General features: G+C 70.0%; 55 protein-coding genes and 1 pseudogene (1 of these 56 only partly in view). 13 read left to right on the top strand and 43 right to left on the bottom strand.

Annotation, left to right across the window (positions count from 1 at the left end; translation table 11 throughout):
- Both ACZ61E_RS27045 and ACZ61E_RS27040 read left to right on the top strand, forming a co-directional pair.
- Positions 1-46 carry the 3' end of an outer membrane protein assembly factor BamB family protein gene (locus ACZ61E_RS27045; RefSeq protein ID WP_469702479.1) on the top strand. Its footprint begins 1,268 nt before the window's first position, so only the last 46 of its 1,314 coding nucleotides appear in the window; the start codon falls outside the window, past its left edge; the stop codon is at positions 44-46.
- A 275-nt stretch (positions 47-321) separates the two neighbouring features.
- A complete protein-coding gene (locus ACZ61E_RS27040) occupies positions 322-1,107 on the top strand; it encodes an SAM-dependent methyltransferase (RefSeq protein WP_469702478.1) in 786 nt (261 codons plus the stop codon).
- A gap of 76 nt (positions 1,108-1,183) precedes the next feature.
- On the opposite strand, the gene ACZ61E_RS27035 is transcribed toward ACZ61E_RS27040, so the two are convergent.
- A complete protein-coding gene (locus ACZ61E_RS27035) occupies positions 1,184-1,525 on the bottom strand; it encodes a DUF6233 domain-containing protein (protein WP_469702477.1) in 342 nt (113 codons plus the stop codon).
- Between the two features lie 62 nt (positions 1,526-1,587).
- Between ACZ61E_RS27035 and ACZ61E_RS27030 the strand changes: the two genes are divergently transcribed.
- A complete protein-coding gene (locus ACZ61E_RS27030) occupies positions 1,588-1,833 on the top strand; it encodes a hypothetical protein (protein WP_469702476.1) in 246 nt (81 codons plus the stop codon).
- Positions 1,830-2,069 carry a LexA family protein gene (locus ACZ61E_RS27025; protein ID WP_469702475.1) on the top strand — a complete coding sequence of 80 codons (240 nt, stop codon included), beginning with the start codon at positions 1,830-1,832 and terminating at the stop codon, positions 2,067-2,069. Before ACZ61E_RS27030 ends, ACZ61E_RS27025 begins: the two co-directional genes overlap by 4 nt.
- Positions 2,070-2,164: 95 nt before the next feature.
- On the opposite strand, the gene ACZ61E_RS27020 is transcribed toward ACZ61E_RS27025, so the two are convergent.
- The 8 genes from ACZ61E_RS27020 to ACZ61E_RS26985 form a co-directional block, all read right to left on the bottom strand.
- Positions 2,165-3,319 (bottom strand): pentapeptide repeat-containing protein, encoded by a 1,155-nt coding sequence (locus tag ACZ61E_RS27020; protein ID WP_469702474.1) that lies wholly within the window; start codon positions 3,317-3,319, stop codon positions 2,165-2,167.
- 456 nt (positions 3,320-3,775) lie between these two features.
- Positions 3,776-5,149 (bottom strand): hypothetical protein, encoded by a 1,374-nt coding sequence (locus ACZ61E_RS27015; protein ID WP_469702473.1) that lies wholly within the window; start codon positions 5,147-5,149, stop codon positions 3,776-3,778.
- 169 nt (positions 5,150-5,318) lie between these two features.
- Positions 5,319-6,701 (bottom strand): UDP-N-acetylmuramoyl-tripeptide--D-alanyl-D-alanine ligase, encoded by a 1,383-nt coding sequence (locus ACZ61E_RS27010; protein ID WP_469702472.1) that lies wholly within the window; start codon positions 6,699-6,701, stop codon positions 5,319-5,321.
- Positions 6,698-7,336 (bottom strand): C39 family peptidase, encoded by a 639-nt coding sequence (locus ACZ61E_RS27005; protein WP_469702471.1) that lies wholly within the window; start codon positions 7,334-7,336, stop codon positions 6,698-6,700. Before ACZ61E_RS27005 ends, ACZ61E_RS27010 begins: the two co-directional genes overlap by 4 nt.
- 18 nt (positions 7,337-7,354) lie before the next feature.
- Positions 7,355-8,311, bottom strand: coding sequence for a D-alanine--D-alanine ligase family protein (locus ACZ61E_RS27000; RefSeq protein ID WP_469702470.1), 957 nt, complete (start codon positions 8,309-8,311; stop codon positions 7,355-7,357).
- A gap of 347 nt (positions 8,312-8,658) precedes the next feature.
- Positions 8,659-9,510, bottom strand: coding sequence for a nuclear transport factor 2 family protein (locus ACZ61E_RS26995; protein WP_469702469.1), 852 nt, complete (start codon positions 9,508-9,510; stop codon positions 8,659-8,661).
- Positions 9,511-9,591: 81 nt separating this feature from the next.
- The gene (locus tag ACZ61E_RS26990) at positions 9,592-11,847 is read right to left on the bottom strand and encodes an MMPL family transporter (RefSeq protein WP_469702468.1); all 2,256 of its coding nucleotides are present in this window, start codon (positions 11,845-11,847) and stop codon (positions 9,592-9,594) included.
- Between the two features lie 296 nt (positions 11,848-12,143).
- Entirely contained in the window at positions 12,144-12,704 is a 561-nt protein-coding gene (locus tag ACZ61E_RS26985) for a hypothetical protein (RefSeq protein WP_469702467.1), read from the bottom strand.
- Positions 12,705-13,973: 1,269 nt separating this feature from the next.
- On the opposite strand from ACZ61E_RS26985, the gene ACZ61E_RS26980 reads away from it, so the two are divergent.
- Positions 13,974-15,248, top strand: a complete 1,275-nt coding sequence (locus ACZ61E_RS26980) for a serine/threonine protein kinase (RefSeq protein ID WP_469702466.1) — start codon at positions 13,974-13,976, stop codon at positions 15,246-15,248.
- Between the two features lie 60 nt (positions 15,249-15,308).
- Here the strand turns inward: ACZ61E_RS26980 and ACZ61E_RS26975 are convergent, their stop codons facing one another.
- The 15 genes from ACZ61E_RS26975 to ACZ61E_RS26905 form a co-directional block, all read right to left on the bottom strand.
- A complete protein-coding gene (locus tag ACZ61E_RS26975; protein WP_469702465.1) occupies positions 15,309-15,767 on the bottom strand; it encodes a hypothetical protein in 459 nt (152 codons plus the stop codon).
- Between the two features lie 498 nt (positions 15,768-16,265).
- On the bottom strand, positions 16,266-17,348 hold the full coding sequence (locus ACZ61E_RS26970) for an aminotransferase class I/II-fold pyridoxal phosphate-dependent enzyme (RefSeq protein WP_469702464.1): 1,083 nt from the start codon (positions 17,346-17,348) through the stop codon (positions 16,266-16,268).
- Complete coding sequence (locus ACZ61E_RS26965) at positions 17,345-18,085, bottom strand: hypothetical protein (RefSeq protein ID WP_469702463.1); 741 nt, start codon at positions 18,083-18,085, stop codon at positions 17,345-17,347. Before ACZ61E_RS26965 ends, ACZ61E_RS26970 begins: the two co-directional genes overlap by 4 nt.
- Positions 18,082-18,693, bottom strand: coding sequence for an OmpA family protein (locus ACZ61E_RS26960; protein WP_469702462.1), 612 nt, complete (start codon positions 18,691-18,693; stop codon positions 18,082-18,084). The genes ACZ61E_RS26965 and ACZ61E_RS26960 overlap by 4 nt, the downstream gene beginning before the upstream one ends.
- Before the next feature lie 4 nt (positions 18,694-18,697).
- Positions 18,698-19,297, bottom strand: a complete 600-nt coding sequence (locus ACZ61E_RS26955) for a hypothetical protein (RefSeq protein WP_469702461.1) — start codon at positions 19,295-19,297, stop codon at positions 18,698-18,700.
- A complete protein-coding gene (locus ACZ61E_RS26950; protein ID WP_469702460.1) occupies positions 19,294-20,931 on the bottom strand; it encodes an amidase family protein in 1,638 nt (545 codons plus the stop codon). The genes ACZ61E_RS26955 and ACZ61E_RS26950 overlap by 4 nt, the downstream gene beginning before the upstream one ends.
- Positions 20,928-21,689, bottom strand: coding sequence for a tryptophan 2,3-dioxygenase family protein (locus ACZ61E_RS26945; protein ID WP_469702459.1), 762 nt, complete (start codon positions 21,687-21,689; stop codon positions 20,928-20,930). Before ACZ61E_RS26945 ends, ACZ61E_RS26950 begins: the two co-directional genes overlap by 4 nt.
- Entirely contained in the window at positions 21,680-23,032 is a 1,353-nt protein-coding gene (locus ACZ61E_RS26940; protein ID WP_469702458.1) for an aminotransferase class I/II-fold pyridoxal phosphate-dependent enzyme, read from the bottom strand. Before ACZ61E_RS26940 ends, ACZ61E_RS26945 begins: the two co-directional genes overlap by 10 nt.
- Before the next feature lie 220 nt (positions 23,033-23,252).
- Complete coding sequence (locus ACZ61E_RS26935) at positions 23,253-23,597, bottom strand: SH3 domain-containing protein (RefSeq protein ID WP_383842786.1); 345 nt, start codon at positions 23,595-23,597, stop codon at positions 23,253-23,255.
- Between the two features lie 194 nt (positions 23,598-23,791).
- Positions 23,792-24,133 carry a hypothetical protein gene (locus tag ACZ61E_RS26930; RefSeq protein WP_469702457.1) on the bottom strand — a complete coding sequence of 114 codons (342 nt, stop codon included), beginning with the start codon at positions 24,131-24,133 and terminating at the stop codon, positions 23,792-23,794.
- 161 nt (positions 24,134-24,294) lie between these two features.
- Positions 24,295-26,250, bottom strand: coding sequence for a tryptophan synthase subunit alpha (locus ACZ61E_RS26925; protein ID WP_469702456.1), 1,956 nt, complete (start codon positions 26,248-26,250; stop codon positions 24,295-24,297).
- A gap of 207 nt (positions 26,251-26,457) precedes the next feature.
- On the bottom strand, positions 26,458-26,853 hold the full coding sequence (locus ACZ61E_RS26920; RefSeq protein WP_469702455.1) for a cupin domain-containing protein: 396 nt from the start codon (positions 26,851-26,853) through the stop codon (positions 26,458-26,460).
- 683 nt (positions 26,854-27,536) lie between these two features.
- Entirely contained in the window at positions 27,537-29,282 is a 1,746-nt protein-coding gene (locus ACZ61E_RS26915; RefSeq protein WP_469702454.1) for a helix-turn-helix domain-containing protein, read from the bottom strand.
- A 73-nt stretch (positions 29,283-29,355) separates the two neighbouring features.
- Positions 29,356-29,511, bottom strand: a complete 156-nt coding sequence (locus ACZ61E_RS26910; protein WP_469702453.1) for a hypothetical protein — start codon at positions 29,509-29,511, stop codon at positions 29,356-29,358.
- Positions 29,512-29,901: 390 nt separating this feature from the next.
- Positions 29,902-31,254, bottom strand: a complete 1,353-nt coding sequence (locus ACZ61E_RS26905) for a cytochrome P450 (RefSeq protein WP_469702452.1) — start codon at positions 31,252-31,254, stop codon at positions 29,902-29,904.
- A 385-nt stretch (positions 31,255-31,639) separates the two neighbouring features.
- Between ACZ61E_RS26905 and ACZ61E_RS26900 the strand changes: the two genes are divergently transcribed.
- Positions 31,640-32,602 carry a helix-turn-helix domain-containing protein gene (locus tag ACZ61E_RS26900; protein ID WP_469702451.1) on the top strand — a complete coding sequence of 321 codons (963 nt, stop codon included), beginning with the start codon at positions 31,640-31,642 and terminating at the stop codon, positions 32,600-32,602.
- Between the two features lie 112 nt (positions 32,603-32,714).
- Here the strand turns inward: ACZ61E_RS26900 and ACZ61E_RS26895 are convergent, their stop codons facing one another.
- From ACZ61E_RS26895 to ACZ61E_RS26885, 3 genes are all read right to left on the bottom strand, one after another.
- On the bottom strand, positions 32,715-34,016 hold the full coding sequence (locus ACZ61E_RS26895; protein ID WP_469702450.1) for an exonuclease domain-containing protein: 1,302 nt from the start codon (positions 34,014-34,016) through the stop codon (positions 32,715-32,717).
- Positions 34,017-34,318: 302 nt separating this feature from the next.
- Positions 34,319-34,882, bottom strand: coding sequence for a GNAT family N-acetyltransferase (locus tag ACZ61E_RS26890; protein WP_469702449.1), 564 nt, complete (start codon positions 34,880-34,882; stop codon positions 34,319-34,321).
- A 10-nt stretch (positions 34,883-34,892) separates the two neighbouring features.
- On the bottom strand, positions 34,893-36,116 hold the full coding sequence (locus tag ACZ61E_RS26885; RefSeq protein ID WP_469702448.1) for a hypothetical protein: 1,224 nt from the start codon (positions 36,114-36,116) through the stop codon (positions 34,893-34,895).
- A 192-nt stretch (positions 36,117-36,308) separates the two neighbouring features.
- Here ACZ61E_RS26885 and ACZ61E_RS26880 point away from each other — a divergent pair, with 192 nt between their 5' ends.
- Complete coding sequence (locus ACZ61E_RS26880) at positions 36,309-36,773, top strand: hypothetical protein (protein ID WP_469702447.1); 465 nt, start codon at positions 36,309-36,311, stop codon at positions 36,771-36,773.
- Positions 36,770-37,144 carry a DUF6415 family natural product biosynthesis protein gene (locus ACZ61E_RS26875; protein ID WP_469702446.1) on the top strand — a complete coding sequence of 125 codons (375 nt, stop codon included), beginning with the start codon at positions 36,770-36,772 and terminating at the stop codon, positions 37,142-37,144. The genes ACZ61E_RS26880 and ACZ61E_RS26875 overlap by 4 nt, the downstream gene beginning before the upstream one ends.
- Positions 37,145-37,192: 48 nt before the next feature.
- On the opposite strand, the gene ACZ61E_RS26870 is transcribed toward ACZ61E_RS26875, so the two are convergent.
- Positions 37,193-37,888 carry an HNH endonuclease family protein gene (locus tag ACZ61E_RS26870; protein ID WP_469702445.1) on the bottom strand — a complete coding sequence of 232 codons (696 nt, stop codon included), beginning with the start codon at positions 37,886-37,888 and terminating at the stop codon, positions 37,193-37,195.
- On the opposite strand from ACZ61E_RS26870, the gene ACZ61E_RS26865 reads away from it, so the two are divergent.
- Positions 37,887-38,075: a hypothetical protein gene (locus ACZ61E_RS26865; protein ID WP_469702444.1), complete on the top strand. Its 189-nt coding sequence runs from the start codon at positions 37,887-37,889 to the stop codon at positions 38,073-38,075. The genes ACZ61E_RS26870 and ACZ61E_RS26865 overlap by 2 nt on opposite strands.
- A gap of 40 nt (positions 38,076-38,115) precedes the next feature.
- Here ACZ61E_RS26865 and ACZ61E_RS26860 read toward each other — a convergent pair whose 3' ends face one another.
- The 6 genes from ACZ61E_RS26860 to ACZ61E_RS26835 all read right to left on the bottom strand — a co-directional run bounded on the left by ACZ61E_RS26860 (position 38,116) and on the right by ACZ61E_RS26835 (position 45,666).
- Positions 38,116-38,250 (bottom strand): hypothetical protein, encoded by a 135-nt coding sequence (locus ACZ61E_RS26860; RefSeq protein WP_469702443.1) that lies wholly within the window; start codon positions 38,248-38,250, stop codon positions 38,116-38,118.
- Positions 38,251-38,911: 661 nt separating this feature from the next.
- The gene (locus ACZ61E_RS26855; RefSeq protein ID WP_469702442.1) at positions 38,912-41,413 is read right to left on the bottom strand and encodes a helicase associated domain-containing protein; all 2,502 of its coding nucleotides are present in this window, start codon (positions 41,411-41,413) and stop codon (positions 38,912-38,914) included.
- A 152-nt stretch (positions 41,414-41,565) separates the two neighbouring features.
- On the bottom strand, positions 41,566-42,369 hold the full coding sequence (locus ACZ61E_RS26850) for a hypothetical protein (RefSeq protein ID WP_469702441.1): 804 nt from the start codon (positions 42,367-42,369) through the stop codon (positions 41,566-41,568).
- A 199-nt stretch (positions 42,370-42,568) separates the two neighbouring features.
- The gene (locus ACZ61E_RS26845; RefSeq protein ID WP_469702440.1) at positions 42,569-42,838 is read right to left on the bottom strand and encodes a hypothetical protein; all 270 of its coding nucleotides are present in this window, start codon (positions 42,836-42,838) and stop codon (positions 42,569-42,571) included.
- Entirely contained in the window at positions 42,835-45,093 is a 2,259-nt protein-coding gene (locus tag ACZ61E_RS26840; RefSeq protein WP_469702439.1) for a Mucin-19, read from the bottom strand. Before ACZ61E_RS26840 ends, ACZ61E_RS26845 begins: the two co-directional genes overlap by 4 nt.
- Positions 45,094-45,096: 3 nt before the next feature.
- Positions 45,097-45,666, bottom strand: coding sequence for a hypothetical protein (locus tag ACZ61E_RS26835; protein ID WP_469702438.1), 570 nt, complete (start codon positions 45,664-45,666; stop codon positions 45,097-45,099).
- Between the two features lie 319 nt (positions 45,667-45,985).
- Between ACZ61E_RS26835 and ACZ61E_RS26830 the strand changes: the two genes are divergently transcribed.
- Complete coding sequence (locus ACZ61E_RS26830) at positions 45,986-46,480, top strand: hypothetical protein (protein WP_469702437.1); 495 nt, start codon at positions 45,986-45,988, stop codon at positions 46,478-46,480.
- A 187-nt stretch (positions 46,481-46,667) separates the two neighbouring features.
- Here ACZ61E_RS26830 and ACZ61E_RS26825 read toward each other — a convergent pair whose 3' ends face one another.
- From ACZ61E_RS26825 to ACZ61E_RS26795, 7 genes and pseudogenes are all read right to left on the bottom strand, one after another.
- On the bottom strand, positions 46,668-47,327 hold the full coding sequence (locus ACZ61E_RS26825) for a uridine kinase family protein (RefSeq protein WP_469702436.1): 660 nt from the start codon (positions 47,325-47,327) through the stop codon (positions 46,668-46,670).
- A 40-nt stretch (positions 47,328-47,367) separates the two neighbouring features.
- Positions 47,368-47,724, bottom strand: a complete 357-nt coding sequence (locus tag ACZ61E_RS26820) for a flavoprotein (RefSeq protein WP_469702486.1) — start codon at positions 47,722-47,724, stop codon at positions 47,368-47,370.
- A gap of 65 nt (positions 47,725-47,789) precedes the next feature.
- Positions 47,790-47,924: pseudogene (locus tag ACZ61E_RS26815) on the bottom strand (hypothetical protein); the annotation flags it as partial.
- 266 nt (positions 47,925-48,190) lie between these two features.
- Positions 48,191-48,901 (bottom strand): hypothetical protein, encoded by a 711-nt coding sequence (locus ACZ61E_RS26810; protein WP_469702435.1) that lies wholly within the window; start codon positions 48,899-48,901, stop codon positions 48,191-48,193.
- A 114-nt stretch (positions 48,902-49,015) separates the two neighbouring features.
- Positions 49,016-49,294 (bottom strand): hypothetical protein, encoded by a 279-nt coding sequence (locus ACZ61E_RS26805; protein ID WP_469702434.1) that lies wholly within the window; start codon positions 49,292-49,294, stop codon positions 49,016-49,018.
- Positions 49,295-49,595: 301 nt separating this feature from the next.
- A complete protein-coding gene (locus tag ACZ61E_RS26800; protein ID WP_469702433.1) occupies positions 49,596-49,982 on the bottom strand; it encodes a hypothetical protein in 387 nt (128 codons plus the stop codon).
- Positions 49,983-50,010: 28 nt separating this feature from the next.
- Positions 50,011-52,797 (bottom strand): protein kinase domain-containing protein, encoded by a 2,787-nt coding sequence (locus ACZ61E_RS26795; RefSeq protein ID WP_469702432.1) that lies wholly within the window; start codon positions 52,795-52,797, stop codon positions 50,011-50,013.
- 545 nt (positions 52,798-53,342) lie between these two features.
- Between ACZ61E_RS26795 and ACZ61E_RS26790 the strand changes: the two genes are divergently transcribed.
- From ACZ61E_RS26790 to ACZ61E_RS26780, 3 genes are all read left to right on the top strand, one after another.
- Complete coding sequence (locus tag ACZ61E_RS26790; RefSeq protein ID WP_469702431.1) at positions 53,343-54,005, top strand: hypothetical protein; 663 nt, start codon at positions 53,343-53,345, stop codon at positions 54,003-54,005.
- Positions 54,006-54,180: 175 nt separating this feature from the next.
- Positions 54,181-54,429 carry a hypothetical protein gene (locus tag ACZ61E_RS26785; protein WP_469702430.1) on the top strand — a complete coding sequence of 83 codons (249 nt, stop codon included), beginning with the start codon at positions 54,181-54,183 and terminating at the stop codon, positions 54,427-54,429.
- Positions 54,429-54,803 (top strand): fic family toxin-antitoxin system, toxin component, encoded by a 375-nt coding sequence (locus ACZ61E_RS26780; RefSeq protein ID WP_469702485.1) that lies wholly within the window; start codon positions 54,429-54,431, stop codon positions 54,801-54,803. The genes ACZ61E_RS26785 and ACZ61E_RS26780 overlap by 1 nt, the downstream gene beginning before the upstream one ends.
- A 401-nt stretch (positions 54,804-55,204) precedes the next feature.
- Here the strand turns inward: ACZ61E_RS26780 and ACZ61E_RS26775 are convergent, their stop codons facing one another.
- Together ACZ61E_RS26775 and ACZ61E_RS26770 are read right to left on the bottom strand one after the other, a co-directional pair.
- Positions 55,205-55,624, bottom strand: coding sequence for a helix-turn-helix domain-containing protein (locus tag ACZ61E_RS26775; RefSeq protein WP_469702429.1), 420 nt, complete (start codon positions 55,622-55,624; stop codon positions 55,205-55,207).
- Positions 55,625-55,682: 58 nt separating this feature from the next.
- Positions 55,683-56,303 carry a hypothetical protein gene (locus tag ACZ61E_RS26770; RefSeq protein ID WP_469702428.1) on the bottom strand — a complete coding sequence of 207 codons (621 nt, stop codon included), beginning with the start codon at positions 56,301-56,303 and terminating at the stop codon, positions 55,683-55,685.
- Between the last annotated feature and the right edge of the window lie 619 nt (positions 56,304-56,922).

Here is a 56,922-nt window from a genome sequence, read left to right as displayed (position 1 = left end):
GTACCGCGGCGGCGGCACCATGACCATGGTCCTCGCCACAGAGTGAGACTCGCAGCTGCTACTTGCTCGACTGCTCTGCTGCGCCGGGGTGTGGTGCCGCCTGGCTGGGGGGAGAGCCGCTGCGATCCACTTGCGCAGCGGCGCGCCCCCGGCAACGTTCCCGCTGCGGCAGCGCGGAAGAGGAGCCGTGCGAGTGGGCGGCGCTGCCGCCAGGCCCTGTGCCAGGGTTGGCAATGACGGAGCCGCGACCGGGTTCATGACACCCGGGCCGACGACGAGACTCCGTCCCGGAAGAAGCCGACGTTGCCGATGGAGCATCCCTTGAGCGCACGCCAGCCCCAGACGCAGGTCGACACGAGCAAGCCCCACCCGGCACGGGTGTACGACTGGCTGCTGGGCGGGAGCGACAACTACCCCGTCGATCAAGCGGTCGGGAAGCAGCTGCCCGATCTGGGCAGGCGCAGCGCGAGGCAGAACCGTGCGTTCATGCGCCGCGCGTCCGCGTGGGTGGCCGGCCAGGGTGTCGATCAGTTCCTCGACGTCGGCGTCGGCTTCCCGACGGCGCCGAACCTCCATCAGGTAGTCCAGGAGGTCAACCCGAAAGCCCGGATCGTCTACACCGATAACGACCCGATTGTGCTCCGGCATGCCGAAGCGCTGCTGTACAGCACGGCGGAAGGGGCGATGGACTGCGTTGCGGCCGATGTGCGCGAGCCCGGCGCGATCCTCGACGGAGCGCGTGCGTGTCTGGACTTTCGGCGTCCCGTGGCGCTCTCGCTCATCGCGCTGATGCACTACATCCCTGACGACGACGGGCCGTACGACATCGTCCGCTCCCTCGTCGACGAGCTCGCGCCCGGCAGCTATCTGGTGCTGTCGCACGGCACCTTCGACTTCCACAAGGAGCTGGAGGCCGAGATCGTCAGGGCCTACGGCGACGGCGGTATCGAACTGCGATGCCGCACCCGGGATGAGGTGGCGCGGTTCTTCGACGGGTTGGACCTCCTTGAGCCGGGCCTCGTCACCGGACCCGAGTGGTACAAGGACTCGGCCGCTCCCGAGCCCGAGGACAACGCCGTCTACGCCGGGGTGGCCCGGACTCTTTGAGTTCACCCGCCGGCCTCCGGCGTCGCCTCACTTCGGACGCCCGCGGAATAGCGGCGGACGGGCGCGGCGCGGCCCCTCACTCCAGCACGCCGAGCTCCCGCTCCGGTCGGCACAGGATGCAGGGCGGGACACCGCCGCGCGTGAGCGCCTCGATCGCCTGCGTACGGCTGATGCCCTCCATGCTGCCCCCCGGCACCCAGCACTGCGCGGTGTGCACCATCGCGGGACGCACCGCACGCCCGCCGATGCCGTACTGCACCGCCCAGTCGGGCGGAGGCGGTGGTGGACGTCGCCGCGCCTGCTCGGCGATGAGCCGCTCCATCTCCCGGATCCACTGCCTCGTACGGGCCAGGTCCCGCCGCTGGACGCGTTCGAGGAAGCGGAGCATGGCCAGTCGATCCCCGAGCTTTTCGTTCACGCGTTCGACAATATGCCCGGCCCGGCATGGCGGAAGAATCGCACATGCGTTCCAATAGGGTGATGGACACCCGCACGCTCCCCGACGACCTGGTGCAGGCCCGCCGAGCTTTCACCGCGACGTACGAAGACCTCGCCGCGCTCCGGCCGAGTCAGGACCGGACTGCTCTGCGGCGCCGGCTGCTCCGGCTGTCGGGACGGATCCACTGGCACCCGTACTGGGCCACCAGCCAAGCGGGGCCGGCGGACCGGGCCCGGTTGCGGGAGGCCGCCCGCGCCTGTCCGGATCGGGACGGATTGGACCGGTGAGGACGCCCACGGAGCGGCAGGTGCAGATCCTGCGCGCGCTCAGGGGGTGGATCGCCGACACCGGTGAGGCACCGTCGGTGCGCGAACTCGGAGCCCGCGTCGGGCTGTCCAGCACCAGCTCCGTCGTCTACCAGCTGGCCCGTCTCGAAGAGCAGGGGCTGATCTACCGCCGTGACCGCCGGTGGCGCTCGGTCCGCCTCGGATGTCGCCGTGACGACGCGGCGTCGAACGAGTAACGGCGCGCAGGACGCGTTCGCGTTTCCAGACCGCTGACGTGCTCGATGAGTGCGGCGGTCAGACATTTGATGTGCCGGAGTGCGCCCACTCAGCGCTATGGAGCTGGGGGCAGCCAATCGGAGGGGAGGACGACCTGCCCAGGCGCTGACATGGTGACAGCAGCGAGGAGAGCCCCGGGAGCCGGGCCTATTGCATCCCGGAAGTCCACCGTGCCGCCGAGGAAGACCGCGTTGCGGAAATTCGCAGTGCTGGTGAACGCCGTGTCGCTGGCGAACACCGCGTCGCAGAAGTTCACCGTGCTGCCGGAGAAGTGCGCGTCGTCGAAGAACACCGTGCTGCCTGTGTACTCCATGCTGCCACGGAACAGCGCATGGTCGAAGTACACCGTGCCGCCAGAGAACTTCGCAGCAATGAAGTTCACCCTGCCGCCGCAGAAATCCGCACCACCGAAGCTCACCACGCCGCCGGAGAACACCGAGTCGCCGAAGTCCACCCTGCCGCCGCGGAAACTCGCGCCTTGGAAGATCACTCTGCTGCCGCAGAACACCGCCTCGCCGAAGTGCACCCTGCCACCGGAGTACGGCGCGTCGCCGGAGAACACCGCGTCGGAGAAGTCCACCATGCCCTCGGAGAACACCGCACCAGTGAAGTCCACCGTGCCCACCGAGAACACCGCCCGACGGAAGTTCATGTTGCCGTCGATGGTGACGCCACTGAGGTCGAGGTCGCAGCCCTGCCAGGAGCGGTGGGTTCCCCGAGGGCGTCGGTAGTGGTCGCCGATGAGGCGCAGGATGGTGTGCCGGACCCTGCGGAGGGCCAGGTAGCGGTGGCGTGCCTCTTGGTCGGTGGGGTCGTTGCCGGGGTCGGGGGTGAAGGGGAGCTGGAGGTAGGCGCACAGGACGTCGATGCAGGTCTGGCGCAGGTTGTCGTCGGGGGCGTCGTCGGCAAGGCCTGCCAGGGCGTGGACGCCGCCGAGGCGTACGGCCGGGGAGTCGTCGCCGAGCTGCGAGACGGCGGTGGTGAAGCGTTCGGTGTGGAGTCGGGTGGCTTCGCGGTGGGCGCCGGCCTCGTCGACGCGCTGGCGGCGGTAGGCGACGACCAGGGCGACGAGCGCACCGGCCCCGGCGACCACGCCGAAGGACAGCTTCACCAGTTCGAAGAGCGTCTTCGCGTCGAGCTTGGCAGTGGTGTCGATCTGCTGGAAGTCCAGCAGGATCACCAGGCTGTAGAAGACGCTGCCCGCGACCACCAGGGCGGCTATGAAAGCCAGGGCTAGAACCGGGCCGACCTTCCAGAGCCGTAACTCCCGGTCATTCGGGGCGGACCGCGGCCTTCGATTGGCTGTCATGAAGATGAAGACAAGACGGAGAAGCCGGTGGTTGCAACCGGTCCGGCGGTCCGCCGGAGAGGTCGCGGCATCCGCTGGTGACCGGGGACGGACAGGCAGGCGTCGACCCCCGCGGTGTCCAGGAATGGCGCGTGAACGGGAACGCCCGACTTGAGCGGGCATCGAGTCGAATATGGCGTGGCTGCTGGGCCACAACGGCAGGACGTGCGGCGCCCCGTGGAGACGATTCACCGTGCTGAGCTGCCCGCCGAGGTGCTGAGCGCTGACCGGACGCCGGAATCCACCGAGGCGCTGGAGTTGTTGCCGATGGTCCGATCCTCCGGGCCCGCTGCCCCGAGCGTTCAGGGCAGCGGTGCATCAGTTCAGTGTGCGGATGTGGTCGGTGAACTCGGTGACGTCGGGGTGGCGGTAGGGGGTCAGGGCGTGGGCGAGGGCGTGGGCTTTGCCGCTGATGGCGGCGGCGGGACGGGGCGAGGTGAGCGCGGGGCGAGCCGCGTCGAGGGCCGCGCCGATGTCGCCGAGGGCGGCGTGGGCGGCGGCGAGGTCGAGGCGTGCGATGGCGGCGCGGGTGGGTGAACGTGTGATCTCACCGGAGTACTGCGTTACGGCCTCTTCAGCGCAGCGGCGGGCTTGTTCGGGCTGTCGCAGGGCCAGGTAGCTGGTCGCGTCGAAGGACACGAGGCGGATCTGGTCGGCGGAGAACAGTCCGGAGGCGTGCACGGGGAACTCTTCCGCGGCTCCGTGGGCGGCGCGGCGCGCGGCGGCGAACTCCGTGCCGTGGCCGGTGAGTGCGAGAGCACGGGCTCGTTGTGCGGCGAGCCGTACCTCAACAGCGGAGCGGGCGGGCGCGGCTGCGAGCCCCCGGTCGGCGCACGCTGCGGCGAGTGCGGGCTGGTTCTCGTAGAGGTGGACGGTCGCGGTCAGGTCCTCGGCCCACGCGGTGACCTCGCCCGAATCGGCGGCTTGCCCGTGGGCGCGTGCGTCGGCGGCGTAGGCGAGAGCGGCGTCGGGGCGGCCCATGTCGTGCGCGAGCCACGCCAAGATCACCGACAGCATGCCCGCGTGTGTGATGAGGTGCCGTCGCTGGGCGAGGGTGTGGTGGCCGTCGAGAAGAGTCGCGGTGTGGAGGCGAAGGGATCGGACGGGTGTCCAGGTCTCGGCGGCGGGGCGGGCGGCGTAGGTGGCGCCGAAGTGGGTGATCTGCTGGTCGAGTTGGTCGAGGGTGCCGGGCCCCAAGTCGGTGCGTTCCAGCTCGGTGGTGAGGGCGAACGCGTCGGTCACGGTGGGGGCGGCGGCCGTCAGGCCGAGGACCTTGAGGGCGGTTCGGCGGTTCGTGGCGTCTCCCGGTGGCTGGGTGTCCTCGGCAGAGGCGGCGGGGGTGTAGTCGTGTCCGAAGCCAAGTTGCACGGGGCCAGTGGCGTAGAGCCTGCACAGAAGGTCCTGTGTGCTCGGAGTGGGGAGCCGTCCGGCTTCCCACTCCTTGAGTGACCGGTCGGTGAACTGTGCGTCGCGCCGGTTCAGGGCGTCGGCCAGGGCGCGCAGTGCGCGCAGGGCGGCATCGACGGTCCACCCCTGAGCCAGGCGGCGGCACTTCAGCGGCCGGTGGCCGCAGTGCTCCGCGATGTGCGCGGCGATCTCGCCGAGGAGAGCGGCGGGCACCGGGTCCGGCGACCCGGCCTGTCCGAGCAGGCGTTCGCGCAGACCGCGGGCGCAGGACGCTGGATGCGGCATGTGGCTCACGGGCGCCTCCGGCGGTCGGTCCCGGCAGGCTATCGCCCGGCCGCTCTCCAAGGGGGCAGATGCCCTTGCGTGCCGAACACGGCGTGCTCCTGGGCGAGTTGACGCGATGCGGAACGACCGGAGCGACGGCCCGCAACCGGGCCGTCATGGTTCCGGGACGTCAGCTCGCGATCAGCGCCCCGAGCTCGCGCGCCGTGACGTCGAGCCCCAGGGCATTGGCACCCTTGACGAGGACGACGTCACCCGGCTTGAGGAGGTCGTTGATCTGCGGGGCCAGAGGCAGCTCGCGCTCGGCCTCGGTGGCGGCGACACCGCCGGCACGTACGTTGGTGATCATGCGCTGTGCCTGGTCACCGCCGACGCCGATCATGTGGGTGACACCGGTGTCGATGACCTTCTCGGCCACCGTGTCGTGCCACTGGTCGGCATCGGCTCCGAGCTCGGCCATCTCGCCGAGCACCGCGACGCGCCGCCGGTCGGTCCCGGCGATGTCCGCCAGGGCGTCGAGGGACGCGAGTACCGACTCGGGGGAGGCGTTGAACGCGTCGTTGATGACCGTGACGCCGTCAGGGCGCGGCATGATCTCCATCCGGCCGCCCGAGGCGAGCTCGGCGCTCTGAAGACCCGCGACGATGAGGTCGAGCGGCACGCCGGCGGCGACGGCGGTCGCGGCTGCCGCGAGGGCGTTGGTGATGTTGTGCCGCCCATGGACCCTCAGCTGCACGCGCGCCTGCGCGGCACCGTGGTGGAGGGTGAAGTACGCGCGGCCGTACTCGTCGACGCCGGCCTGCCCTGCCCGCACGTCACAGTCCGGGGTGGTGCCGAAGGTGAGCACCTTGGCATCGGTGACCTCGGCCATGGCCCGGGTGAGAGGGTCGTCGCCGAACAGGACGGCGGTCCCGTTCGACGGCAGGGCGCGGACGATCTCCGACTTGGCGTCGGCGGTGGCCTGCCGACTGCCGAACTCCCCGGCGTGCGCGGAGCCGATACCCAGCACCGTCGCGATGACGGGGCGGACCACCGCGCACAACGACGCGATGTGCCCGATGCCGCGCGCCCCCATCTCCAGGACCAGATACCGGCTGTCGGGCCGGACCCGGGAGACGGTGACGGGGAAGCCGATCTCGTTGTTGAACGACTTCTCGTTGGCGACGGTGGGCCCGTGGAGGGCCAGGACCGAGGCGAGGATGTCCTTGGTGGTCGTCTTGCCCGCCGAGCCGGTCAGCGCGATGACGGTACCGGCGTACCGCGCGGCCACGGCAGCCGCGATCCGCCCCATCGCCTCCAGAACGTCGGGGACGACGACGGCGGGAGCATCGACGGGCCGGGTGGCGAGGACGGCGCAGGCACCGTCCCGTACGGCCTGGCCGGCGAAGTCGTGCCCGTCGAGCGTACGGCCCGTCAGGCAGGCGAACAGCCCGCCGGGCGCCACCGCACGGGAGTCGAACGACAGCGGCCCGTCGACCACGGTGTGCGGATCACCCGCCTGGTGCAGGGTGCCGCCGGTTGCCGTAGCGATCTCGGCGAGGGTAAGGGGGATCACTGGTCTCCTCGTACGTGCTGGCCCAGGACGACGCCGCGCCCGGCGAAGAACCGGCCCAGGTCGGCCCAGGGGACGGGGGCGAACTGCTGGGAGCGGCCGGGCAGACCGCTCGGGTTGTGCAACTGGATCCCCTCGGGGCCGGTACCGACGGCGAGCACCAGATGCCCGCCGCGGGCCGGCGGCGCCGGGTCGAGGGTCCGGATCGTCTTGTGCACCGACAGGACCACCAACTGCCCCCGGCTGATCTCCGAGTGGATCTCCTCCGGTTCCAGACGGGGCCGGACCTCGGCGTGCAGACCCCAGCGCCGGGCGGCCCAGTCAGCGAACGGCGCATAGATCATGCCCTTCACCTGATCGCCGGTGCGTACGTACGCACCGGCGCCCAGGGCCTCCCGCAGCAGCGGTACCGACGGCGGCACCGGATGCCCCCAGTGGTCCAGAGCCATACGCAGGCACGCCATGCCGCAGATACGCGGCGCCCAGAAGGCGTACTCCTCGCGGCTGTCGGCGCCGGACTTCTGCCACAGCGGATCGTCGGCCGCCGACCGGGCGCCGGTGATGAACTCCGGTACCAGGTCGGCGGATTCCCACTGCGAGTAGTACGGGACGGGATGAGTGAGCGCGGAGCCGTTCATGACCCCACAGTCTGCCCGCTACGGCACGTACGCGGGCTTCGTGAACGCGGTCGCCAGGACGTGTCGGACCAGATCCCCGTACGGCATGCCGCCGGCCGCCGCCATGGTGGCGAGATTCCCCTGCTCGGAGAGACCGGGAACCGTGTTGATCTCCAGCATCGGGGTGCGGCCGGACGGATCCAGCAGGAAGTCGACGCGGGAGAGCCCGTGGGCACCGATGAGCCGGTGGACACGGAGCGCGAGCTGGCTGAGCCGGGTGGCCGTCAGACGCGGCAGATCGGCCGGGCACGTCTCACGCCTCAGCGAAAGATCGTGCTTGGCCGCGTAGTCGTAGAACTCCCGGTCGGTCTCGGCCGTGTGGATCGGCAGCGTCCGCAGCTCGCCGTCGACCTCCAGGACGCCGACCGTACACGGCACTCCGGGCACGAACTCCTCGATCATGTACTCGCCGTACGACTGGTCGCGGTCCTGCTCCAGCACAGCGGTCAGCTCACGCTCGTCGCGAGCGATGGCCGCCTCCAGGCTCCCGCCGCCGGAGACCGGCTTGACGAACACCGGAAAACCAAGATTCCGCCCCGCCAAGGACATCGCGGTCACCGTGGTGTGTCTCGGGTTCACCTCCACCCAGCCTGGGGTGTCGATCATCGCCGCCGTCGCCATCTGCTTGAGCGTCAGCTTGTGCATGCCGACGGCCGACGCCTTGACCCCCGACCCCGTGTACGGGATACGGAGAGTGTCGAGAGCACCCTGGATCTTCCCGTCCTCACCGCCGAGGCCGTGCGACGCCAGCAACGCCACATCGATCCGGCCCGCCAGCGCGGTCAAGTCGATGCCCCGAAGGTCGATGAGTTCCACGGACAGCCCCTGCACGGACAGGGCCTTGGCGGCAGCCTCGGCAGAGGCGACCGACCCCGCACGCTCCGGCGAGTCACCGCCGTACAGAACACCGATCCGCTGATTGTCGAATGCAGACATACAGGCTCCCTGCTCGAAGAGTTGAGTCGCACTTCGCGCCCAGCCCTGTCCGCCTCAGCAGGTCGGAAGTAGAGGGTGACGGCGCCTCACCGACGATGCCGTTCGGGAGCACTCAACCATCAGTGAGGGGGCCCCACATGCAGGGGGAGGCCAGAACGCACCTTGCACAGTGTTGGCTGATGCACCACGCCATGACCGGCCCCGCGCGCCTCATCGCAGCGAGGTCCGCGAGCGAATCGCGCAGGCTCCGGGCCGCCGGGCGGGACTGATCACGGCTGAGCGTCACGCTCGCCCGGGATGCGTCCCTCTCACTCCGCAGCGCCCCTTGCTCGCCGAACCCGGACCCCCTAGGCGCCGTGGACGCCCGGGTCGAGTACGAAGCGGACCGACTTCACGCGTCCGTCGTCGGCGAACTCCCCGAAGGCCAGGATCTCCTGCGTCCGTGACGGCTTTCCGTCCCGGCTGGTGCTGTACCGGGCCGCGAAGCGGTTGCCCTCGCGCAGCGTCCGGTGCACCTCCACGGGGTAGCTGTGGCCCTGCTTGCGCCCCTCCTCAAGTGCCCTGACCACGGCGGAGCGCTGCATGAGCTTGCCCCCCACGTGGTGCTGCGCGTCCGGAGTGTGGAAGTGGTCGTGGGCCTCGGCCACCGGGACCCCCGGGTCGTAGCCGGCGAGGTAGTACGCCCGCAGATAGTGCGCGGGGTCCTGGGCGGGCGTGGGCTCGGCCCCGGCCGCGGGCGGCGGGGCGGGGACGGAACCGGTGGCCGGCCGGGCCCCGTCGTCGTACGGGTCCTCACCACCGGGCCCGGACCAGCCGGGCCTGCTGGAGGAGAAGCCGGTGGTGCTCGCGACCCGCCCGTCCTCCGCCATCTCGGCGAAGAGCGTCACATGCGTCGCGCTCTGCACCTTCCACAGCATGGGTGTGCCGATCGTGTACCGGGCGGCGGCGGTGCGCCCCTCCACGATCACCTCGTGGATGTACAGCTCGTACGGTGCGCCCAGGGAACGCCTGGAGCGGATGCCGCCCAGGATCTTCTTGAGGTCCAGTCGGCGGCCGTTGACCTCGTGGTCGCCGTCGGGCACGTGGTAGCGCGACCAGACGTCCTCGACGGCGTCGGTGCCGTCGAACGCGTCGGCGTGGTACGCGCGGAGGTAGCCGGCGAAGTCCTCGGCGGCGGTGGGGGGATGGGCGGTGCTCATGATTCTCTCCTGATCTTCTCGGCGGCCCTGGCTCCGCCGTGGGGCCCGTACCTCGGTCGTATCGACGTCACAGGGATTGCTTCAGTGCACGCTCTCGCGCGTCGGCTTCCCGTCGGGCGCGCCCGGCGTACCCGACGGCTCGTCCGCCGCCTCGCGCAGGCCGAAGCGCCGGTGGAAGCGGACCAGCGGCCCCGGCGCCCACCAGTTGGCGCGCCCCGCGAGGCGCATGAACGCGGGTACCAGCGCGCCTCGTACGAGCGTCGCGTCCATCAGGACCGCGACGGCCAGGCCCAGACCGATGGCCTTGAGGTACGAGATCCCCGACAGGACGAAGCCCAGCCACACGATGGCGATGAGGCCCGCCGCGGCGGTCACCATCGCGCCGGTGCGCTCCAGCCCGCGTGCTACGGCCAGTTGGTTGTCGCCCGAGCGGTCCCACTCCTCCTTGATGCGGGAGAGCAGGAAGACCTCGTAGTCCATCGACATGCCGAACGCGATGCAGAACAGCAGCACCGGCACGGTCCAGGTGATCGTGTCGGTGACGGTGAACTCGCCGACGAATCCCTCCAGATGACCGTCCTGGAAGCCCCACACCAGCACACCGAACGTGGCGCTGAGGCTGAGGCAGTTGAGGACCAGCGCCTTCAGCGGCAGCACCAGGGACCCGGTGAACAGGAACAGCAGCACGAACGTCGTGATGCCGATGATCGCGAGCGCCATCGGCAGCGCGTCGTACATGGAGTCCAGCGAGTCCACCAGCTCCGCCGCCGGGCCGCCGACCTGGACGTCGTACGGTGCCTCGGCCGACCGGATGTCCTCGACCAGGCGCTCGCCCTCCTCGCTCAGCGACTCGCTCTTGGGGATCACCGAGAGATACGTGCTGCTCTCCGCGCTGAAGCGGTCGGAGCCCGGTCCGGGCGGGGCGACCTGCTTGCCCTCCGCGAAGGAACCGGCCTCGCTGTCGACGCGTGCCACGTTGTCGAGTGTGGACAGCTTCTGCGCGTACGTGTCGGTCGACCGCTCCCCGGTCGGCGGGGTGTCGTTCAGCACCACGTTCAGCGCCTGCGACTCCTGCGCGCTGAAGTCCTCCCGCACGATGTCGCTGATCTGCCGCGACTGGGTGTCGGCCGGCAGTACGCGGTCGTCGGCGAGGCTCATGTGCAGGTTGAGGAACGGGGAGCCGAGGAAGAGCAGCAGACCGATCACCGCGACCGCGACGGGGATCGGGAAGCGCATCACGGTCGTCGCGAGGCGGTACCAGAACCGCTCCGCCTCCGGCTTCGGGGGCTTCTCCTCCTTGCCGCGGTTCAGGACGCGGATCCGGCCCTTGTCGATGCGCGGGCCGAGCGCCTTCAGCAGCGCGGGCAGGAAGGTGATCGAGACGATCGCCGCCAGCAGGGCGGTCGGGATGCCCGCGTACGCGAAGGACCGCAGGAAGTAGAACGGGAAGACCAGCAGTCCCGCGAGCGCGAGCGCCACCGTCACCGCGGAGAACAGGACGGTACGGCCCGCGGTGCGCAGCGCGGTCGTGATGGCCGTGTCCGTGTCGGCGCCGCCGTTCAACTCCTCCCGGTAGCGCTTGAGGAGGATCAGGGCGTAGTCGATCGCCAGGCCGAGTCCGAGTCCGGTCGCGACGTTGGTGGCCAGCACCGAGACATCGGTGAACAGCGTGAGGATACGGAGCGTCAGAAGTACGGACACGATGGTCAGTCCGGCGACCATCAGCGGCACCAGCGCCGCGACCACACCCCGGAAGACGAACAGCATCACGACCAGCAGGACCGGGAAGGTGACCATCTCGATCAGCAGGAGATCGTCCTGGGTGGTGTCCGTGATCTCCTTGTTGGCGACCGCGACACCGCCCACGCGCGTGTCGAGGCCCTCCACCTTGGTGTCGTACTCCGGCTGGATCCGCTCCAGCGTCTTCTGTACCTGGTCCTCGTCACCGGTGATCCGCACCAGGACCAGGGCGCTGTCGCCGCCCTCGCCGCGCAGGGCCGGGGGCTTGCCCAACGTCCAGTAGGACAGCGCCTGTTCGATGCCGTCCTCGGCGCCGATGCGCTCGGTGAGCCGTGCGCCGGCCGTGGCGACGGCCGGATCGTCAATGCCGCGCTTGTCCGAGACCAGCAGGGTCAGATTGGGGGCACCCGAGCCGAACCGTCCGTCCAGGACCTCGGCCGTCCGCGCGGACTCGGTCGAACTGTCGGTGAATCCACCGGCGGAGAGAGTCGATATCACGCCACCGCCCAGCGCTCCCGCGAGCACCAGGAGCACACCGGAGAGATAGAGGACCAGCCTGCTGCGGTGTGTGGTGAATCTGGCCAGTGAGGCGAACATTCGGCAACCTTTCGAGGAGGAGCACGGCCGGTGCCGCTGGAGCCATCGCGCGGGGGAGGGGAGGGACCCGGTGCCGGCGCGTTGTCCGGCGACGAGACAGTCCGCACGGCAACAGCCTGCGGCCCGGCTCCCGAGCGCGTCCAGGCTGCCCCCCCCGGGCCGGTGTCTCCACGCCCCCTGTGCACGGTCGATCCCCGTGTACTCGGCGGGTGCTCCGGCCAGGCCCCGGCGGACCGCGAACTGGTGGCCGGATGTTGAGCTGCTGGTCCTGCGGGGCGGGCGCCCCTGGGCGGTGGTCAGCGGGCGAAGACGGCGGGGCCGACGGGGGAGTGGGGTGCGCTGAGCGGGGTCCCGACGGGGCCGGGGAGGGTGCGCAGGAGGGCGCGGACGGTCCGGGCGTACGTGCCGGCCGGGTCGGCGTCCTGTGCGGCGGCCTTCAGCGCGTGGCGGGTGCCGGACGGGAGATACAGGTGCGCGGACCAGTCGGCGAGCAGCGGGGTGGCCGGAGAGGTGGGGGAGAGGTCGAGCCAGCGGAGGCCTGCACCGTCGGCGGGCGCCCCCGCTGCGAGGGCGGGGCGGGCGAGGCGGTCGATCCTCGCGGCGACGCGGGGGCAGCGCCACAGGCTGATCCCGACGGAAGCGCCGTGCCAGCGGGCGGCGGTGCAGCCGTCGTCCAGGTCACGGAAGAAGTGTGTGGCGGCGCGGACGGGGGTCGCGCCGGCTGGCAGCAGCCAGGACCCTACGGAGAGCCCCGCGGCGCGGAGCGCGTCGGTCAGCACGTAGGCGATGCTTGCGGAGCCGAACACCACGACGTCGCGGGGAGGAGCGGTGTGGGGGCCGGTCGGGTCGGTGATCATGCCGGGGTTGTCCTCTCCTCGATCATGCTCTGGTGCCGTCACTACCGACAGTGGCAGCCGCGGACCGGAACGGGCAGGGGACTGGTGGCGCAACCGGCACATGGCTGGTGCCGCAGCCGGCGGCCGACGCCGGACCGGGGCGGCCCCGAGCGAGAAGATCATCTGGGTGCCGCCCGGGATCACGGTCTTTGCCCAACCGGACGTCCTCGCGGGCCTCTCGGGTGACGAGCCACGGCGCATACAGCCGCAGTGTCTCCTGTACAAGCATGCCGAGCACGCGCCTGCTTCGGAAGACCTATTAGGTAGCACGATCCTGAACCGAATTCGCTCGCAGCCCATCGCGCCAACAGCGGACACCAAACCCCTGCGAAGGATCGCGAACACGCGCCCATCGCCGCCTGCGTCAGACGTAGCTCCCGCTCCAGCCGCTGAAAAGCTCCTAACGCGACACGACACGAATGCACGGATATCGCGCGTCCTGTGGTTGCTGTTCCTACCTCAGGTGGGTTCTCAGCCACGACGGTGGGCAACCACAGGAAATCGGAGGGCATGGTCCAGCGAAGCGGTGCGCGGAGCGCAGGATCATGACCTGGGGATGGTCCAGCGCATCCAAGGCGCTGGCCGGGGGCGGCTGGGGGCGGGGCAGCCCCCGGCAGTCGATGAGCCCGCATAGCGGCCCACAATTCGTAAGGTTCGGGTTCGTCTCCTTATGCGTTCGTCTTATTCAACTTCGTCTTGTTCAAATTCGTATAGTTCCGGGTCAGATATTGAGCGTCTCGGATGTCAGTTTCTGGCCCTCCGGGGTGTCAGTTTCTGGCGCTCCGGAGGGCCAGAAACTGGTTCTCCGGGGTGTCACTCTTTGACACTCCGTAGACCTCGCCGAGCACGATCGGCTCCGACAGCCGAGATGGGCGAGCCGAGCTGTGAGGAGTGCGCGGTCACTGAAGGGAATCTCAGTGCCAAGGTCGGGCCATCGCGCGCTGAAGTCTTCGGTACGACCCGGCAAGCACCCGTTCTGCACGGCAGTTTTAGCGGCAAGACGGGCAACCATCCAGCCCTGCTCGATCGTCCTTCAGGTACGTCAAACCCCTGGAGCCCGGCTTAGGTACCCATCATCGAGGGCACCGTCATCCGCCTGTCCGTCGAGATTCGCGTGCACGGATGAGCTGGGGTTTCGCCGCGCGGTGCAGGGAACTGTGAACTCTCCCGCATCACGAAGTCGCCTGCAGTACGGTCAAGTTGGCGGTTCGCAACGGGGGAGGCGTAGCAGTGAGAGACCAACTTCTCGGGGGCCGTTACCGGTTGGTGCGCGAGCTCGACGAGGGTGGCATGGGGCAGGTATGGGAGGCGCAGGACGAGACGCTGGGGCGTCCCGTCGCCGTCAAACTGATCTCCCAGCTCGCCGGTGGCGGAAGTCGCGGCGATCAGGAACGCGCCAGGTTCCTGCGTGAGGCACGGATCACTGCCCAGTTGCAGCATCCCAACACGGTGACCGTCCACGATCTCGGCGAGACCGGGACGGGGAACGATCGTGTCCCGTTCCTGGTCATGGAGATGGTGCGCGGCGAGGGCCTGGACGCGGTGTTGAACCGAGGCGCCGTCGCTCTGCCGGACGTGGCCCGGTGGGGCGCGCAGATTTGCGAGGCGCTCGACGACGCGCACAAAGCCGGGGTCTTGCACCGGGACATCAAGCCGTCCAACATCTTCGTCACGCCGTCCGGCGTCGTGAAGGTCCTCGATTTCGGCATCGCGAAAGCAGCCGATCCCGTTGCGACTCGGGTCACCAGGACGGGCTTCATCGTGGGCACACCCGTGTACATGGCCCCCGAACAGGCACGCGGCTACCCGGAGCCCCGCAGCGACCTGTACGCCCTGGGCTGCCTTCTCTTCGAGATGATCACGGGCCGTCCGCCGTTCCAGGCCCCCGATGCCATGGGCTACATCACCGCCCACTCCACCCAGCAGCCGCCCTCACCCAGCTCGGTGGCCGAGGGCGTCCCGCCCGACTGGGACGATCTCGTGCTGACCCTGCTCGACAAGGACCCCGCCCAGCGGTACCCGGATGCCGCCGCCCTCGCGCGGGCGCTGCGGCAACTCGACAGCGGCCCGTTGGGCCCGTTCCACATCTGGACGTTCGCCAGCAGGAGCCTGGACGTCTGGGGAGTCAGCACCGAGGACCATACGCGGATCGTCCAGCACAGTTGCCACGGCGGGCCGAACCAGCAGTTCACCTTCCACCCGACCGGCGACGGGCTGTATGAGATCAGGACGTTCGCAGGCAAGTGTCTGGACGTTCAGGGTGCCAGCACTGAGGACTTCACACAGATCGTCCAGTACAGCCGCCACGGTGGGGCGAACCAGCGGTTCTCCCTCCACCCGGTCGGCCAGGGTCTGTTCGAGATCGGGACGTTCGCAGGCAAGCGGCTGGACGTCCTTGAGTCACGCACTGACGACCACACGCCGATCGTTCAGTACAGCCGTCACGGCGGGCCGAACCAGCTCTTCCGCCTTATGCTGGTTGGCTCGGAGAATCTGCACGAGTAGCAAGTTCCACCCCCACTCGTGGGCTCGCAGGGGAAACAACGCGAGCTGAGGTCAGGGACGTCACGCGTCGTCCTCGTATACGTCGGGGACGTCGTCCATGGACCTCGGGCCGGTGTACCAGTCCTCCGGCACCTCATGGACGGTATAGACGGTCAGCGCGCGCAGCGGGTTGCGCGGGTGGCGGCCGGTGTCCCACTCCACGGCCGTGATCGCCCGCAGCTCGCGCAGGTACTTGCGCAGCGTGGTCTTGGACTTGATGCGGGATATGGCGAGCAGCCGCCGCTGGCCGGGCCACACCCGCATGTCTCCGGCACGTTCCTTGCGCTCCTGGTTGACGTGCATATGGAGCGCCCAGTACAGAGCCTTGGCGCCGGGCGAGATCGCCGCGCAGCCCACCCAGTCGGGCAACTGGCTGAAGGGGTGGAGCGGTTGGCGGCCGCGTTGAAAGCGCGCGTCCCCCCACTGCTGCGCGCCCGGTTCCAGTTCCTTCTCCTGCTCACCGGGCCCTCGCCGGCTCATGCGGTTTCACCCTGCCGCGCAAAGGCGGGGGCACCTGGTATACGCGAGGCCGGGCGATGCACGGGCCCGGTCCGGGCACCACGGAGCCGGGCGGTGAGGCCGTGTGTCGCGCTCGTGGTCGACGAGGGTGGTGGAGGGGCGTGGTGCGGGACGTCGCCGGCGGCCGCCCGCCGGTACGGCGCCGCGTGGGCGGGTGTCGCGGGGCGGTTCACGGTCGGTATCAAGTCGACGGCGCTGTCGCCTTGTTGTGGGTGTGCGGTCATGGCTCGTTTTGCTCCCTCGTTTCCGAGAGCTGCCACGGACACGGCGGCGGTCGCCCGCGTCACGCGCTACTCTCGGATTGGTAATCAGCAGAAACGAACGGCTCCCTGCCGGCCAGCATCGGGAGCCGTTCGTGCGTTTACACGCCGCCTCGGCCGACGCGCGGCAAATCCCGGTCGGCGTAGTGCCCGTACCGGATGGCGCTCGGGCGGCGGGGGTCGACGGAACGCAACGTCATCACCTCGGCATCAGGTCGGCCGGGCAGGAGGAGAGCGCCTCGCTGAGGCGCTCGCGGTCGTCGACGCCGATCGGGGTGAGGAACCGTATCCCCGACAGGTGTCCGGGCACCGTGGAGGAGAACGTCCGTACGGCGATCCCCTGGTCTTCCAGGTGCTTGGCGATCGGGGCGGGGTCGTCGAGTTGCACGAACCGGAAATGGACCGTGCCGAAGACCCGCGAGGCGCCGAACGCGCGGCCAAGCAGGTGCTCCAGGTGGTAGGCATTGCCGCGGATCTGCCGCAGCGTGTCCTTTCTCCACGCGGTGTCGGCGAGGGCGGCCACGCAGATCGCCACGTCGATCGCGGACAGCGGCCAGTCCGCCACGAGCCGCCGAGCCCTCTTGGTCATCCGCTTGTTGCGGGTCCACATGACACCGGCCCGCGTGCCGACCACCCCGTAGGTCTTTCCGGTGGACTGCCAGACGACGACATTGCGCAGGTCCGTCCCGGCCAGAGTCTCCGCGCCGGGCTGGAAGAGCACGTATTCCTCATCGATCACGAGAAGTGAGTGAGGGTGCCCGCGGGCGATGTCGAGGAGTTCCCCAGGAGGCAGATAGAGGCCCTCCGGGTTGGAGGGGTTACTCAGGACAACGTAGCGGTGGGTCTCCATGGCGCGGTGGACCATGCGCAGCCGCCGCTCGACGCTCGGATACGTGCCGGGAGGCGGGGCGATCAGGTCGGCGTGGCGGAAGCGGCTGAGTGTCCCGGAGTACTCCGGGGTGATGACCGCGACCCGGCCGCGCTTGGCCTCCTTGCGCAGAATCTGGGACGTCATGGTGATGAAGCCGCTGACGCCGCTCCCGGGGGTCAGGTGCTTGGCCTTGACGCCGAGGTCGCGGGCGACTGCGGCCAGGTACTCGTCGACGGCCCCGTACGGCGGTCTCAGCAGATCCCGGGCGTCGAACGTCTTCAGCACCTCATCCGCACGGGGGGAGGGGCCGAGCGGGTTGGCACACAGGCTCAGGTCCAGGCTGATGTCCGGCAGGCCGGTGAGGTCGCCGCCCTGGCGCTCCTCGCGGGGTGTGAGCGCGGTCGTGGTCATGTGGGGTCCTTGGGGCGGGGCACCGCGTGCAGAACACGGGGACGGCGTCCGGCCGGCAAGGACCGGGGCGTCCAGGTGCCGGCGACGGCATCGCGGGCGGCATCGAGGATCTCCTTGCCGGGGACCCCGACGCCGAAGGACTCGGTCCCGGCCGGACTGCTGAGGCGGCTGTCGCGCCAGTCGGAGCCCGGGGCCGCGTCGCGCCAGATGTCGTGATGGGCGGTCAGCAGCCAGGTGGCCGGGCCCTTGGTGAGGACCACCGGCAGATACGGGGCGCTGATGCACGTCCATCCGGACTCCAGCAGTCCCTCCACCACGTCCAGACGCCCGAGCAGGCGACGGTGCGTCGGTGTCAGCGGCCACTGCTCACGGCTGGAGACCAGTTCGCCGGTGCGGCCGGCCAGCAGCTCGGGCAGCAGGCGCGCCAGCGCGGACGGTGCGGCCAGGACCGGTACGGGCAGCGACACCTCCCGGGCCGTCGTGACCCCGCCTGGTATCCAGCGCCAGCCCGCGCGCTGGTCCCAGAGCAGGAACAGCCCGTGCGGCAGGGCCGAATGGCCACTGCCGGTGTGCGGCGGGTAGTGGAGCACCGCCGTCAGCAGCCCGTCGCACTCAGGGAGAGCGACGAACCGCTCGGTCGTATAGCGGGGAGCAGCGCCGACCGCCGCGGCGACGGCGGCGATGTACCCCTGATGGGGGAGCGGGTCGGAGTCGGTGTTCACGCCGGCGGTGCTCACGACGGGCCCTGCCATCCGAGCTCGACGCGCCGGTTCTTGACCCGCCCCTCCTCAGTGGCGTTGTCCGCGATCGGGCTCCGCTCGCCGAGCCCCTTCGCGGTGAAATCGACACCAGGAGCCTGTTTCTCCATGACCTTCTTGACGGCTTCGGCGCGTTGACGGGACAGCGTGAGCCCGTGCGCGGCGCTGCCGAGGTCGTCGGTGTAGCCGACCACGTCGACCTGATCCGCGCGTGCTGCGGAGATCCGTCCCGTGACGCGGCGCAGTTCCTTCTTGGCCGACGGCGATAGTCGCGCACTGTCCTTGGCGAACAGGAGGGTGGATTGCAGGCTGTACGTCGTCGTCGAACTGGTGGTGGCCCGGCGCTGAGTTCCGTTGAGGGACTCGACCCGGGAGATCAGCTTGTAGACGCGGGCCCCGGACGGGCGGGTTGCGAGAGGCTCCTGGAGCGTGGTGAGGCGATCAACCGTGCGTGTGACCATCTTGTACGGCTGAAACTTGCTCGTGATGGGGGTGGTTGGTGCGGCGGGGGAGTCTGCGGCAGTGGGAGGCGCCACTACGGCGCCGAGCGCCACAGCGGAGAGCAGGAGAAGGAAGGGCCGGCGCACGTCGTCACTCGCCTTCCGGGAGGGGAAGCTCGACCGGGGGGAAGGTGGCGATCTTGAGGTCCACCGTGGTCACGTCCGCAGGCACGCCGGGAAAGCGGATGTACGCCACTGTGCTCTGTCCGGCGTTCAGCTTGCCTCCGAGCTGGAACGTGCACTCGCAGGTGCCCTTTTCGTCCAGGACCGGCAGGTAGCGCATTCCGTTGGCCTCGTCGACGAACGACGATCCGGCCAGCGTGTAGGGGGTGCGGCCGGTCTCGTCCTTCCAGCCGGTAGCGAGGAAATCCTCCGTGCCGGTGTTCTCAAGAACGGCTGTGACCGTCAGGTACTTCGAGGTCCGCTCGACCTTGGTGACCTTCGCGACCATGTCTTCGTCGCCAGCGACGGTGGCGAGAGCCTTCCCGGCGGGACCGAGGTCGGAGTCCGCCTCGGGGGCGGTGTCCTTCGGCGGGGCGGAGTCGGCGGCGGGCGTGGTGGAGTGCTCTGCTGGCTCCTCCGAGTCCGAGCATCCGGTGAGGGTAAGCAAGAGGGCCACGGCGAGGGCCACCGTGATGGCGATGGCGGCCGCGGAGATGTGAGGCGGGCGTGCCCGCCGGGGGGTGCTCATATCTGTCGGTCCTCCTGAAACTGTCGAGGTTCGTGGGGGGCGGCGGGGTACCCGCCGGGGGGTTGCAGCGCGTACGCGGCGTTGAGGAGCAGGTCTTCGCGGTTGGGCAGGGCGGTGAGCTGCATCCCGACGGGCAGTCGGCCGACGCGTCCGGCGGGGATGGTGATTCTGGGCAGGCCGCTCCAGTTCGATCCGGTGTTGCGGATGCCGGGTCCCAGCGCGCGGGCGAGTTTCTGCTCGGGTGTCAGGTCCTCGGTCAGCGACGGTGAGGTGGTGGGGGTCGTCGGCATGACGTACATGTCGACCTGGTCCGATCCGCCGGTGAGCGGGCGGAGGAGAGCGGCCCTCAGCCGTGGCAGCAGACCCTGGGCGACGGCGGGCCAGTACCCGGAGGGCTGGCCGCCGTCGAACCCCGCGGCGGCGGCCGAGAGCTGGACCGTGGTCGCCAGCAGCTCGGGGTGCTCACGGCGGGCCTGCGCGAAGTGCAGCACCAGGCGCGGGTCGCCGTCGGCGACGACGGGGCTGGTGCCCAGCTGGCCGGCCAGCAGCGAGGGCACACCGGCGTGGACGGTGAGCAGCATCGTGACGTCGGCGGCAAGCGTGTAGTCCGGGATGCTGACCTCGCGCAGCTGCGTGCCGCACCGGGCGGCAAGTTCGGCGGCCCGCGCCCGGACCACGTCGGCGACCTCCTGGTCGCACAGGCCGTCCGGGCCGGTGGTGAGGGACTCGGTGACGACGCCGATCCGCAGGCCCTCGACGTTTCCGGTGAGCCCCGGCACCCAGTCGACGGGCGGGCAGTCCGGGCCCTGGAGGAGATCGGTACCGTCGCCGCCGGAGATCACCGAGGCGAGGAGCGCGACGGTCCGGGTGTCCCGTGCGGAGACCGCGATCCGGTCCAGCAGCGGGTGGAAACCGATGACGCCGGTGGTGGGGATACGGCCGCAGGTGCACAGGAGGCTGACCGCCTCGGTGGCCGCTGCGACGGTCATGCCGCTGCCCGCCTGGTCCACATGGAGGGCGGCGTCGACGGCGCTGGCCGCGAGGAGCGCGGCCGCGCCGGCGCTGGAGCCCCACGGGGTGTGTCCGGGGGACCACGGGTTGCGAACCGCGCCCTTGCCCTTGTGGCCGGTGTCGCCGCTGATCGCCAGGCACAGGTCGTCGGCCCGGCCGGTGTAGGGGATCGACGCCCCGGCGTTGAGCGCGCGGGTGGCGATCGTCGCCCCGAAAGGGGCGCGGTGCCCCGCGACCAGAGGGCTCCCCGCGCCGACCGGCGCTCCGGGTGCGGCGGAGATCGTCTCCTTGAGCGCGATCCTGATACCGGCGAGCAGCCCCTCGGGTGCCCCGTCGAGGTCGAGTTGGTACGCGATGGCGTTCCACACGTCCCGTCCCGGTGCGGACGGGATCGCGCGCGGCAACGGCCGGGCATCGAGCCACGCGCGGGCGGCGCGCTGGTGCGCGCCGGCGAACGCAGGGGCCATGTCCGCGAACATCTGGACCTGGTCCACGGTCAGGCCGAGTCCGTCGCGGCCGGAGGCTGCGGCGATGTCGGCGGCGGTCGGCGGCTCCCAGGCGTCGTAGGCGAGGGGTTCGGGGAACCGGTGGGCGACGTACGGGCGAGGGCGGACTCTGGTCACATCGCCTCCAGGGCGTGAGGTGAGCCAACGGGCGAAGTGAGGCCGGGGAACAGGGACCGGTCGGCGGCGGATTGCAGATACTCCACGCCGTTAGAGCCGCCGGTGCCGGTCCGCTCGCCCACGAAGTGCTTGGCGATCCTCACGTGCGCCTGGCGCCATCGGCGGACCGCCTCGTCGAGCGCGAGGAGATCGGCCCGGATCCGCGCCACCCGCTCGCCGTGCTCCGCCGTTTCGCCGAGGTCCGCCGCGAAACCGGCGAAGAGCTCTTCCAGCGGGGTCTGATCGAGCTGGTGGAGCAGCATCGCGCGCTGCTGCGCGGTGAACCCGGCGGTGTGAACGTGGCGTTCGTCGCGGAGCCCGCAGGTGTACTCGATGAGTCGCCACTGAGCGGACTGGATGCCGCTCGCCGTCCCGAGCCGCCCGCGGACGTCCTCGAACTGCTCGACCGACAGCTGGCGCAGGACCTCGAAATGCTTCTCCACGACGCCCATCACGGCCGGCAGCGGGCGCACCAGATCGGCAGCGGTCCGGCTGTCCCGCGCGATCATCTTCTTCCCGGCGCAGTCGAGGAGCTTCTGCATCAGGTCGAACCACACTTCGGATACCTGATGCGGGACCAGGAACACGCTCATGGACGGGTCCACGTCGGTGCGTACGGCGGACCGCAGGCGCTCCAGGCGCAGGAGGTCCGTGTACGACAGGTCCGGGTGGGCCGTGCTCTCCACGGCGGGCGGGCCCGGCTGGGGTGCTATCGCCATGACGGTTTCCCCCAGCCCATCCCTGTCCGGGCCATCGATTTCAGCGCCCCGGTGACAACCTGCTCGGGGGCCCCGACGTACAGCCGGGCATGACCGCCCTGGGACCTCGGCGGCCGGCCGGGGGTGCTCATGTGCGCTTCGCCCAGCAGCACACCGGCTCGCGCGAGGACCAGCCGCCGGTAGTCCCGTCCCTCGGCAACGACCCACGGGGGTACGCGGATCAGCATGTAGGTGGCGCACTCGCCGACGTAGTAGGCGTCCGACGGGTAGCCGAGTTCGTCCGCCAGGAGCCGTCCGGCCTCGGCCCGCTTCGTCGCGAGCCGCTCGTTCTGGTGGTTCAAGAACCGGTCACTGTCGGGATTGCTGAGCCAGGCGGCCATCGCCATCTCCAGCGGCCCGCCCGGATACGTTCGCCGGGTCAGCTGCTCGCCGAGCTCGCGCAGCGTGTCCGGGGAGCCGGTCTGGGAGCCAACGCCCCACCCGTTGCACGAAAATTGCTTGCCCAGGGAACGGACAGCGAGCCACCGGGGCCGCGAGGCGGGCGCGAGGCCGTTCAGCTCCTGAAGCAGGATCCGCAGCGCGGACGTGGGAACGACACCGGGATCCACGACGCCGTAGTACGCGTCGTCGATCAGCACCGCAGCGTCGGCAGCGAGCGCGGCGCGGATCATCCCGCGCACCACCGACGGCGACCAGTGCGCCCCGCTCGGGTTGTGCTGCGGGTTGATCACGAGCGTGACGGGGCCGGCCGTGTCGCGCCTCGCGCGCGCCAGGACCTCCGTCACCTCCGTGACGTCCGGCTGGTACAGGCCCTCGCGGCACACACGGAAGGTCCGCATCTCGAAGCCGACCGGGGCGAGCGCGCCGGCGTAATCCCAGGCGTAGTCAGAGGTGACCGCGATCGCCCGGCTGCTGCGGACCCGGGCCCGCAGGCCGCGCAGCGGCGAGCCGCGGCGTGCCCGGTCGTTCTCCTCGATGAGCAGGCGGCCGAAGTCCGGCATCACGGAGCGGGTGTGGCCGGCGCACGAGGCGACGTCGTAGTCGACCCCCATCTCGGCAGCGCCGGTGAGGCGGTGCGTCGCCGTGATGTACGTGCGCAGGACCTCGCGCAGCACCGGCCAGCCGTAGGGGGTCATCAGGTACCCGTGGGCGTGCGCAGGCACCGTGTTCATGGCCGCGACCAGGGCCGGGTGAGGGGCTTGGTGAGCCTCGCCCAGGTTCAGCCGCACGGCCGGGTCGTGTCCCTGCTCCTCGTGGTCGGCGAGGAGGGGGATGTCCTTGTACGGAGTGGGTTCGCCAAGGGGGCCCGCGATGTCCCGGAGCGCGGGTACCGGGGCGGTCACGACCGGACCGCGAGGGGATCGGGGCACCACGCGGCGCGGGGGCGGGGGACGGTACGGGAACGGCGAAGCGGGGGCAGATGCATGTGAGGACTCCAGAGCGGCGGCCGTTCGGCCGCCGTGGCTGTACGTGAGGAGCGTCGTGAGCGCCCCGCCGGGGGTGCGAAGGCGCTCACGACGCGTACGTGGCCGCGTCACCGCGGACAGGGGTGGAGCGACCGGATCAGAGGTTGAACATCCCGGTGAGGTAAGAGGCGGACACCCAGCCGACCTTGCCCTTCCAGGCACCCTGGGTCGGCTTGATGTAGCCGTAGCCCTTGGCCAGACACGCCACGTACACGACCGTCTGGCGGGTGACGATCCCGCGCGAGGTGTACTGGGTGCCCGGTCCGGTCCGGAAGTTCATGTTCTGGGTGACGCGCTCGTTCTGCTTGTGCGGGCTCTGGCACGCCGAGACTCCGACCGCGCTCGCGGAGGGGGCCAGGACGACAGCGCCGCCGACGAGCCCGGCGAGGGATGCCGCGATGACGGCGGTACGCGCGGCTCGTGGCCGCTGTGCAGTACGCACGGGAAGAAACTCCTGTCTCCGCCACGACGAGTACGCCGTGCGGTGGTGGGTGAAACCCGGGTCGGCCGGTTGGTTGGAGGCCTGGTGACCGAGCCGGAGGCTTGTCCGGTGAATACGTGAAACGAGGTGTGACCGCGCTGCGCGGGCCGCAGGCGGCAGTGCCTCGGTGGGTTCAGCGTTGGTGGCAGTGGGTCCTACTCAGCGATCGTGCGGTCTGCGGAGATCCAGCCCTTTCGGTCACGGATGTCCTTGCCGTAGAACCACGTGTTCCCGTACGAGTTCTTGGTTTTGCACACAGCCAGGAAAGAGTCGCCGTAGTACAGCTGGTACTTCGCCGAATGAGCCGTTCCGGGCCCGGAACGGACGGTGGCGTCCGCCAAGTTGTCGACCCAGCGCCAGTGGTTCCGGATGTCCGTCTGGCAGATCCTGGCCGCGCTCGCGGTCGGCGCGACGACCAGGCCGCCACCCCCGAGTCCGGCGAGGACAGCTGCGATGACGGTCGTACGCAAGGCCCGTGGCCCCAGTACAGTGCGCAAGGAAATGCTCCTGTCTCCTGCGGGTGATGGGTGAAACCCGGGTCGGCCGGTTGGTTGGAGGCCTGGCGGCCGAACCGGGGGCTTGTCGGGGCCGTTACGCGAAGTGCGCTTCGCGTAACGGCCCTTGCTCGTGGTGCTGCCGTCTCCCCGCGAGCGGGAGGTCATGCGGCGCAGGAAGTACGGCACCGGTCGTCGTCGCAGTCAGGACCGGCATGCATCGTTCTCCCTCCCCTGCGCACTGCGACGGCGTAGCGGGCTGCCCGTTCGTCCAGCGCTGTCAGTCCCTCGTCGAAGGTCCGGGCTCGCTGGAGCGCCCGGACGAACGCGCTCCTGACGGCGATTGCGTCGACCCCCGGCGCGATGGCCTCGGCCATCGCCGGGCTGTAGATGCCACCGGAGGCGCAGATGGGGGTGGTGGTCATGTGTCCGAGCATCCGGGCACGTCCGCGCAGGTTGGCCAGGTCAAGGAGGTCTCCGCCCGGGGCCGCCGGTTCCGTCGGCAGGTTCTGTTTGTCGCTGACCGGACGCAGGGGCTGGTCGTACTGGTCGGCCGGGCGGTGGGTGACGGCCGGCAGGCCGACCCACCCGGTCGAGACTTCCGCCGCGTCACGGCGTGCCCCGGGGGCAGCGGTGAACGCCGTGGCGAGCCAGCGCCCTTCGGCGGCGGCGAGCCACCGGGCCGCGGCGGGCCCCCTGGGATGGAGGCCGGGCAGCACGAGACCGGCGCCGCCCGCGGAGGCGAGCGCTGCGGCGAAGGGCTCGGTACCGATGCGTGCGATCGGTTCCCAGTAGGACATGAGCATCACCGGGACGTTCACGACGGCCGCCACCTGCCGTACGACATCGAGCACGTCGGCGACGGTGAGCCCGGAAGCCACGGTCCCTTCCCACGCGCCGTAGGCGGCGGAGCCTTCAAGGTCCCGGTTGTTGTGGGGCAGCCCGACCTCCAGGACGTCTACGTGACGGCCCAGGACCCGCAGCGCCTCGACGCTCTGTTCGACGCCGGGGAAGCCGGCAGGCAGGCAGCCGATCAGGGCGCCGCGCTCGTCGCGCCGGGTGCGCTCGAACGCGGCGCGCAGACGCGTGGCCGGCCCGTCGACGGCCAAGGAGGCCGTCACGTCGGATCCGGGAAGATGACGAGAAGGTAGGGGAGCCGGGAGTGTGCGTACACCCGGGCGCGCCGTCGTCCCGCAGGCGGCGGCGGTGTGGTGTCGGTAGTCATGAGCGGATCCGTTCCTGCAGCGGTGATGCGGTGGTGGGGGACCGGGCTCGGCGGCGGCCGGACGCGACGCCGCTGGCGGGGGCGGCCGAGGGCTGGTACGCGGAGCGCGCTCTGCTCGCCAGGCCGTGGCGGTGTGAGGGCTCATGCGGCTGAGGTGCCGCCCCGTGGCGCGAGCACGGACGGCCGTGGCGTAGTCGTGGCCGCACTGGTCAAGCAGGGCGAAGTCTCCGTCGCCGCGCGCCAGTTGGACCGCTCGCGCAAAGGGCGCGTCGACTTCGACGGCATCGACCGTGGGCGCGATCGCCGCCGCCTGATCGGGACGCAGATACCCGCTCGCACAGATCGGGGCCAGGGAGATGCTGGCGAGCATCCATGCATGTGCGCGCACCGCCTCCACATCGAGCGTGTCGGACGGTTCGTACGCCGGGGCAACGGGCAGACGGACCCAGCCGGTTGACGCAGCAACGGCCGCGTACACGTGCGAGTCGCAGGCCGAGAAAGCTGTGGCGAGCCGGTACTTGGCGGCGACTCGCAGCCACTGGCCCGCGCCGCGGCTGTAGGGATGGAGATCAGGCAGGACGACCCCGGCCGCCTCCGCGCCGGCGAGAGCCGCCGCGAGCGCGCGAGGACTGTGCAGCCTCATCGGCTCCCACTGTGTCCTCAGCAGCACCGGCACCCTCACGCTCGCCGTGACCGCGCTGATGACCCGTACGGCATCGACAGCGGAGAGGCGCGAGTCGTCCAGCCCGACCTCCAGCACGTCCACATGCCGGCTCAGGACCTGCAGCGCGCGGACACTGCCCGCGACATCAGGAATCCCCGCAGCCAGATGACCGATCAGCGCGGCACGCCCGTATTCCTGCGAGTCCTCGAACGCCCAGTGAACGGATGTCATGACCTCACCCCTGCACGACGGGCAGGCCGCTGCGGTCTGTACCACGGACCACCGGGACGGTGGGCGCGAGAGCCGCTTGCGTTCGTTTGTTCACGGCCACCGACGACCGGGATGAACGCCCTGTCGTCGTGCTGGACCAGGTCTCGCGGCGCTTCGACCGCTGGTCGACGCGGGGAGTCCCGGCATGCCCGGCGGGCACAGGGGCGTTCATGTCCGCTCCGGGAAGGTGACGTAGAGCAGGCATCCGGTGGGGGAGCTGGGGGTGTGCGAGCTGCCGCGCCGTCCCTCGATCCGAGTGTGGGGGCCGTACACGTCAGTGTCGCTGTCGCTGACTCCGAGCTTGAACTGGCCGCAGAGAACGATCACGATCTCGGAGGAGTCCTCGTGGACATCGGGTTCCAGGTAGCGGGCGCCCGGGGCGAACTTCACGTACACCGCGCTCGGCAGGGGGCGCCCGCCGTCCTTCGGGCTGGACCATTCCACGGGGTAGGCGACGATGCCGGGGTCGAGGTCGATGGCCTCGCCCAACTGGTCCAGATCCGCTGTGTGCGAGATGCGGAAGCCGCTGAGCGTGGCGGCGCTGTCGGCGGTGTCGACGGTCATGGGCTGGTCCGTTCTGTGTTGAGGGCATGGCGGCATGGACGTTCGGCGCTGAAGAGTCAATGGCGACGTCGGGTATGTGCGCCGGCTATCGCCCGACCGGCCAGAGCACACTCGGGCCGCTGGGGCACATCCAGGGCGTCACGAACAGCGGTTCGGGGCACCGCGGGCCGGAAACCCCTGATTGGCCGGGCAGGAGTTCTCGATAACCCCGACGCTAAGGGATGGATAAGGAAAGGACCACGTGCACATACGCATAATGCTTGTGCACTCACGCATCACGCCGCATTTGAACTCGCCAAGGTGTGCACACGCGCATATTCCTTGTGCACTTCCGCATCGTGTGAAACGGGGCAGCGTTCATCCCGCCGATGTGCAAGCAGCTCAGAGGCGAGAGTGTGCGGTCATTTTCCCTTCCCCGCGCACGGGAAGAATGGCCCTCTCCAAGGCCCCAGGGCGGAAGCGATGGGCCAACTGAAGAGAAAGCACAGGAGGGCAGGCAGCGGGCCGACGCGGCCCGCTGCTCCCTTGATGACTCGGGGCGAGTCACTTATGCGTCACCCGGGAGGGGCGTGCACCCCACGATGCGGAAAATATCTTCCGGGCCGTCAGAAAGCGCCGCACGGCCTGATTATCCGCCGTGGGGAGCGACGGAATAGACGTGAACCCGTCCCGCAGCAATTTCCTCAATACGCAACCAGAGAGAGCGGATCCCGTACCGTCTCCGCATCGAGCCGGCCCGTCAGGATCAGGGCCAGCAGCAGATCGAAGAAGCCGGTGCCGTCGTGGGTGAGCTGCCGGGAGAGCAGGGCGCCGGCCTGGTCGAGCCTGGGCTTGATGCTGTTGCGGTGCAGCGGAACGGGCAGCGAGTCGGCGGTGTCGCGGTTGTTGCCGTTGCACTTGATCCAGGTGACGAGCAGGTTGAGCAGCTCCGGCTTGTCCAGGAGCGGGGCAAGGAATCGTTCCGCCTCGGCCGTGGCCTCTACGGCGTCCTGCAACAGGCGGTGCAGCCCCGGCGACTCGGGGCCGTCGTGGACAGGTGCGTCGTTGGCGAGTTGGAAGGCGAGTTCGAGGACGGCCTGGTCGGCGAGCGACTGCCGCGTGAGCCCGAGATGCTCCATGACCGCGGTGAGCCGCTTGCTGGCTGTCTCCGGCGCCAGTCCGCTGCGTTCACCGGCGTGGTGGGCGCCCTTGGACAGAGTCAGACGGGCGGTCTTCGCGTACTCGCCACGGCAGTACGCGGGGAGGGTGTTGAGCGGGGCGAGCAGTGCCCTTGCCCACGTCCGGGCTGTCGGCGCGAGCAGCGACGCCAACCGGGGGCGTCCCTCGTCAACGCTGATCCGGTCACCGGCATGGCGTGCTGTGGCCAGGGCGTGGAACCCCTGCTCGTACAGTTCGGCGAACTCCTGCCATGGTCCGGCACTGCTGATTCCCACGGCCCGGCCTGCGCGCGCCACTGAGGCGAGCGCCGTGGTCGGGTCTCGGCCGTCCTCACCCCATACGGCGATGACGTGGAGTTTCTCCGACGGGCACAAGACCGCCACACCGTGCTGGCCGACGGCCTTTTCGCACTCGTCGGCCGCAGCGGTCCGGTCCTCGCCGGGGGCGCATTCGACTACGCCGACCCGAGCGGTGGTCGGCTCACCGGACATGAGGACGCGCAGGAGCGTTCGCCGCACAGCCATCTCATCCTGGCGCCGCCGCAGTTGGGCGGCCATCTCGCTCTGGCGCAACCGCTGTTCACCCAGCAGGCCCTTCAGCAGGGTCACCTGTCCGGCGGCCTGCGCGATCAGATCGGGCAGGGGGTCGGGCCAGGGAGCGGACCGGATCGCGGCGAGCACCGGGTGCGGAGTTCTGCCGCCCACGGCGTGCAGCGCAGTGTGGCGCCCGGCCGTGGAGAACACGGCGGTCTCGGCCCGGCCGTGGCGGACTCGAAGGAGGGCCGGCTCTGCCTCGGCCGCGACGAGTTCCGCCCAAACGCGGTCTCCCGGCTCGATCACCTGGACGTCCGCGCTCAGTTCGTCCCCGAGGACCCGAAGCAGGGGTTCAGGCCCCGCGCCCTGGAGCGCGAGCTGCTCGGAGGTGCGCAGCAGCTCGCTGAGCCGGTCGTTCGCCGCGCGCAGCGCCGCCATCTGCCGGGACTGCACGTCGGCGTGAAGGGTCCTGGAATCCGCCGGGGTGAGGGGGACGAACACCGGAAGTCCCGCCCGGGCCGCCTCCTCGGTGATGTCGGCACTGTCCGTTGCCGCCGTGCCGGAAGGAGTGGCCAGGGCGAGCGCGACCACACCGCGGCCGACGAGTTCCCGCAGCACGCCGCGCAGGTCGGCCGACGGCTGTGCCCCCTCCGGGACGATGGCCAGCACGTCACGCACCGGGGGACCGCCTGTCGGCAGCCGCCAGTTCTCGTCGCACACCATCGTGTGCTCGATCACCCTCGACCGGTCCGGCCGCGCACCTGCCGTTTCCCTCACCCACCGCAAGGCCGGTCGCGGACCGGAGATCAGTTCATTCACCGTCAGTGTCATTGCGGGGCTCCGCCAGCAGGTCTGGTGTGAGGCGCTGCCACGCCAACTGGGCCGGCAGGCAGGCCCGCGGGTCGGCGGCCGGGTGCGGGTCGTACGCGCTGCGGGCCGCTATCCCGGCGACGAGGGCCGGGCTCACGCTGTCATCTTCTGCGTCATCACGGAGGGACGAGGTGGGCGCGGTGCCGGGCACCGGCAAGGCCACCGAGGCCAGTCGCGCGCCGGCGGGAGAAGCCGCAATGAAGGCCCACCGAAAGGGCGTTGCGCGAAGTAGAGTTCTCACCGGAGCAGCTCCTGTCTCCACACGGCAGCGCCGTGCGGGGGTGGGTGGGCCCGGCGCCGGTCGGATGGTTGTGAGCCCTGTGACCGACGGCGGGAACTATTGAGGGCCGTTGCGCGGTGCGACCCGCGCAACGGCCCGCGTAGAGCGGGATCTAGAGCAGGCCCTTCCTCCTGCCAGATGATGTGGAAACCGAGGGCGCCGTCGTCGGCGCGGTGTCGACGATGGCCATGATCCACAGCCAGCACATCAGCGGTCCCGTGGCCGGGGGATCATCCGCAGCTCATCCGACGGATGCGTAGTGATCGCGCCCAGCGCCTTCACGACACCGCGCTCGGGCGTGAGCTGCCACATCTCCGCGATCATCACCGCGATGACGGTCGCCTCCGTCCAGGCGAACGCGTCCCCGATGCACATGCGTTTGCCGGAACCGAAGGGGATGAAAGCGCCCTTCGGGGGCTGGGGACGGTCCGGCAGCCAGCGGTCGGGGTCGAACCGCAGCGGGTCGGGGTAGAGGTCGGGGTCCCGGTGCAGCGCGTAGGCGCTCCAGATGATGTCCGTGCCGGCCGGCAGGGCGTAGTCGCCGAGTGTCACCTCTGAGACGGTCTGCCGCGTGACGAGCCACGGCGCGTACATCCGCAGCGTTTCCTGGACAAGCCGCCTGGTGTAGGGGAGTTTGCCCAGGTGGTCGGCGGTGAGGACGTCGTCGCCGAGCACCTGGTCGACCTCCTCGTGCAGGCGTCGCTCCAGGTCCGGGTTGCGGCCCAGTTCGTGGAAGAGCCAGGCGAGGGTGACCGCGGTGGTCTCGGAGCCCGCGGCGAGCAGCGCGACGCATTCGGACAGGATCTCGTCGTCGGGCAGCGCCTCGCCGGTCTCGTCCCGCGCGGAGAGCAGCAGAGACACGATGTCGTCGTACTCGCCGGGGTGCGCGCGGTGTTCGGCGATGATGTCGGCGACCGCGTCGCGCAGTGCGCTGCTCGCGGCTTTCGCCTTCCGGTTGCCCCGGGTGGGCAGCCGCTCCAGGGGCGCGATGGGCAGGACGGCGCGCTTGATGGCGGTGGTGAAAACCGTGTCGACGCTGTGCAGGATCGTTTTGGCGGGCTCGCGCGGGGGGTTCGAGGAGAAGAGCGCCGACATCACGACGCCCTGGGTCATGAGCTGCATCTCGGTCTTCAGGTCGAGCGCGGTTCCGCTCTCCCAGCCGGAGATGTACGGCTCCACGGTTTCCCGCATCGTCGTGACATAGCCGGCGATCTGCTCGCGGTGGAAGGCCGGCTGCATCAGCCGCCGCCGGCGCAGGTGCGGTTTGCCTTCCGCGATGGGCAGGGCGTCCTTGCCGAAGAGTTTGAGCTTTTCGAAGAGCAGCCCTTTGGTGAACTCGTCGGCCTTGCTTGTCAGCATCTCGTGGATCAGCTCGGGCGAGTTGACGATCACCACGTCTCTGGGCCCGGCCTTGATACGCACCATCGGACCGTGGGCCCGGACGTCCTCCATGAACGTCAGCCGACGCGAGCCCCCTACCAGAGAGGGGCCGTGTCCCACGAGCGGGAAGCCCCCCGGGACGAGGGGCGGGATTCCGGGAGCGCGATGTGCCGGAGTCACAAGGTCCTCTCCTGTGCCTAGCCAACGGTTGTCCGGGCGTGGCGACGCCGCATACCCAACTGTGCCGATCACGGGCTCGGCTTGGGAAGACGATTTAGGTATCACGTTTCTGAAGCGAATTCGAAGTCATCGACGATGGGCCTCGTCTCAGCTCGAACAACGCGAACACGCCCACCCATCCCTTAAAAGTAAAAAACAGGCAAAACTATCAATACGATAGTAAGATGCTTATGAATGGGCGTAAGTGAACCATTCGCCGACGCGCATGAGAATGTGCGGTCAGACCTTTGAACAGACGTCAACATCGGTGGTAGGGAGGAGCCGAGGTCATCCGTCTGCCGGCACCCGCCCGGCACAAGCGTGGAATAGAAAGGGTGAAGGGGCGATGAGCACCAGCACGGGGGACGAGAAGGACGGCGGGCCACAGCAGCCAACCGACTCGACACCGGAGCCGCCCCTCCTGACAACGCTCCTCCAGGATGCCCGCGCGCAACGGACGCCCGAGCAGATGGGGTTGGAGCAGCAGGCGGAGGGACGCGGGCGGCGAGCCGCCGGCCCGGAGGAGAACGTTCCCGGCGTCTCCAAGAAGGATATGGCCAGGAAGCTCAACGTGAGCGCGGCGACGTACGGACGCATGGAGGCCGGCAACGGAAAGTGGACGGAGGCGCAGGTTGAGATCGTCACCGAGGCACTGGCCCTGGATCCCGAGAACCGGCGCACACTCTATGCCCTGACTCTGGGGCACTACCCCAAGACGGAACCTGGCTCCGACGCACATCTGCTGGAGTTTGTGCAAGACATCCCCGTCCAGGAAACCCGCGGGAAATATGGCGTAATTCTCTCCCGCCTGACGTACGCGACAGATGCCGACTTCAACGTTCTGGGCCATAACGGAATCGAGGCCCTGTTCAATAACAGGGAGGTTCCGGCCAACATTTTGAAGTGGGGCCTGGGAGGCGGGAACGGCCAGCTTCTGGAATATGGAAAATATCTCCGGACCAAAGCAGTCCTCCGGGTGGACGCCATGCGTGACGCCTTGAGTGTAGACAACCCCATGGTCCGGGAGTTCGACGAGATCATCAGGAGCCTCCCGCCGGTCGACCCCAAAACGGCTCGCCCCCAGCGCGGCCTCCAGGAGGACGTTTTTCCGTTTAGGCACCCGGACCTTGGGGACGGATGGATTCGTTCCATTGAGTTTCACCTCACCGGCGGAACGCTTGGCGTGCCTGACGGCCGAAAGCTTTTCAGTCTGACCTACGCTCAAGGTCCTCTTGAGGCACTCAATGAGGTGAGGGCCCAGAATCTGCGAGGCAAAGCCGAGAGGGGAGACCCGCCCGCAAACCGCTAGCGACGCCATGATCCGCTGCTAGCGGCTGACTCTGCCAACCCACTGCCCGGTAGACAGCAGCGCCTCGTGCAGCTGCCGGCCGCTCCGGTCTTGCGCCACGGTGTGCGCACCATCACCCCTCGTCGCCCTTACTCATCGCGCCCAGAACGTCAAGGACGGCGAGGCAGTCCTCTGCCGCTCTGTGTCCGCCGTTCAGCGGCTGCCACCGGACCTGTCCGTGGTACTCATTCCACTCGCCCACCCATTCCGAGTACGGGATCATCACGTCCTCGAACCGCACCTGGCCGAGCCAGGCAGCGGCCCGCTGTCCGGCCACAGCCGATGCTTCCGCCCGCGGCGGGGGAACGGCGCCGCCCGATACCCCAGGGACTGCCCGCCCGTCGGGGTCGAGGTAGTGCAGCGTCAGCTCATGCCGCAGGCGGGAGACGTCGAACGACTTGTTGTAGATCAGGCACCGCTTGCCGTGAAGCACTTCCGTGAGCTCCACCAGCGCGTCGCAGAAGGACGGCTTCCCGGTCACATCCGCATCCGTGATGCCGTGGATCTCCGACGCACCCGCCGGGATCGGCTCGCCGGGGTTCACGAGGGTGTTGAGCAGCGGTTCCCCGCGGGACGAGTACACCGCGATCTCCACGATCCGCGCGGCTTCGTGCGTGCCGGTGGTCTCGGTGTCAAGGACGACCACGTCCGCTGCGGCGAGCGCCGCCGCCGCCCATGCCCGGAGTTCCTCTGCGGCCCGTTGTTCCGCCTCCCGGTGCTCCCGCTCCAGCCGCTCGCGCCGCGCGCGCTGCTCGGCCAGCTCCAGTGTCCGGCGCTCCGCACAAGGGGGACAGGAGCGAGGCGCCCATCCCCTCACGCCTGCCGCTTCGATCTCTTCCGCTGTCGCCGTCGCCACCGAGCAGTCGCGGCCGGGGCACGTACGCTGCCACGCCGCGTGGCGCTCCCGCTCGGCCTGGCGGCGGACAGCGGCGCCGATCCGGCACGGGACACACGCCGTCCTGCCGTACGCGTCGTCGGGGAGGGCGGCACCGCAGACGCGCCGGCAGCGGGAGCACGTGCGGGCGTACAACTCGCGACGGGCACGCTCCGCCTGCTCGACGCACTCGGCACAGGCTCTGTGGACTACGTAGTTGCGGACCTCCCCGCACTCCGGGCACGTGCGCCGCGCCTGGACGGTCCGCTTCTGCTTCGCCGACAGCGGGCGCATCTTGGCCGAGCCGGCCGGGTCGTACAGCGGGAACCTGCCCCACCCGTGACCGCGCCGGTACATCCGCAGCCACGCCACGGGCCGCTGGCCTTCCGCGACCTTCAGCCGGTCGTCCCTGAGGCCCGTCTTCGTCCGCAGATGTGCAGGCGCGTCTCCCGCCGCGTAGACGGGCAGGTCGTCGGTCTCGATGGTGGCCGTGGTGGTCACAGTTCGCTCCTCGCTGCTTACTTCGTGCCATTTACGGTAGAGGCGGCCACTGACAACACCGGGGGAAATCCGGGAGGGAGCGGCACCCGCCTGTCGTGCCCCTGCCCGTGGGGTACCCGGCACGTCCGGTGTCGTCGAGTCCCCGCACAGTGCAGCGGAAAGCGGCAGCTCAGAGCCTCAGGCCGACTGGTGGCAGGGACTGAAGGGACCGAGTATCCGGTCTCGTCGCGCGAGCGGGCAGCCGGCCGATCGCCAGGTCCCGCACCAGAACCCCGCCCCCCCCGGGGGGCGCAACGGCCGGTTCAGGTCGAGGTGTTGGGTATGAGCGGTTTCAGCATGGCGTGGAAGAGGGGCGCGTCGGGAAGGCGGGGGCGGAGGTCGCCGAGGACGGTCCAGCCCCAGCTCTCGTACAGGGCGGTGACCTTGGGGTGGCTCTGGTCCACCAGGAGCGTGGCGCGGTCCTCCGCCCGTGCGGACAGCAGCGCGTCGTGCAGCTGTCGGGCCGCTCCGGTCTTGCGCCACGGTGTGCGGACCATCAGCTCGGACAGCGCGTACGTACGGGTCCCGTTCTCGGTGACGGTCTCCTCCGGCACGTCGGTGAGCAGTCCGCCCCACCAGCGGGAGCCGGGCGGCAGCGGAGCCCCGTAGGCGTACCCGGCGATCTGTCCGTCACCGCTGATGCCGGTGACACAGCTCCAGCCGGGCCGCGCGGACCAGCTGTCGAGGCCTTCGGCGAACCGCTCCACGCGGGTGAAGGGGCCGTCGAGTTCGGCCGCGTAGACCTCGGCGTACACATCGAGGAGCAGCGGGCGCAGTGCGGCGGCGTCGGCGCCGGTGTGGTGGCGGATGCTCAGGCCGGTGGTCAACGGGGGGCTCCTAGGCGGCGAGGGTGCGGCGGACGGCGGCGAGGCGGTCGACGATGCGCTGGTTGCTGACCGCGGTGGTGTCGAGGACGCCGAGGGTGGCCTGCGCTCCGGCCATGTCGCCCTGGGCGGCCTGGAGCTCGGCGAGCTGGACGCTGTAGTAGACGCGGTTGCGCCGCATGTCCGGGGTCAGGAGCCGCAGGGCCTGGGCCGTGGCGAGCTCGGCGTCCGGCAGCCGTCCCATGGCCTGGTGGGCGATCGCACCGAGACCGGCGATCTCGGCCGCGTCGACGAACCGAAGCCACGGCGGCGTCGGCACGTCGTTCGTGACCCGGTCGTACGCCGCCTCCGCCGCGAGCAGCGACCTCGCCGCGCCGCGTTTGTCGTCGGTACGTGCCCGGCCGATCGCCAGCCGGGCGTGAAGCAGCGCTCCGATCCTCGGCGTCCGGCGCACGTGACGGCTGCTCAGAGCGGCCTGGCTGATGCGCAGTGCCTCCTGATGGCGGCCCTCGGTCCGGGCCTGGACCGCCAGATCCGACCAGGCGCGGGCCTGGGCGTGCGGATCGTCGGCGAGCAGCGCGCTCTGGAGCGCGGCCGCGTGATGGGCGCGCGCCCGCCCGCTGCGGCCGGCATCCCGTGCTGCCCATCCGGCCGACGAGCACAGGCCGCTGATCGTGGAGTGCAGCGCCTGCTCGACCCGAGGCCCGTACGTGCAGCCTTCCACGGCATCGCTCAGCAGGGACAGATAGACGGTGGCGGTCTCGTGGAGCGTCCCGCCGCCGGCGCTGTTGAAGTGCGCGTCGAGCCGCCCGACGGTCTGGCGCATCCTGTCGACGTCGGACATCGCAAGGCGCCCGCGGACCGGCGTCTCCTCCAGTCTCAGCGTCAGGGCGAGAGAAGCCGCGGCGGAGGCGAGGAACACGCGTCGGTGCACAGGGCTTTCCTCCTTCGTCTCCCAGCGAGTGTCCTGCGGGACGGGTACGCGGCCCGAGCCGCGCGGTACGAACCCCATGGCCTCCGGCGGCCGTTCGAAGATCTCCGTCAGCGCGTCCCGGTAGCGGGAGGTCGGCCACCGGACGGAGCCGCTCACCCAGCGGCGGATCTCCCGGTTCGTCACCGAACCCGCCTGGCCGGACAGCCGCCCGGAGACCTTGTTCACCTCGGCGGCCAGCGCCCGGTGGGAGTACCCGTACTCCTTCAGCAGGCCGGCGAGAAGCGCGTTGCGCCGTGTGTCCATCCGCCCCTCCCGATCCCCCTCGTCCGCGTACGTGAAGGTGACCGTAGTCCCGCACGCGCCGCCCGGTGGGCAGAACTGTCCTCCCCCCGTCCGGTAACTGCCTGCTTTCTGCCCTCCCCCCAAGCCCGCCCCAGCCGGTTATGTGAAAGGAAGCCCAAACCCGCCGCAGCACCAGAGGAACAGGGGAGTGCCGTGCCGAACCGGCCCAACGGTGACGGAGCAGACGACGCCGCAGCGTGGCACCGGATCGCGGAGGTCACCGACCGCCGCCGCGCCCTGTGGCTCCAGAGCGGCGACGCGACCCGGTGGAGCCGGTGCGGAATCGCCTGGGACGCCATCGCCGTCACCCCGCTCGCTCTTGGCCTGGGCACCCTTGCCGCCATGGGACTGAGTCCCGAAGCCGGGTACCCCGTTCTCGCGGACCGGGTCCGCGACGTCCTCTACATCCTCGTACCCCCGGGCACCGCCGCGATCGCCGCCGGCGGCCACGGATCCGTGCGTGCCCTCTCGGCCGGCGACCAGCTGTTGCTTCCGACGACCGAGCACGGCACCGCGGCGGCCCACTGGATCAGCAGACCGCGCCACGAGAAGGACCAACTCCTTCTGCTCTCCGCCGAGCCCGTCATCACCTGCCTGAGCGCGCAGGCCGCCCCGTGAACCACCACGCGATCCTTCACGACCCCGAAGGACAACTCGGCACCGAAGCAGCGACGGACCGGGCCGTCCACGTCCAACTGGTCAAGAAGGTCCTCACCTGGGACAGAACCGGCAACCATCTTCCTCCCGACGACTACCAGCAGATCGCCCTGCAACTCACCGGCCACGCCCGCCTCGTCGCCGCCGAACTCCGGCGCCGCACCAGCACCCTGCCTGCCGACAGCCCCCAGCTCGCGCTCAACGACATCGTGCTAGACGAAGCGGACCGCCGCCTGTCCACGCCGTCCGAGGGAACCGCTCATTGCGCCCAGAGCCGGGCCCGTCTGGTGCAAGCCCTCTACGAACGGCTCGACCGCTTCCACGACGAGTGAGCCCGGACACCGGGCGGTTCGCCCCGGGGAGCCGGAGCGCCGCGTCCGTCAGCTACAGGTGTCCAGCATGCCCGTGAGCGCGGTCTTCTCCGCAGGGTCGGCGGTCAGGTTGTAGTGGTGCTTCACCTGGATCCAGGCCCGGCCGTAGGTGCAGTGGTACGAGGCCAGCGGTGGGGTCCATTTGCCGGGGTCCTTGTCGCCTTTCGACTGGTTGACGTTGTCGGTGACGGCGATGATCTGCGGGAGGGTCAGGTCGTTGGCGAACTGCCTGCGCTGGGCCGTCGGCCAGTCGGCCGCGCCGCTCCTCCACGCCTCCTTGAGCGGCACCATGTGGTCGATGTCCAGGTCGGACGCGTCGGTCCAGGTGGCCGCGTCGTATTCGGAGTACCAGGTGCCGCTGACGGCCCGGCACTGCGCGTCCTGCTGGACGTCCTGGCCGTCGCGCTTGAGCGTGACCTCGCGGGTGTCACAGGTGCCGGACTGGGTGGTCCAGTGGGGGAACTTGCTCCGCGAGTAGCCGGGCGGGGTGACCTCGTCGGCGACGCTGAGTTCGGCGAGCAGGGCTCGGGCGGCCGCCGCGTCGACCGGCTCCGGCATGGACCGCGCCGACACCTCCGCATGGGCAGGGGAAGCGGGGGCGAGCGCGGAGTCGGCCTGTGCGGGAACGGCACCGACGAGCGTGAGACTCGCGAGCAGGGCGGTCGCGACGAACGCCGGGGTCCGGCGGCGGAAGTGGGTCATCATGCCGATCATGATCGAGGACGGTGAGCGGCTGCACCGGCCCCGAGCCGGGAAGATCACCCGATCGAGGCCCAGGCCCGCCGAGCGTGAACTGCCACTCCAGAGTGAGCAGTCAGGCGCCTCCCTCGTCGGCGAATCGGGGAAACAGGTCGCCTGGCTGTTGGTCGGGCTCGGTGCGCAGGGCCCGTGACCGGCCAGAAGCCCGGCCGATCACGGTGAGACCCCCCCGGTTACCGCTGGCGGCGGCCCCGCACGAGCGCGCTGGCGCCGTACACGGCGATCACCGCGACCATCCCCACGGTGAGGACCATCGCGCCGACGGCGGCGCCATGGGCGACCGCTTCACGGTCCGGCAGCGAGATCACCAACACCTGTCGGCGTGGCGGCCGTGCATGCCTGCGCCTCCGGGACGGTCCGGGCGTTGTCGCCTCATGTGTCATCATGACCTCCTGATAGGGATGGCGTGGGCAGGTGAGTTACGACGCCCTTCTGCGCACGCCGAACCGGGGGCCGTACCCGTGTGGGTGCGGCCCTTGTCGTCACCGGGTGACGAGCAGAGATCAGGCTAGAGGACGTATACAGGCGGCCTCTCCGGCTCACAGCGGCTATGGAACACGGGGTTTGCGCACGCTCCCAGCGGGCGCAAACCCCTGGGAACACAGAGACGCCCGCTACAGCCCTGTCTGTTCGGTTTCATCCGTTTCGTTCGGTTCGTTTTTGATGTGACCGTCGCGACAATCAGTGCACATGTGCGATGTCCGTCCGCTGGTCCGGAAATGCGTGGTGGCGAGCGGGCTCGGGGGCAGCCCCGAAGCCCGATGCACCCGCTCCCGCGCACACGCCGAACACGCTGACCGTCCGGTCTGCCGGTTGGTCGTTGATGCCGAAACGATCATGTTTCATGGGCTGCGGGTCCGGTCCGGGGTCGACGACCTCACCCCAGCCGAGCGTGCGGCCCTCGCCCGTCTCGCCGACCTGGTCGACCGGCGCCGGGACCGGGCAAGAGGGGGAGGGTGCGCTCGCGCGTCAGGCCAAGCGCATGTTGAGCGCCGCCAGTGCCTTGGCGCGCTCGACCGGCAGCTTCATCTTCGACGCCGCAACGCGCTGCTGGCTGACCCACGCGCCGAGCCGTACGTCCTCGCCGTCGTAGGGCTCGATGTGGCCGCGCGGGACGTTCACGTGCCCTTCCCGGTCGTGGTACTGGCGGGCGGCGGCGAGGTTGCGCTCCCACCGCTGTGCATGGGTACGCGGGACGGCGGCGGAAGCGGTGATACCGAGCGTCTTCGTGAGCATCCACTGCTGTGCCGGGGCCAGTTTGGCGAACGCGGTCCTTTGCGCGGCGGCCCAGGCACCCAGGTCTTCGCCGTCGACCACCACTGAGCCCGGCGTGGCGGGGAGCGTCCCGACAGCCTTGACGTGGGCCCAGGCGAGACGGAAGGCACGCTGCCATTCGATGCTCCAGGCGGGGCACCAGCCCGGGTCGATCTCCTCCAGCGCCGCCCTGCGCTCCGCGGAGAGTGCGGCTGCCCCGCTGTTCTCGGGCTCGGGACGCTCGGGGAGTTCGTCGGCGCGCGGGCGTTGGGCCTCGTCGGCCCGGCGGACAGCGGCCCGCTGGTTCTTCAGCCAGCGTCCCACCGGGTAGGCGCCGTGGACGGCGTCGACGGGCGCCGCCAGGCCGACCTGGTGTTCCTCGGCCCACGCCGCCGCCGCGGCGAGTCCTTTCTCGAACGCCGCGTCGTACAGCGACCACACCATGCCGAGGGAGGTGAGTTGCGCGGCGCGGTCCGGAGCCAGACGGCCGGCGGTGTAGTGCGTGCGCATGTCGTGGAGCCACTTCCAGAGGGGGAAGTCCGTCGGAGCCCAGTCGGCGGGGGTGCGGAATCCGTACGGCACCCGCAGGTCCCCGTACTGCCTGGCGTAGTGCTGAGCAGCTTGGAGACCTCGCCGCCAGTGCACGCGCGCGGGGTCGATGACCCGCGTTTCGATGAACCCGGCCAACTGGCGGGGGTCGCGCGGAGTCGAGAACCGCAGCAGCTCCTTCGCGGGCCGGCTCACCGGAGCGCCAGCCTCCCCATCCTCCCCGTTCTCCTGGTCGAGGTCGTCGGTGTCGTCCTGAGGGTCTGGGACACGGTTGGGCGCGCTGCTGGGGCGCGGGTCGGTGAGCTTCTCGATGCGCGGGTCGTGCGCGCGCAGCGCGGTCAGCAGCTTGGCGAGAGGGGCGTAGGCGGGGGAGGTGAGCAGTTCGTCGGGTTTTTCGCCGGGGCCGAGGAACGCGGGTACCACGAGCGTGGCGATCTTCCCCTCGCCGGGCTGCATGCGCAGCGCCCGTCCGACGGCCTGGACCAGGTCGGGCATGGAGCCGCGGACGTCGGCGAAGACGACGGCATCGCATTCGCGGGTGTCGACTCCTTCGCCGATGACCTTCACGCTCGCCACCAGCGACAGTGCGGCCTCGGTGCCGAGGTCGGTCACACCGGCGGTGAACTGGCCGATCACACCTCGCCGGTGGGAGGCTGGGTGTTCGCCGTGCAGCCACTCGGCCCACACCTGCTCCTGCGCCGGATACAGGTCCGGGTTCTCCGCGTGGAGTTCCCCGGCCTTGGCGGGCAGGCCGAGCGCGAACGCTTCGGCTTCGGCGACCCTCTGGTGGAAGGACAGCACCCGCCGCAGTTCCTCGGTCGCGCTCACGTTGAGTGTCGTGGCCTGGAGCGCGGCCAGGCGCTTGCCCCGTACGGCGTCGCTGCCGTCCCCGGCGGTCCGCAGCGCAACGTTGAGTTCCGGGTCCTGTACGTCGGCCACCAGCACCTGGTAGGGGGCGACGATGCCCAGGGCGATCGCCTCGTCCAGGGGGAGGGAGTGAGCGACCTTCCCGAACACACCGTCGGGGTCGTCCAGCATGGAGGCGACCAGCTCGCCCGCCTTCAGACGGCCGCCGGGGTCGTCCTCGTCGACCTCTCCGGCCTGCCACACCCTGGGGGTCGCGGTCATGTAGAGGCGCCGCTCGGCGGGGATCCGCGCGTTGTCGTGGACGACGCCCCAGGGCTTCCCGAGCCGGCCGGATGTCCGGTGGGCTTCGTCCACGATGATCAGGTTCCAGGGCGGCAGCCCGCTGCGGTGGGCCGTCTCCAGGAAGCCCAGTCCGAGGGAGGCGTAGGTCGCGAACACGGTGACACGGCCGCCCTGGGTACGGGTGAGGCGGATGAGTTCACCGGGATCGGTGGTGTGCGGAAACCCGGCTTCCTCGGATTTCAGGGAGGAGACGCCGACGAACGGTCCCGGGCGTCCGCCGTCGCGCCAGGCGCGGGCGGTCTGGTCCAGCAGTACGAGGGACGGCACCAGGACCAGCACGCGGTCGGCGTCGACCTCTTCGGCGATGTGCACCGCGATCAGGGTCTTGCCGCTGCCGGTGGCCATGGTGATCTGCGTGCGCAGCCCGGCGTCCGGCAGTGTTCCGCCCGCCGGGATCTCAAGTTCGCGTACGCCGGCGACGACTGCCTCGGCCTGGTGCTCCCTCAGGGGTGTCAGCATCGGTGCCGCTCGCTCTCATGTGATTCGGGGTCAGGGTTCCAGTCCTCGGCGGCCGTCGTCCAGCTCATCCCAGGACCTCACGTACGGGGTACGGCGGCGGGCCTGGTGGAGCGCCTTCGCCCTTGCGCGGTGCGGAGTTGAGTGCCGCTCCGTCAGTCCCAGGCGCGGATCTCCAGGTGGCTGATCTGGGTGCCGGGGCGGACACGGCCGTTGTCGACGAGCCATTTCTGGACCGCCGCGGTGACGTCGCCGCCCGCCGCGTCGACCCAGCTCTTGAACTCGACCGCGTCGAAACCCTCGTTGCCCATTCCGGGCCCGCCGGTGTTGTCGGCGTAGGCACGTTCTTCGGTGCCGTCACGGCGCTGCACGACGTTGCGCCGCAGTCCCGGGGAGTCCCGCTTGCTGCCGGCGTCGTGGAGGAAGTCGCCCTTGCGCGCCCGCACGGTGAAGGCCACCTTCCCGCCGTTCTCGGCGGCCTCCTCCACCACGGGCCGCAGGCGGCTGGCACCCGACCGGATGTGCTGCCTGCCCGCCTTGGCGAGCGACGACGACCACGTCGTGACGGGTTTCCCGTCGTCGCCGATCACCGGCCGTCCGCGCCGGTCCCGCTCCGTCTTCACCGAGCGCTGCGCGTCCTTGCGCCGGACGCGGGCCTTGTAGCCGTCGCGGTTTATCCGGGGCTGCACGTGGGCGGCGGCCAGGGCCTTGAGGCTGTTGATGTCGCGCGGCCCGCCCGCCTGGACCTCCTGGACGACCGAGCGCAGCGCCTCGACGAACGAGGCGCCTTTGTTCTTGGTGAAGAACTGCGAGACGAGCGAGGGGTCGCGGCCCAGGATCTCGCCGACCTGCTTCTTGTTGTACCCCTCGCGCACCAGGGCCTCCGTCAGCCGCGCCGCCTCGTTGAGCGGCGGCCGACGGCGCCCGCCGCCGGTTCCGCGCCTTCTGCGTGGCGTCATGCCAACTCCCTTTCATAGGCGCCCGCGAGGAGTTCGCGGCGCCGTGCGCCCGGTCGGCCGGCGGCCACAGGGGCCCCGCGCCCGCGTGCGGCCGTGTCCGACCGTACGGGCCGGGGACGGGCCGCACGGTCGCGCCGGCAGTAGTTCCCGCTGGGATACGGGGCGTGGCCGCAGCGGACCGGGGGGAGCGCTCCGGTGCTCACGCCGCCACCCCCGGGTCGTGGTCCTCGTCCTGGTCGTCGCATTCGTGCCCGGAGTGCGCGGGGGTTTCGTCGTCGAAGGTCTCGACGCCGCCGGAGGCGCCGCAGCCGTGGCAGTCCCACTCGGCGTTCCAGATCACCGCGCCTTCCCCGGAGCACTCGTGGCCCGACCATGCGGTGTCCTCGTCCTGCCACTGGGCGTCGCCGCTGGCGCCGCACGCCGCGTGCTGCCACGTCCCCCACCACGCGAGGTCGGTATTCGTGCTCACTGGTCCTCCGCCGTCAGCGCCTGCCGCCCCAGACCTTGCAGGTCGAAGAACTCCGAGTCCGTGGTGGGGGTTTGCTGCTCCGCGTCCAGCGCGCCCTTGAGCAGGTAGTCACCGGGCTCGCCCGCGTAGGGCCACTGCGGGCGGACCGTGCTGTAGATGGCGTCCGTGCGGAAGGCGAGGATCGACCCGGCGGGGAGGTGCAGCGCGCCGGCCTTCAGCGGCTGGCCGCTGTCCGGGTCCTTGGCGCCGGTGCGGGTGGACAGAAGCGCAGCACGCGCCGCCGACCACACCCCGGCTGCCCACTCGGGATGGGCGTACTGGTCGCGGCCGAAGCCCGCGTTGCGCTCCCAGGTGACGTGTGTGCCGGAGCTGCCGGTCAACCGCGCGCCGTCCGGGATCTCCGGCGTCTCCCCGTTCGCCCCCAGCTCCACCGAACCGGTGGTGATACGCGGGCGCTGCGCGAACGTGCCGATCCCGTACAGGTGGATGCTGCGCACGCCCCGTGACGCGAGGAACGCGGCCCGCCGCTGACGCTCGTCCCCCACGAGTTCGGCCCGCGCACGCAGCGCCTGCCACGCCTCCTTCAGGCTGTTCGACCACCCCTTGAGCGGATCGCCCTTCTCCCACAGCAGCCCGTCGAGGACTTCGACACGCCACGGCTGGAGCGGGTTGCGCAACGCGAGGTTGACCTCGGCGCCGCCCGCCCACGTGGTGAACGTGCGACCGCCCTCGTACGGGTAGTGCCAGGCCCGCTCGCCCGGGGCCGGTGCCGGGAGGATCCCCACGTGGTTCCAGTCGCGGGGAATCGTCACCCTCACCTGCCAGTGCGACGGCGCGAACAGTGCGCTCGTCTGTTCCTTCTCGCTCAGCGCGGCGAACGCGGCGGCCGTCATCCTCTGAGGCACGCCGACGCCGCTGGTCCAGGTGTGCTTGGCGTAGGCGAACGTGCGGTCCAGCTCAAACCAGCCGGGGACCCGCTCCGGCACCCGCGGTGGGGTGATCAGCTCGGTGCGGCCCTGCCCGGCGGTGGCGTGCAGCAGACCGCGGATCTCCTGGCTCATGACCGGGTACCCCTCCGCCCACTTCGCGCCCGTCTTGGCCGGGATGGTCCGCGACCACAGGTCCCGGCCGGTCTGGGACGGCGAGCCCATCAGGACGACGTCCGGCCAGTGCTTGTGCAGTGCGTGCCACAGCATCCGGAACGCCTCGCGCACGATGCCCGGGTCGGCGCCGTCGGCGTCGAACCACTCGCCGACCGAGCGGATTTCGGTGTGCCGGTTGGGGCCGAACTGCCAGCGGCCGACCGGGTTGTTCGGGTGGACCAGGTGGCCGGCCATCCGGTCCTTCCCGCGTGAGCTCTCGACCTGCCACCCCTCGGGCAGCGGTCCGTTCAGCCAGGCCGCGACCGCGTCCTTCTTCCACTGGTGGCGCTCGGCGTCCCGGTGCCAGGGGTCGCCGCCGGTGATGTAGATGCGCTCCACTTCCGCCGGGACCGTCGCGTACACGGCGGTCAGGATGTCCGCGACGCTCGCCCGCCCCAGGTCGAGTTGCACCGTTCCGCCCCGGCCGACGAGCACACCGCTCGCCGCGTCCAGGAACACCGTCTGCCGGTCCGCCTGACGGAAGTTCGGGCGCTGCGACGCCAGGTCGGGCTCGGCGCGGAACCACCGGTCACCCGCCGCTCCGCCGGGGATGGACGGCAGGACCCGCTCCTCGCCCTGCTCCGCCGCCGTGGCGATGTCTGCGGCGGGTGCGGGGGAGTGGGCGACGTCCGCAGGGACGGACGTCGTCCCGTCCGCCGAGTCGGCACCTTCCTCCGGCTTCTGGTCCTGCGCGGGCGGCGCGTTCTCGGCGGCTGTGGTGGGCTCGGCGGGCGGGGCCGTTACGGCAGCGGCGCGCAGATCGGGAGCCGGTGCCCCCTGCGGCTCCTTGAGCTTCTCGGCGGGCTCCTGTGACTCCCGCTGTTCAGCGGTCGCGGGAGCCTGCGGCGTGTCCACGGATCCCTCAGCAGGGCTTTGGGGACCCAGAGAGGGTGCCAGGGTGACGATGTCGATCACGGACAGGCCCGCGGACGTCGCGAGGCGGTCCGCCTTCGCGTTCCCGTACGCGCTGAGTTCTTGGATCTTCTCGTCCCGCGCATGACGCAGTTTGTCCAGCTCGGCCTGGAGCTTCGCGAGCTGCTTGTCGAGGGGCTTGATCTGGTCGCGCACCGTACGGAGTTCGGCGAGGCCCGCGGTGTAGGTCTTGCTGTCCATCGGCTATTCCTCCGTCGATGAGGTGGGGGCCTCGGGGGGCCGGGCGTGAACGGTGACCCGGTAGTCGCCGGGTACGGACACCACCAGGTGCCGCGGGCTGTCCAGCGTGACGACCGCCCCGCCGAGGACGACGTGCCGCTCGTCCTGCTGCTCCTCGGCCGGAGCCGCGTCGCCCTCAAGGAGGTCGTCGAGCGAGAGGACCTTGAGGGGGGTTCCCTCTCCCTGCCGCCATCTCGGTGCCGGTGCGCCGAGCTGGGCGGCGAACCGGCGCGAGGGCCGGCCGAAGAACCGCACACGCGGGCGGGGGCCGTCGTCGACCCATTCCCACGGGTGGCCGTCGGCGTTCGGCACGACGTCGAACACGCCCATGGTCTCGCCCCGCCGGCAGCCGACGACCACTGCGATCCGGTCCGGGTCGAAGTGCATGCGGTCGGTGCTGGATCCGATCCATGGGGACCAGGCTTCAAGGATGACCTGGGCCGGGGTGCTGGTCCCGCGTTCGACCTCCGGCCAGCGCCTCACCACACTCACCGCCAGCGCCTGATCGGGGTCCTTCTTCGTCGTGGACGGCATACGACCTCCTGCGCGGTGGAGCGGTTGAACTCCGACCCTAGCAACTCTGACTTACTCATCGCAAGTGTTTGTGAATGTTACTTGTTGGCGCGGTCGAGACGGCCAGGCGAGGGGTCGCTCGCTCTCCGTCGCTGGTCCCGGATCGTGTGGGCAGCGCGCGGCGCCCATCCAGCTCAGCCTGGCGGGCTCCGAGCGGGAGCGTACGAAGTGGCCGTGGGCTGGGGCGTCCGAGAGACGCGCCGACGATGCGCCTCCGGCTGCAACAGTGCGCTGCCAGCGGTGCATTGTCAGCGCCGTGTTGGCTCGGGAGGGTGGGATCATGACGAACACCGAGAAGGCCACTCGTACGCCCCGAGCCGTCTCGTACGGAATGCGCAACGAGCAGGCAGCGATCCTGGCCCGCCTCGCCGACCGCTACGCCGAAGCCGTGCCCGCGATCTGTGCCCGCACACCGGAGGCGTCGGTGTCCGGACTCCTCCACGCCGTCAATGCCCACCAGGTACGGCGCCTGTTCACTTCCGACGCGCGCTGGCGGCGGACCACGGGCATCACGGAGGTGCCGGAGGACCGTACGGAAGACGTCGCCGCCGCCCTGGAGCTGCTCCAGGGCGCACGCGCCGATCTCGAAGGGCTGGAAGCTGCACTGCTGCTTGCCGCGCGCTCGAACAGTTCCCGCACGGGCAAGCCCCTGCTGACGTTCGAGCAGATCGCCGATACGCTCGGAGTCGAGTCGGAGCAGGCTGCCAAGTGCCGGTACCGCCATATGGTCGGCATGCTGGATGCCACCTCCTCGGGAGCCGACGGCACTCCGTAGCGAGGTCAACGCCGACCACACGGCTTCCCCGTTGGCCGTAGTCGGGGAGTTGGGGACGTCAGGATCATCGGGAAGCGCCGGCCGTAATCGGGGGCGCGGCTGCGGCTCCGAAGGGGCCCGCTTACTCGCCGTTGGTGTGCTGCGAGGCGATCCGGTTCAGGCTCGGTGCGGGCAGCAGGCGGCCCTCTCAGTTCTCACCCGTACTGGTGAGTGGGCGCGGGGCGTCGTGGCCGCCGGGCGGGCCTGCCGCCGCTGGATGGAGCGGGACGGGGAGGCGCATCAGGGCGAGGAGCGTACGGCTGAGATCGGTCACGGGGCGGGTGCCGTCGAGGACGAGGTCGGCGAGCGCCCTTATGGGCGCGACGTGTCGTTCGTGGGCGTCGCGGCCGTGAGCGAGGTAGCCGCGCAGACTGATCTCCGGGTTCGCCCTGTCCGCGATCTTCCGGAGGGTCTTGCGGGCCAGACGGACATCGGCGGGAGCGTCCACGAAGCAGGTCCACGCCGCGGTGGCGCGGATACGGGGCAGGAGGGCGAAGGTGCCCTCGATGACGAGCAGCGTGGCGTGGCGGTGGCGGGTCACAGCGGCTTGGACGCGGTCGGGGTCGAGGGCGCCGGGGTCGCTGTAGTTGACGACGACGCCGTGCCTGTTGATCGCGGGCACGACGGGCGTGCGTGCGGGGTCGTCGTGGAAACAGGTGTCGAGGTGGATGACGGCGGAGCCGGGAACGGCCTGCTGGAGTTCGGCCGCGAGGGTGGTTTTGCCGGAGCCCGCACCGCCGGCCAACGCGAGGATGGGGGCGGTGGTGTGCGCCACGTACGTCTCGATCCGTGTCGGATGGCAGAGCACGTGAGTGTAGGCAGCGGGTGCGGGCCCGGACGGCCCATTGTCAGGGCGAGTTGCCTCGTGAGCTGGGCACGGTCGCGCTGAGGATCACTCGATCGAGTACCCGGCCGGGGAGGGGCCCGACGGCGGTACCGAGGGTGTCGTCGGTCATGGAGCCAGGCTGGCTCCGGTTCGTGTACGTGGTGGCCGTACGCCCGCAGCCGGGCGGTGTTGCGGGCGGTCGCGGGGTTTTCCACATGCGGGTGTTCATGCTCGGGGCGAAGTGGACGCCGGGGCCGTGTACGAGGACGAGCGCGCTGAGCAGGGTGTCGGCCATGCCGTGCGCGCAGCGGGCGAGCGTCGTTGCCGTGGCGGGGGCGACGAGGAACAGGTCGACGCCGTCCAGGAGTTGGACGTGCAGCGGGTCGCCGGGCCTGGTCCAGTCGGCGTCGGTGAAGAGGCGGACCCGGCCGGGAGGGGGGTGAGGAACCGCTCGGCGGCGGGGGTGGCGACGACGGTGACGCTCTCGGCGTGGTGCAGGGCGTCGGCGACGAGCTGGCCCGCGGCGTCGGCCGCGCTGGATCCGCACACGCCAAGGAGGATGCGCCTCAGGCCGCTCATCGGACCGGCTGCTCGGGCACGAGCGTGGTGCGGCGGTGGGGGAAACCCGCTGGCGTGCGGTTCCGGCGCTCAGCTAGGGTTCAAGGCGTAGTCCGGCCCCTCGGGGCAGGTCTGCTTTCACGGGCCCCGGCTTCGGCCGGGGCTTCGTCATGACGATCCACTGTTCCTGGCGGACGGGAAGTCCTCGGGCCGGGGGTCGACGAACTCCCTCACGGGGTGTCACGGGCCGGTGGGAGCCGCTGCGGCCGGGAACGCTGACGGGCGTGTCAAACGGGGGATGAGAGGGAGGCGAGCGGGGACCGGTGGCCTTTGCCGACGGCCCGCAGTTGCTCCCAGTCGATCTCGGTTCGCACGGTGGGCAGGGCGTCGACATCGGCGGCCCGGTAGAGCGGGACGTCGACGGCTCCCGCGCGGGAGGTACCGAAGCGGACCTCGACCGACTGCGGGGACGTGATCCAGCCGAGGCGCACCATGTGGTTGAAGTCGGCGCGGCGTACTCCGAGTCGGGCTGCGGCCTGTTCGGGGCCCAGCGGGGTCTCGGCGGCGACGAGTTCCGCCAGGTCCGTCCGCTGGCAGACGTCCGCGACCTGACCGGGGTGGAGCACCGAACTGGTCGGGTTCGCGCCCAGTTCGGTGAGCAGTTCGCGGTCGATGAGCCGTCGTACGACGAACACCGTCACATTCGCTTTCTCGCCCGGCTGGTTGGGCGTGCCGAGGGCCTCGGCGATCCGGGCGGCCGCCGCGCTGCCGGAGATCGGCGGAGTGGCGAGCGAGGATCGGATCGCGTCGGCGTCCAGCGCTTCCACAACGGTGCGGGACCAGCGGCAGGAGGGCATGTCCGGATCCGGGACGAGTCCGGTGTGACGGGCCCACCGGAACGCTGCTGCCGGCACACCCAGCCGCTTGATGACCTGGCCCTCGTCGTAGTCGGCTCGTCGCGCCACGGGATCCTCTCTCACACGGTCTTCAAAAGTCATGAATCGAGTAAAGCCTGAAGACGGTCAATATCAATATAAAAGTTGGCGAATTGGGGTACGAGTGGCCGGGCTAGACGACCCTGCCAGGAGATACGGGTGGTGTCGCGCCGGGTGTCACGCTGGGCCTGGCGGAGTGGGGCACCTCGTCACAGCCGCCTGGAGTGTGCCGACGGCATAGGCCGCCAACCTCACTCCCGCTCGGGCCCTTCCCCGCTCGAAGTGAGTCAGCGCCAGTGCGGTCAGAATGTCGGCGCAGGGCCCGGTCACCTCGCCGTGGACCACGGCGTACATGCTCGCGATGGGATCGAGCTTCATCTGCTGGCCGTCGACGTTCATCCGCGTGGTGGCCGGGTAGGCGCGGCCGTCGGCGAACTCAGCGCTGTCGCGGTCCACCGTGACGAGTGGGGCCAATGCCCGGCGGGGGGAGCAAGCGTCCCCACTCCGGCGCGCCGACAGGGCGCGGCGTGCGATTGACGCTCCGGTGTCTGCGGCTCTGCTTCGGCTTGGTCACGGTCAGCTCCTCTTCCCCGACGCGGTCTGCACTGGCTAACGACGGCCGGGTGGTGACCGGTATCCGCCGATCGGCGGTTCGTCCCTGGGGCGCGTCGACCTGATGACGGCGGCGGCAACGGCAGCGCGGGACGGCGTCTCCACTCCGGTCGCGCTCTCGCCCCGAGGGCGGGACCCGGCTGTGTCAGAGTCCCTCTTCCAGGACCGCGCTGGTGCATGGGGCCTTGGCGCGGTAGCGCTCGCGAGTCTCTGACCAGGGTGCTGCGCTGTCGTGGCCCGTACACCCTGTGCCTCCGCAGTGTGGCCGCGTACCGTCCGCAGGCTTCCAGTTGACCAGCGCCACTCGCCCGTACGCCTCGTATCGCTCCTTACTCTCCTCGGCCTCCACGACGCTCTTGGCGAGTTCTTCCTTGGTCCAGCGCTCCACCGGTGCGAACGCCCCGCCGCCTACCCAGCGCTTGCGGACCATGCCCACCAGGTCCCGCTTGTTGTACTTGCGCATCAGTTCGCCTACGCGCCGGTTGTACTCCAGGCTGAGCGCCGCCTCGGCCCGGCGCTGATCTTCCGTCATGTCGTCGACGTTCATCGTCTTTCCTCGCTCATCGTCCCTGCATGGCTGCTTGCACGGCGGTGCGGATCGCCATGTCGGCGTGCCGTTCGTCCGCGAGTTCCGAGAAGTGCCGGGCACTGCCGGGGTACTCCCTCAGCACGGATGCGAGGATCTGCGCGCCGTGCCCGGACAGGGAGCGCAGCCAGGTCTTGATGGGGCCCTGCGGGTCCCACTGGTCGAAGCGCTCGTCCCAGATACACAGGCCGCGGGCCGCCGCTTCCAGCAGGTCCCACTCGTCCTCGCGCGCGGCGCCTCGGCTCACCCCCAGCAGCCACCGGATGGCGCGGTCCGCTTCCGTGAACGTCGGCCATGTCCCACGGTCGCCGTCGACCTGGGCGGCCATGGCCTCAACGAGTGCGATCGCGCGGGCCGGGTTGTCCAGGAGGACGGGCAGAGCGACCTCGACGTTCAGGCGGGCGATCACATCGAGGTACAGCTCGTAGTTGGCGGCCTGGTCGACGGCGAGGTCGACCAGGTGCTCCGCCGCGTCCTCGTCGCCGTCCGTGGCCTTCTGGAGGAGGGCGTGGGCCCGGGTGATCGGAAGGTCTGCGGGGCCGGTCTCGCGCTCGATGAGCGTGATGAAGTCGGCGATGGTCTGGGGGCGGGCAGCGGGGTCGGCGTAGGTGGCCCGGCGTACGACGCCGCGCCACGGCCCCGGGGCGGGCAGCAGCGGGACGTTCGTCTGCGGCAGGTCTCCGGTGAGGATCCAGCCGATGACCTGGCCGAGGCTGTAGATGTCGCTCGCCGGGCAGGCGCCGTTGTGGGGGTCGCTCTTCAGTTCCGGGGCGGCCCAACCGCCCGAACCGATCGACGCGTTCGTCAGCCGGCCCGCCGCGCTCGTCTCCCCGCGCGGGCGCCGTGCGATGCCCCAGTCGGCCACGGTCCAGCGGCCGTCCAGGAGCAGGATGTTCTCCGGCTTGATGTCCCGATGGACCCAGTCGTGCTCGTGCGCCGCGGCCAGCGCCGCGCACACCGCGTCCACGAGTTCACGCAGCGCCTCATCGCTCCGCACCTCGCTGCGCCGCTCGGCGAGCGTGCCCTGGGCCATCGGCATGACGAACCAACCGAAAGCGGGGTCGTGGTCGAGCACGGGCATCACGTGAGGATGCCCCCGGAGCCTCTGCGCGATGGTCACCTCCCGCTCCATTCTGCGGCGGGCACCAGAGCGCTGGGAGCGCCGGCGCTTGTAGGCCACCACCGTGTCCGACGGCTTGTGGACGGCGCGGAAGACTTCTGCCTGGCCGCCATCGGAGGCAAACGCGACACGGTTCATCCGGTAGTCGCTCTTCCGCCCGCGGGCGGAGAGGCCCACCGCGTCCCAGCCCGTGAGTTCCGGACCGGCAGCAGCCGCACCCGCGCTAGGCAGCAAGGACGGGCGGAGTCCGGAGATACGGGTCAGGACCGGTCGCACGTGCTCGTAGTCGTTGGAGGGCACGGACGCCAGCAGGTAGGCGGGGCCTTCTCCCGGTGGCTGTGCCAGTCCCAGGACGCGATCGAGCTGGTACTCCAGGAGGAGCTCGCCCTGCGCGTCGTCGACTCGGGTGCGGTGCAGGTCGATCCGGTTGCCGGAACCGCCCGTTGACGCGCTCAGGACCGTGTCCGGCTCGGTGACAAGCAGGTGCCCGGGGTAGTGCCCGGCGGTACGGATCCAGCCCTCCTGCCGGTTGAGGTCGGTTGAGCGTTCGAGGTCCGCGACCACGCTGTGCCCGCCGGCGGCCAGGAAGAACCGGCGGCGGTCCAGCCACACGGCCGAGCGGACGGAGGCGTCGAACGCGAGCGGATAGCGGAGCTGGTCGCCCACCTTCTCGCCGACCCGTGTCAGCGCGAGGGTGCCCCCCTGCCCGGTCCCCAGCGTCACCCCGGACCCCGACAGGACCCACGGCTCGCCATCGTGCCCCGCCACCAGCTGTGACCCCGGCTCGTCGAACGCCCCGGCGACTACGCGCAGGATGCGTTTGTGCCAGCGGACCACCGCCGGGCCGGCCATGACCAGCACCTCACCGTCCGGCCCGATGAGCGGCGCACCGTGGCAGCCGGGCAGCTTCAGGAACCACTCCGTGCGGCCGCGCACAGGGTCGAGCTCCAGCAGCCCGTCCTCGCAGGTGACGAGAAGAGACCCCTCGCGCCACGCCATGCCCGTCGGCTGCACGCCCGTCGCCTCGCCGACGAGAACGACGTCCGACGCGACGTCCCGCCATGTGTGCGTCGGCACACTCACCCGCACAGTTGTCCGGTCGGGCGGTGCCATGACCAACGGCATCGCCGGCGGTGCGGCGGATCGCACGAGCTCCTGAAGCGTCAGGTGGATTTCCTGGCTGCGGAAGATGTCCCGGATCAGGGAAGCCAGGTCCAGCAGGCCCGCGACCGCTGCGTCGAGGTGGCTGCGATCGAGCACCACACCGAAATGATGTCCACCGTCGAAGAGTTGATCTGCCTCGTCCCCTGTGAGGGCCAACGAGAGCAGTGCCCAGCGCACCCCCCCAGGCCGGCCGCTGCGGCCTTCCTTCCGCACGGTACGGGCGATTCGTTTACTTACCCTGGCGATCCCGCGGGTGGTACAGCTGACCAGGTAGTCACGACCCTCGAAGTCAAAGGCCACCCCAGGCGCGTTACCGATCTGGGACACCCGCACCGCCGCCGCGTCGACCGTGCGCCGCAGCAACGCCGCGACCAGGGCCGCGAGTTGCCGGTTGCGCTCGTCCCGGCTCAGCGTGTCGTCCCCGGCTAACCGGCCGTACTCGGCGACCAGATCCTGCGGTTTCTGTACCTCGTTCACGCTGCGCGCTCTCCGCTCTCCGCCCCGGCAACGACCGGCCAGGCGCGGCTACGCACGATTCTGCCGCAACAACGCAGCGCCGGAGGGACGTTGACCAGACCCCGCGAGGCCGCCACCGACCAACAACACCCGCCCGCCGTCAACCTCTTGTCGTTGTCCCCGCGCGACGCCCACCGGCCTCGGCGCCCCTCGCCGGCCGCGCGGGGCATGTGTCGTCGAACTACGTGGTCAACCATCATATGACCAATTATCACGCGGTTCAGAATGGGTAGAATTCCTCGCCAGTAGACCCGATGGGATAGCCCGGAGGAACGCAGATCGGAATGTACTGAATTCGAGCCAGTCATACTCGTGATTCCACCCCGTGTGCGCATCCGCACGGATCCATTGTGTTTCTTTACCATGCGAAAGCGAGCCCCTTGATGAACACCTCCGACAGGCGGCGGCCACGGCGCCGTGTGCCCGAAGCACGCGCCCGCGCCGCCGCCGCACCGATCGACCACGCGAAGATCGGCCGGACCTCGGCGCGACGCAGCGCGCGAGGGATGACACACGCAGAGGCTGCCGCCGCCCTCGACATCGCCTATTTCGAGCGCCGTCAGAACCTGCGGCACGAAGAGACCGCCGACGACGGCGGACGGAGCGAAGCCGCCCTTCTGGAGTGGCAGCGCATCGTGCAGCTGCTCGCCGCCAGCGACGGTCCGTACGATCCGGACGCCGACGCGGTCGTCCAGGAGGAGCTCGCCGAAAACCGGTGCCGCGAAGAAGCCACGCAGGAACTCCACCAGGAGCAGCAGCAACTCGCCGTCCGGGCCGACGAACTGGCGAGCGCGGCCGGGGACGGCCGGCTCGACCGGACCGTGCCGAGCCGGCCGGGGGACGAAGCCGCCCGCGACCTCCTGGCCGAGCGCCGCGACTACCGCACCGCGGCAGTCGGCGTCTGGCTCGCCCGCGCCCTCGTCGACCGCTCCGGCCACTACAGCGACCCAGACGCCCGTACGGCCGCCGACAGCTCACTGCCAGCCGAGGTACGCGCCCACGCCGCGCTGCTCGCCGCGCTCGCCCGCACCGGCGCTCCAGCCGTGGATGAAGAGCTGGACTTCGTCGGCCGTCTTGCCCAGGCCGACCCGGTCGCCACGGCCGCGCTCGCCGCCTGGCTCACCGACACCCTCAGCCCCGGGGCGAACCGGAACCCGCTTCCACGGTGAGGCTCCAGGTGATGTCCAGGGCGGGGTGAGGACGCAATCATCCCTCGGCATCCACTCCGGGTCGGATTGTCGCTACGGTAGGGAACCAGATGACACATGGGGCATCAGCCGGCGCCCGCCAACTCCGGCGCTTGGATACTCCCCGTTTGTTCTCTCCCACCGCCAGGAGACCGCCATGACCGCCCAGACGCCCGAAGACAACGGCCGCAAGCTGCACATCAGCGTCCCGGACGATGTGTACGACCAGATCGCCCTCCTCGCAGCCAGTGAGCAGGTGCCCACGGAGGAGTACGCCGCGCGGATGCTCGTGGACGACGTGACAGAGGCCCGATTCCTCAGCGGTGCCCAGGAGTTCATCAGCGAGCACGGGCCCGGTTTCGCCGCGCGATTCGGTCCGGACACCGCTGGAGATCAAGCCGCGTGATGCTGACGGTCGACCTCCGCTGGCTTCTGCGGATCGCTCAGGAACACCTTCCCGGAGACCCGGACATCGTTGACTACGGCGCGCTGGAAGCCGCCCGCGCCCGTCACTGCGCGGTCGTCATGGACACCACCGTGTACGACGGACCGTATGTCCGCGCTGCGGCGCTCATGCAGTCCCTGATACGTGTGCCTGCCCTGGAGCACTCCAACGAGTTGTACGCAACCGCGGTGGCCGCCGCGTTCCTCCGGGCCAGCGGTCGGGCCGTGAAAATCTCCACTGACCAGGCGGCAGACCTCGTCGACCAGATCAAGGGCACAGAGGTGCCCGTCCGTGACATCGCTACCGCCCTGCGGACCTGGGCACCCAGTAACTGAGACGCCCCACACTCCGACGTCCGCCCCGCAATCCTCGCGACCTTCGGCTGCGCTCGATGATCCGGCGGGCGCTCACACCGTTGCCCACGTGCGCCAAAGGCCGAGCCTGGCTGCCTACGCGAGCTCTGTGCACAGCTGGAGCGGTACTCAGGTTGTTCTACTTCTCCAGAACATGCCGGTTCACCTGGTGCTACCGCCCGCGTGCCGCTCGCCGTGCAGCACCGACCGTGGCGGTACCTGGCCCTTGTTCTGCTTCTCCAGAACATGCCGGTTTAGCTAGTGCTACCGGCACGGGTAGGAGCGGAGCATGAAGAGGGCGCTGCACCCAGGGGTGCAGCGCCATGAGGTCTTCGCGGGGCCAGCGGTGCGCTGGAGGGCCCGGCAGGGCCGTCAGCCGGGGTTCAGCCGACGGCGGCGAGGTTGGCGAGCTGAGCGGCGTACCGGGCCCGTCTCTGCTCGGTGAAGCGCTCGGGCTCAGCCGCCTTGATCTCCGGGATCGGCATGACGGGGGAGGAGACCTTGCCGCCGGTCAGCAGCGGGTGGAGCTGGTAGAGGCCGTCTTCCAGGCTCCAGGCGAGTCCGCACTCACGGAGTTCCCTGAAGCCGCGGTTCACGGTGGGCTTGCTGGCGCCCAGCTCGGCGCACATTTCGTTCTGGCTGATCGCGGCGGTACCGGTCTCATCGTCGCTTAGGTACATCAGCTCGTCCAGGACCCGGCGGCCAGCGTTGGTGATGTCGACCAAGGCCAACAGACGCAGAACAGCGCGGGGAATCGTGACGGGGGCCTCGGTGGGAGGGCTGGGGACGTAAGAGCTGCTCACGGAGCCTCACCACTTCCTTCACATGGACGCTGCAATAACGAGGATATGCCGTGCGAGGTCATGCGCTCGCCTTCCCGACGGACCGCCGACGGCGGAGCGTGACAACCTTCTCCCGGCGGCGGGCGGCCTCGATGGTCCTTTTCTCCTCTTCCCTCATCTGGCGCCACTCGGCTGGGTAGTTGGGGTGCGGGATGATGCAGGCTGGCCCCTTGGCGTTGTTCCAGAGGGCCTGCCACTTCTCTTGCTCGCCGGAGGTGCCGGCCACCGTCAGCCACGGGTTGAGCTGGAGGATGCCGCGCTTGGCGCTGCGCAGCCAGCCTGTGTGCGCAAAGAACTGGCTCGCCTCGTTCACGGAGGCCGCCGACAGGCTGCACCGTGCCTGAAGATCGCGTTGGCTGGTCTTCACGAAGCCGCGGGCGGCGGCCCGGGTCTGGTCATCGGCACGGTTGGCGTTTTGCAGCGCGACCAGCTTGCACCAGACCTGGAACCAAGAGCCGGGCATCTTCAGGCTCCCGAGCACGTCCATCAGCAGACGGGCGTCCAGGACGTAGCCGCTGCATTCCGCGCTCGCGACGAACTCGCGACCCTTGATCTTCTCCACGCCCAGGATCAAGCCGCCCTTGCCGTCCGACCGCGCGACCACGCGCTCACCGGGGCGGACGATCGGCAGCTGTTCCATCAGCGCGGCCTCCAGAGATGATCAATGTTTCGTGAAGCACGGTAGCACCAGGTAAACCGGTTTGTTCTGAAGGAACAGAACAAACGATGGCTCACAGTAACCTGATGCTCCGTCAGCTCTGAAGGATGTTTGTTCTGGATCTCCAGAACACCCAAGAAGCGTTTGTTCTGGAGATCCAGAACAAACCGTTTTGTATTCATGCAGGTCAGAGCTGGTTTCGATGCGAAACCCTCTTATGTGTTACTAGAACCCGGCTACCAGCCCGACAGGGCTCGCGAGCCGTCAGGCGCAAGCGGCCGACGGCGGGCGTGTCGCCGCCTGCAACCACCCGATCGAGGCGACACACCCTTGATCGAGCTCGCTTCGCACCCATCGTCAAACCGCTGGCGCCTGAATTAACCGTCAGTTCGGCTCCAACTATAACTACCCCATACTTAATTTTTAAGCCCTCAATATTCAAGCTTCCGTCCTGTTTCGGAACATCAACCGCTATTCACTATCCACCCTTCCATTAGTTTCTAAACGTCTGACGCATTGTCAGGTTTGGGGTGTGGTGGTGTGGGTGTTTGGTGGTGGCGGGGTGTGTGGTGTGTTGTTTGGTGCGGGGTGGGGGCCTGTC

It is taken from the genome of Streptomyces sp. NPDC104581 (assembly GCF_055583685.1).
This window is presented reverse-complemented; position numbering and strand designations above follow the sequence as displayed.

Coding starts and splice junctions, on each gene's coding strand:
- ACZ61E_RS26780 (WP_469702485.1), top strand. CDS start 54,429: ATGCTGACGGTCGACCTCCGCTGGCTTCTGCGGATCGCTCAGGAACAC.
- ACZ61E_RS26835 (WP_469702438.1), bottom strand. CDS start 45,666: ATGCCGTCCACGACGAAGAAGGACCCCGATCAGGCGCTGGCGGTGAGT.
- ACZ61E_RS26810 (WP_469702435.1), bottom strand. CDS start 48,901: ATGACTTTTGAAGACCGTGTGAGAGAGGATCCCGTGGCGCGACGAGCC.
- ACZ61E_RS26830 (WP_469702437.1), top strand. CDS start 45,986: ATGACGAACACCGAGAAGGCCACTCGTACGCCCCGAGCCGTCTCGTAC.
- ACZ61E_RS26975 (WP_469702465.1), bottom strand. CDS start 15,767: ATGAGCCGGCGAGGGCCCGGTGAGCAGGAGAAGGAACTGGAACCGGGC.
- ACZ61E_RS27000 (WP_469702470.1), bottom strand. CDS start 8,311: ATGTCTGCATTCGACAATCAGCGGATCGGTGTTCTGTACGGCGGTGAC.
- ACZ61E_RS26790 (WP_469702431.1), top strand. CDS start 53,343: ATGACACACGCAGAGGCTGCCGCCGCCCTCGACATCGCCTATTTCGAG.
- ACZ61E_RS26865 (WP_469702444.1), top strand. CDS start 37,887: ATGCCGATCATGATCGAGGACGGTGAGCGGCTGCACCGGCCCCGAGCC.
- ACZ61E_RS27015 (WP_469702473.1), bottom strand. CDS start 5,149: ATGCCGCATCCAGCGTCCTGCGCCCGCGGTCTGCGCGAACGCCTGCTC.
- ACZ61E_RS27030 (WP_469702476.1), top strand. CDS start 1,588: ATGGACACCCGCACGCTCCCCGACGACCTGGTGCAGGCCCGCCGAGCT.
- ACZ61E_RS26800 (WP_469702433.1), bottom strand. CDS start 49,982: ATGACGGAAGATCAGCGCCGGGCCGAGGCGGCGCTCAGCCTGGAGTAC.
- ACZ61E_RS26990 (WP_469702468.1), bottom strand. CDS start 11,847: ATGTTCGCCTCACTGGCCAGATTCACCACACACCGCAGCAGGCTGGTC.
- ACZ61E_RS26995 (WP_469702469.1), bottom strand. CDS start 9,510: ATGAGCACCGCCCATCCCCCCACCGCCGCCGAGGACTTCGCCGGCTAC.
- ACZ61E_RS26870 (WP_469702445.1), bottom strand. CDS start 37,888: ATGATGACCCACTTCCGCCGCCGGACCCCGGCGTTCGTCGCGACCGCC.
- ACZ61E_RS26925 (WP_469702456.1), bottom strand. CDS start 26,250: ATGACATCCGTTCACTGGGCGTTCGAGGACTCGCAGGAATACGGGCGT.
- ACZ61E_RS26885 (WP_469702448.1), bottom strand. CDS start 36,116: ATGGACACACGGCGCAACGCGCTTCTCGCCGGCCTGCTGAAGGAGTAC.
- ACZ61E_RS26985 (WP_469702467.1), bottom strand. CDS start 12,704: ATGATCACCGACCCGACCGGCCCCCACACCGCTCCTCCCCGCGACGTC.
- ACZ61E_RS26920 (WP_469702455.1), bottom strand. CDS start 26,853: ATGACCGTCGACACCGCCGACAGCGCCGCCACGCTCAGCGGCTTCCGC.
- ACZ61E_RS26785 (WP_469702430.1), top strand. CDS start 54,181: ATGACCGCCCAGACGCCCGAAGACAACGGCCGCAAGCTGCACATCAGC.
- ACZ61E_RS26945 (WP_469702459.1), bottom strand. CDS start 21,689: ATGGCGATAGCACCCCAGCCGGGCCCGCCCGCCGTGGAGAGCACGGCC.
- ACZ61E_RS26850 (WP_469702441.1), bottom strand. CDS start 42,369: ATGACGCCACGCAGAAGGCGCGGAACCGGCGGCGGGCGCCGTCGGCCG.
- ACZ61E_RS26955 (WP_469702461.1), bottom strand. CDS start 19,297: ATGAGCACCCCCCGGCGGGCACGCCCGCCTCACATCTCCGCGGCCGCC.
- ACZ61E_RS26855 (WP_469702442.1), bottom strand. CDS start 41,413: ATGCTGACACCCCTGAGGGAGCACCAGGCCGAGGCAGTCGTCGCCGGC.
- ACZ61E_RS26840 (WP_469702439.1), bottom strand. CDS start 45,093: ATGGACAGCAAGACCTACACCGCGGGCCTCGCCGAACTCCGTACGGTG.
- ACZ61E_RS27005 (WP_469702471.1), bottom strand. CDS start 7,336: ATGAACGGCTCCGCGCTCACTCATCCCGTCCCGTACTACTCGCAGTGG.
- ACZ61E_RS26770 (WP_469702428.1), bottom strand. CDS start 56,303: ATGGAACAGCTGCCGATCGTCCGCCCCGGTGAGCGCGTGGTCGCGCGG.
- ACZ61E_RS26970 (WP_469702464.1), bottom strand. CDS start 17,348: ATGACCACGACCGCGCTCACACCCCGCGAGGAGCGCCAGGGCGGCGAC.
- ACZ61E_RS26900 (WP_469702451.1), top strand. CDS start 31,640: ATGAGCACCAGCACGGGGGACGAGAAGGACGGCGGGCCACAGCAGCCA.